We start from the raw sequence: 57,671 nt of genomic DNA on the forward strand, positions 1-57,671 counted from the left end.
AGTCTGTTTGTTTCATACAGTGTCTGTCCCGATAAACACTACTAAACTTAAGTAAAGCCATTAAAGTGCCTGTCCTAGTATGGAGTTAGTAGACAACTCCTTCATAAGGTGGCTGTCCTCGAAGAAAAAATCAACGGCTATTTTTACCTTTAAAGTCAACTAAACATTCGGCAGCTGCATCAAATTCATACTCTTGAACATAATCGATTATCTTATTGAAAGAGTCAGCTCTATCGGTAGACTCCAAGATACTTGCGATCTGTTGAGCAACTTCCGAGGCCTCAGTATTGTATTCAGCAATACAATGTTCTAATTGCACAAGCAACGTATCTAGTTTCTCATAATTAAGCTCCCGCCGAACAACCTGCTGTTCTGGAGAACTATTTATATCGACTAATTTATCTTTTATATCAATTAAAGTAGGTTCGAGTTGCTCAACTAAGCGCAATAAACTCGCGTTACTATCAGATACATTATTTTTTACAGCAGATTCAAGCTGTTCGGCCGCGCTACATACCTGATTGGCTCCTATTGTTCCAGCGATTCCTTTTAAGGTATGAGCCATCCTTTCCGCTTGGTCAGTATTCTGATTATCATTTAATGCTTTGTTAAAATCTTCTACGAAATGTTGATAATTATGATAAAAACGTTTTAGTAATTTGACATAAAGTTGGGAGTTATTTTGAGCTCTTTTTAAGCCTGATTCTATATCGATTGCAAAAATATTCGGAACATTCAATTCAGAGTTTAATTCTTGATGGCTGCTTTCAATGGTATCCGTTACTTTTCTTTCAGGATGTATCCATTTAGCCATGGTAATAAACATGCCATCAACATCAATAGGTTTCGATATATGGTCATTCATTCCAGCATCTAACACTTTTTGTTTATCGCCAACCATCGCATTTGCCGTCATTGCAATAATCGGTAGTACAGCCAAATGATGCTGTTGGCGAATTTTTTTGGTCGCCGTATACCCATCCATTACCGGCATTTGACAATCCATCAATACCCCATCGAATGATTGCTCAGCTACTCTATCTAAAGCTTCTTGACCATTATTAGCTAACACGACAGTCATTTTGTTTGTAGTCAATAATTCAACAGCTAGCTCTCTATTAATTTCGTTGTCTTCGACTAATAAAACATGTGCTCCACGTAAGTGTTTTCGAGCTTCACATGAATCATCCTTTCTGCTTTTATTACTATTTTCTATGAGATTTTTTGCACCAATAGTATTTAGTATGCTGTCTAGCAAATGAGAAGAGGTCGTTGGTTTAAAAATAACATCATTGATACCCAACTCATTAGTAACGTCAAATGCACTCTCTTTAGCATGGCTGGCCAGTAAAATTACTTTTGGTTTATGAGTAATAGCTGAATGAGATATAATCTGTTTCACTGTCTCTATCCCATCCATTTCTGGCATATCCCAGTCACACAAAACAATGTCGTATTTTTTATTGTTTTTTTCTGCATCGACAATGGATTTAATCGCGTCAGCTCCGTTGCCAACCGACGTATTACTAAAAGAAAAACTGGTCAGCATTTGAGTGAAGATGTCTCTAGATGCTAAATTATCGTCCACTAATAATATATTTAGGTGATCTAGTTTAGAGGTGATTTTTTGAATTTCAATCGATTGAGTTTTTTGAATCACAAAATCTAACACAAAATAAAATTGGCTTCCTTCTCCTTTTACGCTGCTACAGCCAATTTCTCCCCCCATCATTTCAACAAGCTTTTTACAAATGGTTAGACCAAGCCCTGTTCCTCCATATTTTCTTGTTGTTGATGAATCTGCTTGAGAAAAAGATTGAAACAGACGAGACATCTGTTCTGGCGTCATTCCTATTCCACTATCATTAACCTCAAACCGCAACGAAAGAATATTCTCTTTACGACTTAAGAGAATAACTTTAATAATAACTTCTCCTCCTTTATCGGTAAATTTGACGGCATTATTACCTAAATTAGTCAATATTTGTCCTAAACGCAGCGGATCACCTTTAAGCGACATTGGTATTTCACTTGGAATATCAAAATGGAACTCTAGAGACTTTTCTTCAGCACGTAATCCCACTAAGTTAGCAAGTTGATCAAAGACGTCTTCTAATTCAAAGTCTATTTGCTCAACTTGCATTTTTCCTGCTTCGATTTTCGAAAAATCGAGAATATCATTAATGATTCCGAGTAAAGATTCAGCACTGCGATGGAGTTTTTGTATGTAGTTCCGTTGCCTAGTATCGAGGTCTGTTTGCAAAGCTAAATAACTCATACCGAGTATAGCATTCATTGGGGTTCTTATTTCATGGCTCATATTTGCCAAAAAATCGGATTTAGATTTATTGGCTTGAATCGCTTCCTGTTGTGATTGTTGCAAAGCTTGTTGTTGACGTTTTCTTTCAGTGATGTCGCGTGCAATACTCATTAACCCCATCATGACTCCATCATTATTAAATAGCGGAGTTTGAACAATATCAAAAGGGATGCTTTCGCTATCGGTATTATCAAGGCGAAGCGTAAATTCATAGCGATGCGTTTCTCTAGTAGCCATCACATTTGAATCTTGTTCTCGTAGTTTTTCGGCATCATTTTTGTCGAAAAAATCAGCGTCTTGATGGCCAATAATTTGAGATTTACCTACTCCAATATAGTTTTCAAACTTCTTATTAATATCGATATATCGCCCTTGAGTATCTTTAATATAAATAAGATCAGGAATACTGCTATATAGAGTCGTTAATAAACGATGCTTTTCTTCTACTTTTTCTTTTGCTTGTTTAACCGACAGGTTCAGATCTCTCATTGCGACTTGAGAACGGCGCAAAATAACCATGAGCCATAACATAATAAAAATAAACACACTGGCGAAATAAAATAAATACTTAGAATTATCTCTAGAGCGTTGCAAATCTTGGTAGCGAAGATCCAAGTATTTTTGCAGAATCTCATCGGCTTTTAATACTGATGAGATAACATTTTTACTGATGCTCACCCCATTTAAATCAGCATTTACCAGTTGCTCAAAAGTCAATTTATAAGAAGAAATCCAAGCAACAAAACCATTAATATCTTGAATAGCATTACTGCTAACGAGTTTTATTTCAACCTGATCGGCAGCATCAATTATATGATCCAATTGTTGATTAATTTGTGAGATAAAAAGAGATTTACTCTCTTGAGATTTAAGCAGTAAATACTCTTTTTCCATTTGAAGTAAATTTGATAAATCTAATTTCAGGTTATCTAATGCATCAAAATTATCCAGTTCAGAAGACAACGGTTGACGGACTAGCCGCTCAACTAAAGAAACAGCATTATTTGCTTGAGTGCGTAGCGTGGAATTTAACACATTGATTTGCAGTCTTTGTTCGACCAATATGTTGAAGTTTTTCCTATAATCTAAGATATGCTGGGTAAAGAGATCCAACGCTTGTTGGTCTTCATCTGTACGTCCATCTATTTGTTCTATTTTGATTATAGTATGGAGTACTTGATCAATATAAAATGCCGTGTTCTCAGCGCTATTCTCATCCTTATCTCTCATGTAAGTCAGTTCGCTTAGACGAGCCTTATCTAGTTGATAAGTTAAATGAGTAATTGAAGTAAATTGATCTATCGTCGTAAAAAAACGCCCAGACCACAAAAGTAACGCAGCTAAAAAAAGCAAGACGACAAGACACACAACACCAATTAAAATCTGTCCTTTTTTGTACATATCTTTAGTGAGCATTAATTAAACCTTCACCATGTAAAATAAGTTGAACTATTAAGCGTAAAAGAACAATTAACGCATGAACTAAATAACACTATTGAGAATCTTCCCAGCCTCTCAGCCATTCCATTCTAAATTTTTGCGCGTCGGCTGTTCCTTCGCATACACCTTCATAATATTGACCAGAAAAACCAATTTGATAAGCAAAATTAGGGTTACAATATTCCTTTATTGCCTCAATATATCCTTGATCATATTCGGCTTGATTCACTTGACCTAATTTCTGTAAATCATTAAAAGAACGAGTATGAAACCCTTTAATACCATCAGAAAAACCAATTTGGTACCAATCACCATTTTTAGCCAAGTCGATATCACTTGAGGAACAAGCCATTAAAAATAGCGAGAGTGCAAACAAGCCCATTTTACCTCTTAACATTTTCATTCCTCAGAGATTCAATATACTTACTAAAAATGAGCTATATTTTCTTTTAAGTCAAATAGCTATGCGCCTATATCTAAGATGTATGACTATTTACCCAAATAATGCGCTTGGTCACATAAAAAAACACACCAAACCATTAAATCGAAATAAATGCCACTTAACACAGAATAGGTCCACTCAAGCACACATGGAATGCAACTAACATTAACCCAATTTAATATTAAAACTGAACTATACAAATAACGATTAAACGTGGGACAAATAATATGATGTGGTTTCTTTTCTGTGTAGCAGCCTTAATCGGTGGCTACTTTATTTATGGTACTTTTGTTGAGAAAGTATTCGGTATTAACGAAAATCGTAAGACTCCGGCGCATACCATGCAAGATGGTGTCGATTTTGTACCAATGTCAACGCCTAGAGTTTATCTTGTGCAATTACTAAATATTGCTGGTGTTGGTCCTATATTTGGTCCAATTATGGGCGCGCTATATGGTCCTTCGGCTCTACTTTGGATTGTGTTTGGTTGTATTTTTGCTGGTGGTGTGCACGATTATTTTTCTGGGATGCTATCTGTTCGTAACAAAGGAGCTTCAGTACCAGCGCTGTCAGGCCGTTATTTAGGTAACGGAGCGCGCCATTTTATGAACGTTTTTGCTATCGTCCTTTTACTACTAGTTGGGGTCGTGTTTGTTTCCGCTCCTGCAGGTATGATCACCAACCTTGTTAACGAGCAAACGTCTTTTGAAATATCCAATGTCACAATGGTTGTGCTTATTTTTGCTTACTACATTATCGCAACTATTGTACCTGTAGATAAAATTATCGGTCGCTTTTACCCTTTATTTGGCGCATTACTTGTCTTTATGTCTATTGGTTTAATGGCAGCAATTGTTATCTCAAGCGAACACACTGTCTTAGGTGGTTTTGTGATCAGTGATATATTCACTAATATGAACCCCAATAACCTTCCATTATGGCCTGCGCTATTTATTACTATTGCTTGTGGTGCGATTTCTGGTTTTCACGCGACTCAATCTCCATTGATGGCTCGATGCATGGAAAACGAAAAAAATGGTCGCTTTGTATTTTATGGTGCAATGATTGGTGAAGGTGTTATCGCTATTATTTGGTGTACTCTTGCGCTCTCTTTCTTTGGCTCAGTAGAAGGGTTGCAAGAGGCGGTTGCTGCTGGTGGACCAGGCAATGTAGTTTATAGTTCTTCATTTGGCCTGTTAGGTGTCTTTGGCGGTATTTTAGCTTTCCTTGGTGTGGTCATTCTCCCAATCACATCTGGCGATACTGCATTCCGTTCGAGTCGATTAATTCTTGCTGAATACTTTAATGTTGAGCAAAAAACTTTACCTAAACGTCTTTTGATGGCCGTTCCGCTATTCGTTCTTGGTGGAATTTTGACTCAAGTAGATTTTGGTATTATATGGCGCTACTTCGGATTTGCTAATCAATCTACTGCAACTATCATGCTTTGGACAGCTTCTGCATACCTACTTCGTCATAATAAATTACATTGGATTGCGACCATTCCAGCCATGTTTATGACGACGGTTTGCGTATCCTTTATTATGAGCAGCTCTAAATTAGGCTTTGGTTTACCAATATCCATATCGACCGTTGTTGGCGTTATTGCAGCAATATCGATTACTGCCTACGTAATTACTATTTCCAAGGGTAAAGGAGACATAGATTTACTCGATGAAGAACTAGATGGAGAGAAAGTCGAATCAACCGCGAAAACAGCCTAAAGTAATTATAAATTAAAAAGGGAGGAGCATATTCGCTCCTCCCTTTTTAGAACAATTGATGAAACTTATTTTAGTGTTAGTGGCTAATGGCTCACTTTATAAATAGGAAACCTAAGAAAGATTTTTTATTTGTAGTTCTTTTGGAACTTCAAAAAACATATTTTCTTCTCTACCTGAAATTTCTTCGACTTCAGTTGCGCCAAGCTCTCTTATTCTATCTAAAATTTGGTCAACGAGATCTTCAGGCGCCGAAGCACCAGCAGTCACGCCAATATTAACCATATTGTTAAACCAATCCGCACTAATATCCTCAGGACAATCCGTTAAATAGGCTTTTGTACCTAATTTTTCTGCGAGTTCTTTCAATCGAGTAGAATTAGAGGAGTTTTTAGACCCCACCACCACTAAAACATCGACTTGTTGCGCCATCTCACGTACTGCATCTTGTCTATTTTGAGTCGCATAACAAATATCATCTTTACGTGGTCCTTGAATATCCGGATATACCGCTCTAAGCCGCTCGATAACACTAGCGGTTTCATCAACAGAGAGTGTTGTTTGGCTCACGTAATGTAGATTACTTGGATCACGTACCACCAACTTACTCACGTCATCTGGTTTTTCAACCAAATACATTCCACCGTTGGCACTAGCATATTGCCCCATTGTCCCTTCAACTTCTGGATGCCCAGCATGACCAATCAGCACCACTTCCATATCTTTCTTGCTTGCACGAGCCACTTCCATATGCACTTTAGTGACCAAAGGACAAGTAGCATCAAATACCGTTAATGTTCGAGATTTCGCCTCTTCTCTCACCGCTTGAGATACTCCGTGAGCAGAAAAAATAACAATATTATCATCCGGTACTTCATGAAGTTCTTCGATAAAAACAGCCCCTCGGCGCTTTAAGCCTTCCACAACAAAACGATTGTGTACAACTTCATGACGCACATATATTGGTGGCTTATATAAATCTAAAGCTCTTTCTACAATGCTGATAGCGCGATCCACTCCAGCACAAAATCCTCGAGGATTCGCCAGTAATATTTTCATTTAATAACTCTTCATTTATCTTTGTAGGTTATTCTACAGATAATATTTCAACTTCAAAGGTAACATCTTGCCCAGCTAAAGGATGATTAAAATCGACGGTTACGGAATCACCCGTGATATCTGAAATAATTCCTGGTATTTCGACGCCATCAGGTCCAGAAAAAGCCATAATAGTACCGACTTCGACTGCAGCGTCACCGACAAATTTAGAACGGTCCATATGATGAATATTATCAGGATTAGGAGCACCAAAAGCATCTTCTGCTTTAAGGTCAACAGATTTTTTATCGCCAGCAGACAAACCAAGCAAGTGACTTTCAAAGTTTTCACTCAGGCTTCCATCACCAATTGATAATTGAGCCGGTTTTCCCATATTGTAGGTTGAATCTGCAACCGAACCATTCGCTAGTCTAATCGTAAAATGAAGTACCACTTTACTATTATTAATGATTTCAGTTTTGCTAATAGAAGAGACTGAATCAAACGAATTAGTACTGGCAGATGAGATTTTAGACATGGCTTAACAGATTCCTAAAGATAATAAGGGGATAATATTCTCTATTTAACCACCAACCGAAGGTTTTAAAAACCACAAGTTTGATCCGGATGTAAGAGATGTGATTTATATAGAGCGATTGACTATAAATAAAAAACACCAGAAGAGGAAATCCTCACTGGTGTTTATTTAATAGAGTGTTACTTAATCTTATTATTAATAAGTAAGTTACTGGTTTCTTTTTTGGTTATCGCCCAATAAGCTATTTCGAACTCGATCGAGAGCTAAAGAACCCATCTAAAATAATCATAGCGGCACCGATACAAATAGCAGAGTCAGCAAGATTAAAAGCTGGCCAATGATAACTCCCCCAGAAAAAATCTAGGTAATCAACCACAAAACCATGCACTAGCCGGTCAAATACATTACCAAGTGCACCACCAATAATCATTGCATAAGCAATATTATTCCACTTTTCAGTTGCAGGTAATTTACTCATCCAAAACAAAAGTAAGCCACTAACGAAAAAGGCGATAGCAGCAAAAAACCATCTCTGCCAACCAGCTTGATCACTCAAGAAGCTAAAAGCAGCGCCGTAGTTATGGACATACAACAGATTAAAGAAAGGTAACACTTCTATTCGATGTGCCCATCCATACCCCATGCTGTCCATAACAACCAGTTTAATACCAATATCAAAAGCAAACACTAAAGCCGCTAGCCATAGCCAGCGAACTCCAGATTGTTTAAGTGTCATTGCTTTCATAGTCATAATATATTTAGATTAAGCAAATTGACGTACTTCACCATCACCGTCAACATTTGACGCGCAGCGGCCACAGATTTTTTCATGACCTTCAATCGTGCCAACATCTGCAACGTGATGCCAACAGCGATCACATTTCTGTGCATCTGAAGCAACCACATCGACAAATAGACCTTCAATCTCTGTTTCTTGAGCAGAATCTGTTTTCTCAGTCAAAGATTTAACTGCTGCTTTTGAGGTTAGAAGAACGAAACGTAACTCATCTTGCAAACTATTCAATTTATCCGCTAACGTTGCGTCTACATAAAGCGTTACTTCGGCTTGTAATGAACCACCAATAACTTTCTCTTTACGCGCTGACTCAAGCAATTTGTTTACTGCACCACGAACTTGTTGAACGTCACTCCAAAACTCATCGTTTAATGGCTCACCCTCTGCAAGGCCAAATAACCCGTCGTACCACTCTTCAGTAAATACGTATTTACTACGCTTACCAGGCATTTCATTCCAGATTTCATCGGCAGTAAATGACATTATTGGAGCCATCCAACGTACTAAAGCTTCGACGATATAATAAAGTGCCGTTTGACAACTACGTTGAGCATTACCACCTTTTTTCGCAGTGTATTGACGATCTTTTATCACATCGAGATAGAACGAGCCCATTTCAATCGAACAAAATTGCATCAAACGTTGCGTAACGCCGTGTGTATTATACTCGTCATACGCTTTTTCAATTTCTTCTTGAGCTGCTTTCGCACGTCCAACAGCCCAACGATCAAGTGCGACCATTTCTTCAACTGGCACTAAGTCAGTTTCAGGATTGAAGCCATTTAGGTTAGCTAATAAAAAGCGCGCAGTATTACGAATACGACGATACGCATCAGCACTACGTTTTAAGATTTCATCAGAAACAGCCACCTCACCAGTATAATCTGTTGAAGCAACCCACAGGCGTAGAATATCGGCACCAAGACGATTAGTAACATCTTTTGGTGCAACAACATTACCAACCGATTTAGACATTTTTCGGCCATGACCATCAACAACAAAACCGTGAGTTAACACTTGCTTGTACGGTGCGATCCCTTTCATTGCAATAGAAGAAATCATTGAAGACTGGAACCAACCTCGATGTTGATCCGATCCTTCAAGATACATATCCGCTGTATGGCCGTTGAATTCCTCACGATGATCAACCACAGAATAGTGAGTCACACCGGAATCAAACCAAACATCTAGAGTATCTAGAACTTTTTCATATTTTGCAGCATCTTCTTCACCCATTAGCTCAGCAGGATCAACATCCCACCATGCTTGAATACCCTTTTCTTCAACCAACGTTGCTACTTTCTCAATTAGCTCAGGGGAATTAGGGTGAAGTTCTGCTGTTTCTTTATGAACAAATAACGCAATTGGAACGCCCCAGGTACGTTGACGAGAGATACACCATTCAGGGCGACCTTCTATCATGCTCTCAATACGGCTCTGTCCCCAGTCAGGGATCCACTGTACACCTTTAATTGCTTCTAAGGCTTTGGCGCGCAATCCAGCTTGATCCATTGAAACAAACCATTGTGGGGTTGCACGGAAAATAATCGGCGTTTTATGGCGCCAGCAATGAGGGTAACTATGCTCATAGGCATGATGATGTAATAGAGCACCACGCTCTTTCAATACGTCTAAAATCGCATCATTTGCTTTGAATACATGTTGTCCAGCAAAAAGTTCAGTATCAGGCAAGAAGACACCATTAGAGCCGACAGGGTTAGCAGTTTCTAAACCGTATTGCTGACCAACAACAAAGTCTTCTTGACCGTGACCAGGTGCGGTATGAACAATACCAGTACCTGCATCGGTTGTTACGTGGTCGCCTAAAATAACTGGAACGTCAAAATCATAGAATGGATGCTTAAAGCGAACCAGTTCCAATTCTTTTCCTGAACTGAACCCAAGGTTGTGATAGTGCTCAATACCCGCGCGATCCATCACACTTTTTGCAAGTTCAGAGGCAACAATTAGTCTATGCGGATTGTCACCTTCAACCTGAATAAGGACATACTCTAAATCTTCCCTTACCGTAACTGCACGGTTTGCAGGTAGTGTCCATGGGGTTGTGGTCCAGATAACAACTGAAATATCACCTTGACCTTGGTGATCTTTGGTCAATGAGAACTTTTCAACCACTTTATCTTCATCAACGGCTAAAAATTTCACGTCGATAGACGGAGACACTTTATCTTTATATTCCACTTCAGCTTCAGCAAGAGCAGACCCACAATCCGTACACCAGTGAACAGGCTTAAACCCTTTCAATAAGTGGCCTTGATCTGCAATTTTTCCTAATGCTCGAATGATATTTGCCTCAGTACCAAAATCCATGGTGCGATAAGGCTTATCCCATTCCCCAGTAATACCAAGACGCTTAAAGCTCTCTTTTTGACCTTCTACTTGGCCTGCCGCGTATTGACGACATTTCTCACGAAACTCAGCCGCAGTTACTTTTTGACCTGGCTTACCGACTTTCTTCTCAACCATTAATTCAATAGGTAATCCATGACAATCCCAACCCGGAATATAAGGTGCATCATATCCTGCTAAGGTTTTAGATTTAATAATAATGTCTTTAAGAATCTTATTCAGCGCATGACCAATATGAATATCACCATTGGCATAGGGAGGGCCATCATGCAAGATGAAGGATTTTTTGCCTTTTTTTGCTTTACGGATTTCACCGTAAAGATCTTCTTTATACCAACGCTTAAGCATTTCTGGCTCTCTATTAGCCAAGTTACCGCGCATTGGAAACCCTGTTTCTGGTAAATTCAGGGTATCTTTATAGTCTGTCATTGATTCTTAATTCCGTTATCTTGGGCGAGCGTTAGACATTATTTAGTTGAATATTCAACTAATTCTCTAGCTGATGTAACCACACCCGTGCAGCATCAGCATCTAATTCAATTTGTTGTTTCAACGCTTCAAATGATTCGAAACGTTTTTCTTCTCTCAGCTTTTTCAACAATGAAACTTCAAGCTGTTTTCCGTATAAATTTTCACTAAAATCAAATAAGTGAACTTCCAGTTGCTGGCGTACACCATTTACTGTCGGTCGTTGGCCTATATTAGCGACACCGCCTAACGGTTTGTCACTCACGCCATACACCTGAACAACATAGACACCAGATACAGGTGAAACCGTTCGTTTTAACGGTATATTGGCAGTAGGAAAACCAATCGTTCGTCCTAGTTTTTGCCCGTGAGATACGCGACCATTAATACTATATGCTCTACCTAACAATTTTTCTGCTACTGCTAAATTATTCTCACTTAATGCTTGGCGAATAGCAGTACTACTGACTCTTTGTTTTTGGACACAAAAGCTTTGTGTACTGACGACTTCAAAGCCGTACTTTAAACCCGCTTCTTTAAGCATGGCAAAATTACCGACTCGGCCTCGACCAAAACAAAAATCATCACCAACGACTAAAAATTTAACATTCAAGCGCCGAACCAACAAGTCACTTATAAAAGATTCTGCAGTCCAGTCGGCAAAACGCCGATTAAAATTAACACACAGTAATCGATCGATTTTTAACTTACTAAGTTGAACATATTTATCGCGTAGTCGGTTAAGTCGCGCCGGAGCATTCTCTTTTGCAAAAAGCTCCATAGGCTGTGGCTCAAATGTCATAACCATTGAGGCGACCTTGAGAAGTTTAGCTTGATGGGCGACTTGCGCTAACACTTCCATATGTCCTAAATGGACACCATCAAAATTACCAATAGTCAAAACGCACCCACTATGATGCGCTTTTATATTGTGAATGCCACGAATCAATTCCATTAGATCAACTACAAACTCAACGTCATAACATAAACTAAGCTTAAAATGAGCAACCCCAGTCCAGTTTATTAAAATAATTAGTACGAAAACGTCGGATTATATACCAAACAACCTTTGTCCGTAACTGCTTTTATTATCATGTAAATAACGTCAATATTCCATTGGTACACTTTCTTTTAGCAAACTAAAACAACCCTAAGCTTTTTATTAATTTGTCGGTGATATATGTCGAGGTCTAACCCCCAGAATGACAGCAGCTAATAAATAGCTAACCGCTCCGCTCAAAATCAATAAAGTTAGCATTTCCACCCGTTCGAACAGTTCCCATTCAAGCCAAACAGACATTGCTGGTAACTGCCAACTAACTACGTAAACCATTACCGCACCAGAAATAAACAACTTAAATACAAAGAGTACAGTCTGCTTAGAACAACGATATACCTGTGCAATATGCAGTCCTCTATAAAGCAATGCCATGTTAACAAAAGCTGATAAAGCCGTTGCCATCGCTAAACCAACATAACCATAAAAATAGGCAAAAATGACGTTAAAGCCCATATTGGCGCTCATTGCTATTATTCCATATTTGACTGGAGTTTTAGTATCTTGCCTTGAGTAATACCCCGGAGCAAGCACCTTAATTAGCATAAAATTTAGCAAACCAGAGGCATAAGCAAATAAAGACATTGATGCTTGTTGTACGTCATAAGCACTAAACTCTCCACGCATAAACAGCACCATAAGCATAGGCTTTGCCAATACCATTAACCCGAGCATGGCGGGTAAACCAAGTAGCAACACCATGCGAATCCCCCAATCCATGGTATTTCTAAATCCTTCGCTATGCGCATCCACATGATTACGAGAGAGTGCAGGAAGAATTACCGTTGCAATGGCAATACCAAATAAACCTAAAGGAAACTCTAGAAGACGATCGGAATAATATAGCCAACTAATCGATCCGGTTGCTAGGAAACTCGCTATAAAAGTATCTAACAACAAATTTATTTGGCTAACAGAAACACCAAATAATGCAGGTATCATCAATGTGCGAATTTTAACCACACCAGGATCTCGCCATCCCCACTTAGGCTTTACAAGAAAGCCTGTTTTAATGAGGAAAGGGATTTGAAACATAAATTGAACAGCTCCGCCTAAGAAGACTCCAATGGCGAGCCCAATTTCTGGCTGAGATAAGTTAGGAGCAATAAATAAGGCCGATCCAATAATCATTACATTCAAAAAAACAGGAGTAAATGATGAAACGGCAAATTTGCCTAAAGTATTAAGAATCGCACCAGATAACGCAACAAAAGTAATAAACCACAAATAGGGAAACGTTATTTTTAACATAAGGCTGGCCAATTCAAATTTGTGAGCTGACGGCCCATCATTTAGCCAATCAATAAACCAACCTGCACCAAAAATAGCGGTAACAACTCCCGAACAAGCAATACCAAATACGGTCACTATAGTAACAAGCACCCCTAACGTACCCGATACTTTGGCAATTAGTTGCCTAGTTTTATCTTTATCATCTAGCGCTTGATACTCAGTTAATACTGGAACGAATGCTTGAGAAAATGCACCTTCAGCAAACAATCGCCTAAGAAAGTTGGGGATTTTATTAGCAAAGAAAAACACATCAGCACTCGCCCCTGCTCCCATAAGGTTGGCAACAACAACATCACGAACTAAACCCAACACACGTGAAATAAGTGTCATTGCACTGACAATTAAGCCTGACTTTAAGAGTCGCTTGCTCACAAATACCTCTTTTATTTACATAAATAGCAAAACTAAATACCAATTTATAGCAAGCATGTATTTTGGTCACTTATTTAATGGCATTGGTACTGAAATACTGTTAGAATCCCGCCATCTTAACCGCGTTAACCTAACTATTCCAAATTTGTGTGGATTTAGTTGAGTTTTTGCACAAATCATTTGACATATTGGTATGAAAGAGGCATCCTCTTCCGCCTTAAATTGTCACCGAACTAAAGTTTTTGGGAGTTAGACCCTTGGCAAACAGTAAATCTGCTAAGAAGCGCGCTATCCAAGCTGAGAAACGTCGCCAGCATAACGCTAGCCGTCGTTCTATGATGCGCACTTACATGAAAAAAACTGTCGCTGCTATTGAAGCAGGCGATAAAGAAGCTGCAACAACTGCATACGCAGTAGTTTCACCTATCCTAGACCGTATGGCGAATAAAGGCGTTATTCATAAGAATAAAGCTGCACGTCACAAGTCTCGTTTCGCTTCTGCAATCAAAGCTCTTTAATATTACTTTTTGTTTTATTAAGAATTGATTTAAGCGAAAAAAAACCGGCATTTGCCGGTTTTTTTATATCTAAAATAAAACAATTTAAGAAAAACGAAGTCAAATCACCTTTTAATTCTATAAAGAATAAGCTCTAAACGACACAATACAAAGAATGAAGCAAACGAATCATCTCTTTTACTTCGTGACTATGTAGGGAATAATAAACGGTTTGAGCTTCTTTTCTCGTTGTGACTAACCCATCACGTCTTAGCCAAGCGAGATGTTGAGACAAAGCAGATTGACTAAGATTTAATTTAGAACACAATTCACCTACAGATAATTCCTGATCATGTAAAATGCAAAGAATTTGTAATCTTCGCTCATTCGCCATAGCTTTCAATAAAGCCACTGCCTGTGCAGAATTTTGTTCCATATCCTGAAGGTTCATTTTGCTGCTCTCCATCCAACTAAATAACACTGATTTAAGTTATTTATCTAATTTCTATTCATCTTTATAAGTAAATTTTAGTTTTATAAATAGTGCTTATTTACAAAATAGTAAGACAAATTACCTCTATATCGATTTTTCATCAAGTTTCTAAACAAGAAAAGCCTAATTTAGTCAAACAAATGACCAAAATCAGCGTCACACACATTTTTAACTGCTGGGTGTTGAATCATCCTCTCAGCAAAAATTACATAATATTCTTCTTTCAATTCACTCACATTAGCAATCAGTTGTGAAGACAGTTCTTGGCCTATTTCAGAAAGATAAAGGTTAGGAGCAAGGAAAATAACGTCTTTGTGATAGCGAGCAAACGCTTTCATCAACGCCACATCATCGAATTCGCCGAGAATATTAACTTGTATACCTTGCTGATCAAACCATTGAGAAATTTTTCTTCCCATTGATGTTCTACTTCCTGGAACCAATAATTTTCGTTCTTGCAAAATTTCTGGGAAACTAATATTTTCAATATGACCAGAACAAAAAAAACTCAATGAGCTTTCTCCTAATTTTTTACTATATAGTCCCGGACTTTGAGTTGAATCAACCGGGCAATCAGAAAGAATCATATCCAATTTATGTTGCGACAACTGTTCTAGTAACAATTCATGCGTCGATTCAAAACAGCGCAAATGAATACTATTATCCTCAGGGATTGTGGTCATCAATATTTTACTTACCAAACGTTTAGAAAGAGCATCAGCGACCCCTACATCAAATAAAACGTTCGATCGTTGGCTGTAATTTACAATATCCAACATTTCATAACTTAGCCCAAACATACGATCCGCGTATTTGTATATAAGTTGGCCCAATTCAGTAGGTTGAATACTCCGGCCACTGCGTTTAGTTAGTTTGCCCCCTACCCTTTCTTCTAATGCTTTTATTTGCCCTGTAACCGTTTGAGGTGTCAAGAATAACGCATCGGCAGCTTTCGATACCGATCCTTGTTTACACACCATCCAAAAGTAGTAAAGGTGGTTATAATTCAAATGTGACATTATGCAATTCCACTCATTTTCGTCTATTGTACCTATTGTTGTTAGTGTACCTATTACTGTTAGTGTACCTACATTGATAATGTACTCATATTGATATGATATATTTATGACGCTATAACTTCGTTATATTCGAACAAAAGAACCAAAACAACAAGTTTTTCCGAAATCAAATTAGTGACAATTTATTAAAATTGCAATAAAACTAATGGAAAAAGTCACCTAAAGCATCACTAATTGAATAAAAAACACAACAAAAACAAAAGTTAAACATTAAAAAAACAACAAGTTAAGTATTGATTTATTTTTAAAATAAGCCAAATAAATAAGTACAGATAAAACATTAGTTTTATAAAAATGTAATATTAGTGAAATATTTACTCTCTAGTATGCCCGTCAGATAAGTTAATTAACTTGTATTACGTCCTGGAGAAAAAAATGAACCAAGCGACAACAACAGACTCACCGCAGCAATGTTCAATGGCTAATGTTATGCGTTGGGCTAACTTGGTATTCATGCTTTATTTACTGCTTCTTGCTGTATCTATGGTTGGGGGGGGCTTTAAGCTTGCCGTCGGTGAACAAGCAAAGACCCTATTTGAGTTTGCTTCACACCCTGTAGCAGGTTTAATGATAGGCTTAGTTGCTACGGCTCTAATCCAATCATCAAGCACCGTTACATCAATTATTGTAGGTTTAGTTGCTGGTGGTTTACCTGTAAGTACTGCGATTCCAATGATCATGGGCGCAAATATAGGAACAACCATTACCAATACTTTGGTCAGTTTAGGTCATATGAGATGTAAACATGAATTTAAACGTGCTTTTGCAAGTGCAACTATTCATGATTTTTTCAATTTGTTGGCCGTTATCATCTTTTTACCACTCGAAATGGCTTTTGGTTTATTAGAAAAAATTTCCCACTGGCTGGTTTCGCCTATGCTAGCAACAGGTGATATGAGTATAAAAGGATTTAATTTTGTCAAACCATTAACCAAACCGGTTATCTCATCTCTTACAGATTTTCTCAGTAACTTTAGTAATGTAGTTACAGGTGTCATCCTTATTGCTCTGGGTATCAGTGTCATCTTCTTTGCTATTACTTTTATGGGTAAATTAATGAAGAAGTTAATGGTTGGCCGAGCAAAAAACATCTTACAAAGCGCGATTGGTAAAGGACCACTACACGGTATTTTTTCCGGCTCGATTGTCACGATTTTAGTTCAATCATCGTCAACGACAACAAGTCTAATGGTTCCGTTAGTTGGTACAGGTGTACTCAAAGTAAGAGATATCTATCCATTTACATTAGGTGCTAATATAGGTACGTGTATTACTGCTTTATTGGCTGCAACAGCAGTAACAGGAGAGTTTGCCGTTTATGCCTTACAGATTGCTTTGGTTCACTTAACCTTTAATATCCTTGCGACGGTATTTATCTTCGGCATCCCTTTTTTACGCGAATTACCGCTCAAAGGTGCAGATATTATTTCTGATATGGCGATGAAAAACAAAGCGGTAGTCGCAATTTATTTGGTCGTTGTGTTTATTGTTATGCCAGGAACGATATTAGCACTTACCACTTAACGGTTAGTTGTACTGTAAAATAAGGTATAAATAGAAAATTCCCCAGCAACAGAACGTTACTGGGGGATTTTTATTCAATTAGTTATTTATATTGAGAGTAGGAACTTTTATACCGAGAATGGATACTTGATGGCTTCATGACTCTCATAACCAACAACTTCAAAGTCATCCAATGTTACCCACGTTTCCAAATCTTCTAATGATTTAATTTTAGGGTTTATTTTAAATTGCGGTGCCGATAAAGGCTTACGTTTTAATTGCACGTCCTTCATCAAAGGCAATTGATCCTCGTATATATGACCATTAACAATTTTATGATAAGCCAATCCAGGCTTATTACCCGTGATTTGTGCCATGATGGCTAAAAACACATAAACCTGAACCATATTGAAATTTAAACCAAGTGGCACATCACATGAACGTTGGGTACTATTTAAATATAGAGTACCATCCAGTAAAGAGAAATGATGGCTATACATACACGGCCTTAAGCAGCCCATATGAAACTCACCAGGATTGTAAAAATTTAAGATTTCGCCTCGGTCATCAATTCCGTTAGAAAGGTCGTCAACAATTTTTCTAAGTTGATCAATATGCCCACCATCCGGTTTCGCCCAAGCTCGACCTTGAACACCATAAACTCGCCCCATATCATCTTCACCTTTACGGTGCGGATTATTCAACCAAGCTTCATTCAAATTTGAATTGGCATCCCAAGTTTTAGTCCCTAATTTTCGGAAATCTTCTGCACTGTCATACCCACGAATATAACCAAGTAATTCAGCTACCGCCGATTTCCAAAAGCTTTTTCGAGTAGTCACTAAAGGGAATTGATTATTCGACACATCGTAAGTCAAATCGGCGTTAATGATGGTAAGACAACGCTTACCAGTTCGACGATTCTCGACCCAAACGCCATCGTCAACAATGCGTTGACACAAATCTAAATACTGTTTCACAATCTCACCCTTTTTTATTTACTGCTTGGCGTTCGGTCTTATAGGCCCAAATCATCATCAAAACACCAATAATTATCATCGGAGATGACAGAATTTGTCCCATGGAAATAAAGTTACCAAATAGACCTAAATGCTCATCTGGCTCGCGGAAATACTCGACGATAAAGCGAAATGCACCATATCCGATCAAAAATAAACCCGACACTGCGCCTGCTGGTCTTGGTTTACGAATAAAGATATTTAGTATAATAAACAACACTACACCTTCTAAGAACGCTTCATAAAGTTGAGAAGGATGACGTGGTAAATATCCACCACTCGGGAATAATACCGCCCAAGAAACATCGGTCACTCGTCCCCAAAGCTCATCATTCATAAAGTTACCTAAGCGGCCAAGACCTAGACCAAATGGCACAAGAGGAGCGACAAAATCGGCGACACTGAAGAAAGTGCGTTTATTGCGATACCCATACCATGCCATGGCAGAGATAACACCAATTAAACCACCATGGAAAGACATACCGCCAGTCCACACTTTAAATAAATAAAGCGGATCATCTAAAAATAAATCGAAGTGATAGAATAAAACATAGCCAACACGGCCACCAACTACCACACCTAAAAAACCTGCAAAAAGCAAATCCGAAACTTGTTCTCTAGTCCAACCACTATTGGGTTTATCAGCTCTTCTGTTGGCTAACCAGATTGCAAACATAAAACCAAATAGATACATCAATCCGTACCAACGAACAGATACAGGGCCTATGGAAACGAGAATAGGATCAATTTGTGGGAAATCAATAAAGCCTTGAGGCATAAATATTTACTCTTTTAAATGACAAACGCGATAAATCTAATGCCGCTATTTTACCTATGATAAACAATAAAAATATAGGGAAGCTGTATTTAATTGTTGCTTCTATTATTTAGGTTCTATTTTTTCCCTGCGCGAGTAAAGCCAGCAAGGTTTTTATCTTCTAAATACTTGAACATCATTGAATAAGTGTCTTTGCTATATTGCTTAGTCAATGATTGTTCGGCAAACGATTTTAAATCAGACATAGTGGACTGTCTGAGTAAGTATTTTACTCGAGCAACATTCGAAGTATTCATACTCAATGTAGTGTAACCTAAACCAACCAGCAAAAGTGCGCCAACTGGATCTCCGGCTAATTCGCCACATAGACTCACAGGAATGTTATGTTGATTACAAGTGTCTAAAATTTGCTTTAAAGCAAGAAGTACGGCTGGATGAATCGACTCATATATACTAGCGACTCTGGAGTTGTTACGGTCAACTGCTAGTAAGTATTGAGTAAGGTCATTGCTCCCAACCGAAACAAAATCGACTTTACTCGCCAACATAGGCAATAGGTAAATCATCGAAGGCACTTCCACCATGATACCAATTTTTGGTTTTTTCACCTGAGGCTCAATTTTTTTAACTTCGATATACGCCTGCTCTAACAATGCCAATGTTTCATCAACTTCTTGGCAACTGGCGATCATCGGTAATAAAATACGCAGATTATCTAACCCGACGCTGGCACGTAACATGGCTCTGAATTGGATCAAAAATATATCAGGATGATCCAAGGTAAAACGAATACCTCGCCATCCCAAAAATGGATTATCTTCTTCGATAGGTAAATAAGGTAAAGGTTTATCGCCACCAATATCGAGTGTACGCATCACCACATTTTTACCCGCATACGCTTCTAATACCTTTCTATATTGTTGAGTTTGTTCATCTTCAGATGGAAATCGATGTTCCATTAAAAACTGAATTTCAGTTCTATATAGACCAACGCCATCAACACCTTGGTTAATAGCAATATTAGAATCTGCACTAAGGCCAGCATTAAGCAGTACTTCAATCCTGCTTCCATCTTGAGTACAGGCTTCTTGAGCAAGTTCCCCTTCAACCATTTGAGATAACTCATACTCTTCGGTCTGTAAGGCTATATACTCATCTAATATTTGCTCATTAGGCTCAACAAGAATGTCACCGCTATAGCCGTCCACCACTCCGATACGGTTATGTACCGATTCTGGCGACAAGACCGCACCCATAATAGCAGGCACGCCCAATGCTCTAGATAGAATAGCAGCATGAGAGTTCGCTGCGCCTTCGAGTGACACAACTGCTAGTAGCTTTTCTTTAGGTATACTGGCTAATATTGAGGCTGTGAGTTCACTTACAACCAAAATAACCGGTTTGTCTAGTTCAATTTGACCTGATTCAGAATTGTGTAAAAAGTAAAGTAAACGCTGGCCGAGCTCTTTAATATCTTGAGCTCTTTCTCGCATATATACGTCACTCATTTGAGCAAATCGATAGGAGTAGGTTTCGACTACTTGCCTTAGAGCCCAATCTGCACGATCACCTTTATTGATCTGTGCCTTTAAGTCAGCACGAAGCATAGGGTCATTGAGTAAGTGAGTAAATAAGTCAAAGATAGCTAGAGCATCTTTATTTAGTTCGCCATCAAACTTTTTACGCATACGTCGAAAGTCATTAATAGCGCTTTCAATAGCCAGCATTAACCATTCATGTTCTTGCTCAATATTGATCGTTGATGCTGGTAACACATCCGACAACTCAGGCTGAGTGTTATCCCACCAAAAAGGACCAACAGCAACACCAGGTGAAGCCGCAATACCGGTTGTTTTTTCGGAGCTTTGGTCTGAGAGCAGCCAAAGACCTTGAGCCTGAGCATGAGCGATAATGACCGCGACTTGCGCAGCAAGAGTCACTAAAAATGACTCTTCCATCTCACTGAACAAGCGAGGCGATTTTTGCTGAATAACCAACACACCCAATACTTGCTTACGATGTATTATTGGAGTACCAAGAAAGGAATTATAAACTTGCTCGCCCAGCTGAGGAAAAAATTTATAATTAGGGTGTTTTGAGGCTTCTGCTAAATTAAGCGGTTCTGCGCTGCATCGTACTAAACCAACAAGTGCTTCGTCGTAACCAATTTGAATTGAATTACCTCTGAGCTGCAAACCTTGCGTGGCCATCAACTCTAAACGTTGATGCTCATCATTAGCCAAATAGACTGTACAACAGTCTGTTCGCATTGCTTGGCACGTTTCTTTAACTAATAGGTTTAAAGCTTGATGAACATCATCAAGCTTCATAACCTTTTCAACTATGTCCCTTAGTTGAGTTAGCATTGTTATCCCCTACGGTTTTTTCGCTTACCCTTCACTTTTCGTTCTTTAAAGGGCATAGCTAAAGATGCAAATTCTTTCATTGCTCTCCGATAGACATCGCGTTTAAACGAGACAACTTGCCTAACAGGATACCAAAAACTAACCCACCGCCAACCATCAAACTCAGGGGTATTACCACGTTGCATATTGACTTGCGATTCATCGCTCACCATACGTAATAAAAACCATTTCTGTTTTTGTCCGATACAAACAGGTTTAGAATCCCAACGAACAAGACGTTTTGGTAGGCGGTACCTTAACCAATGACGACTTGTTGCGATGATTTTCACATCTTGTTTAGTAAGACCAACTTCTTCGTATAACTCTCTAAACATAGCTTGCTCAGGAGTTTCACCTTCATCAATTCCCCCTTGAGGAAACTGCCAAGAATGTTGCCCGTATCGTTTAGCCCAGAATACCTGACCATGGTTGTTACAAATCACGATTCCCACATTTAAGCGGTAACCATCGCCATCGATCACTGGCCAACCTCTAAAAAAATATTTGTTACAGTGATTTTTCCACATATCCCTAAAGGTCGCAAATTTACTCGCCACATTTAAGCAATATTTATTAAGCAACACTCACTTTTGTCCTGCATTTACTCTATTTGCTAGTTATCAACATAGTTTGACCACCTTACCGCTATTTATTCACTTTTTCTGTGAATAAGTTTGTGAAGAATTACTGTCAAACTCTATTATTTGGTTACTCAATAAACCGACAAAAATAACTCAACATATAAAAAAAACAAAATTATTAATTTATAACAAAGACTTAATTACATTCAATACCAATAAATTAATAGTTAATTATATAATGATCTTTAATGAAAATTGATCGGTCAAAGATCCACCATCATAAGGGTTATCCACATTTATACTTGTATGTTTCATTGTTTGTTGTTTTTTTCAATCAAAAAAGTCTTGCTAAACTACTGTTAATTGATCCAGTTAGAAAATAATCGCTATTTTTATTTTTTAACCTGTGGATAACTCAAAATAAAACGTGAATGGCTAAATTAGATCAACATAAAGATTCTTTTCCTAATCGCAAGTTTGTTACAATTGTGTTTTTTACTCTTGATGGCACCTTATGAATCCTGAACCTAAAACAGAAGCAGAACTTATTCAAAGAGCATTGGATATTGCAGGATCATCTTTTACTGAATTAGCGTCTATCGCAAATGTACCAATGCCACCTAATTTAAAACGAGACAAAGGTTGGGTAGGACAGTTACTCGAATGGCACTTAGGAGCCAAAGCAGGAAGTAAACCACAACAAGATTTCATTGACCTTGGCATAGAGTTAAAAACGATTCCCGTGAGTTATACTGGCGTACCGCTTGAAACAACATTTGTTTGTGTAGCACCATTAGTTGGAGTACATGGTTTAACTTGGCGCACCAGTCATGTTCGTCAAAAATTATCTAAAGTTCTCTGGATTCCAGTAGAGGGAGAGCGTGAAATTCCTTTATCAGATCGTAAAGTAGGCTCACCTATTTTATGGCGACCAAACGAAGAACAAGATAAACAACTACAAGCAGACTGGGAAGAATTAATGGAAATGATCGTATTGGGGCAAGTAGAACAAATTACCGCCAAACATGGCGAAGTGTTACAACTGAGGCCAAAAGCCGCCAATAGTCGTGTTCTAACCGAGGCTTTTGGCGCAACAGGAAACCCCATTAAAACGTTGCCTAGAGGATTTTATTTACGAAAAAACTTCACTCAAGAAATATTAGATAATATAAACAACCTTGTTTAATCTAAGCGACAAACTGATATCAAAACGATGACTTAATGTCACCCCAACTACTTAATATCAGAAATAGCTAGCCAGTCGACTTTTACACCTGCTTGTAAAAACATATCTTGGCTAACCGTAATTTTATCTCCCCAGCGAGATAAAAAATCTTCTGTTTGTTCAGGACAATGGACTGCGGATATACCTGTTTGTATGATTTTCGCAGCGCAGTTTGGACACGGAAAATGGGTTACCCAAATCTCGCAGCCATCTAATGCTCTTTTGGCAAACAAAATCGCATTTTCCTCGGCATGCAGTGTCTTCAAGTATTTCATATCACGATCATCAGTATTGGCACTATCTGAAACACCATGTGGATAGCCATTAAATCCTACTGAAACAATACGATTTTTCTCTGTTATCACTGCACCAACTTGAGTTGATGGGTCTTTGCTCCATGATGCAACCAGTTCTGCCATCTGATAGAAACGTTTTGCCCACTTAGATATCATAATCACTCCCTTCAATTACCAAAATGACCAGTATATTTTAAGTTTCAACCGGTCATTTGCATCATTTTACTCAAAAAGAGCAAGTTAGATCAGAAAGATAAAGCCAGCTAACTAGGTATGCAAGAGAAACTTTATCTCTATTCCCTATTAATCGTTAAATAGCCTCGGTAATAAGATTGTGTTTATTCAGTAATCGATACATAGTCGCTCGTGATACCCCTAGTTCTTTAGCTGCGGGGGAAACTTGTCCATCATAAGATTCTAAAACACAAATCAGAGCATCACGTTCTGCATTTTCCCTAATGGCTTTGAGACTGCGCTTATCATTGGATATTTGTGGTAAATCTAAATGGTTAACATCAATAATATCACTGTCAGACATCAACACTGCACGTTTAATTTGATTCATCAATTCTCTGACATTTCCCGGCCAATGATATTGCGTTAGCGCTTTAAGCGCTTCATCAGAGAAATCTTTCGCTTGGGCATTATAATCTTTAGAGAATTCTTGCAGGAATTCTCTAGCCAAAATAGTAATATCTCCAGCTCTTTCTTTAAGGCTCGGAACATTAATTCGTAACACGTTAATATAGTGGTAAAGCTCTTCGTTAAAATCTTTATCAATCAGTGCTTTTTCAATATCAGAACTGTAAGCGGTAAGAACCCTAACGTTTAGTTCTTTATTTCCATTTTCGGACTCAATTTTCCCATCACGCATGAATCGTAATAAATTTTGTTGTTGTGAGAAAGGCAACGTTAAAATGTCATTAAAAAAAATCGTTCCGCCATTGGCTTGCTCTAGATAACTCTTTGTCCCTTCTTCTGCACCAATCCCAAAAATATCTTCTTGCATTCTAGATTCAGAAAGAGCGCCACAATTAACAACAACAAAAGGTTGTTTAGCACGTGCAGACATTGTATGTACGGCCTTAGCAACACTTTCTTTACCTGCACCATTTTCGCCATAAATGACAATGCTAACATCTGTAGAACCGATTCGCCTGATTTGTTCCCTTAAACGTTTAATTGAAACAGAATCACCAGAAATCCCCATATTTTTAGTATTGCCAAAATCAGGCCATACTTTCTTTTCTAATTTAAGCATTCCTGATTGATGGCCAATGGTGCTTAATAATTGTGCATCAGGGATAGGAGAAGTGAAAAAATCAATACAGAAATTAACGATAAACTGGCAAATAGTATCGGAATTCAGCTGAGATTCTCTGATAAACGCGATCCAACGTACATGCTTATATCGGCTAACTAAATTAGCGATCCCGTTTAAGCTAAATTCGTCCTGACTAAGATCCACAATTCCTATGCAAGGACCAATGTCATGCAGAAGAGCATCAGCTTTGCGTAAATCACCACATCTTTGGCACTGCCAACCGGCTTGTTCTAGTACCGATAACCAAGGTTCATTCTTACCACTTACCACTATGAGTGGGCCAGGGACAGAATCCATTCGGAATTGAGTTCCCATCCAAAAATCCTTTATCACTTTGAGATAATATTACCAACAGACAATAGTTAAGGCTCTAACCACTAATTTACTGTCCCACAATTAAGCCATTCTATGCAATTTTTCGTCTCATTATTAAGACGTGGCTCATGTATTTATTATGTGAAGCTATGCATATCTGTTTTATCATTAATTTTACAAATAAAAAACCCGCTAAAATAAGCGGGTTCTATTACACTAAAAAAGATTATTTAGTTTTTAAGCAGGTTCTTGAAAAATAACCGTATCTGCTTTATCCGTATATTGCCCCATTTTATGGAAGTTCAAATAACGATAGGTATCAGAAGCGGTTGCATCTAGTTGTTTAGTGTATTCTAAGTATTCTTCTTTGCTAGGAATCTTACCTAAAATAGCCCCTACAGATGCCAATTCAGCAGAAGCTAGATAAACATTCGCCCCTGTACCTAGACGGTTAGGGAAGTTACGAGTCGATGTAGACATTACTGTGGCATTATCCGCCACACGAGCTTGGTTACCCATACATAATGAACAACCTGGAGTTTCAATTCTTACTCCTGCTCGACCAAATATCCCATAATAACCTTCTTCAGTTAGCTGATCTTTATCCATTTTAGTTGGAGGGGCGATCCACAAACGAGTATCAAGTTGGCCTTTATAGTTATCTAAAAGCTTACCTGCGGCACGGAAATGTCCGATGTTTGTCATACATGAACCAATGAATACTTCATCGATTGCTGTACCCTGCACTTCTGATAGCAAACGCGCGTCATCAGGATCATTAGGTGCACACAAAATAGGTTCATTAATTTCAGCTAAATCAATTTCAATAACATGAGCATATTCAGCATCACTATCCGCTTCCATTAATTCAGGATTCGCTAGCCATTCTTGCATAGACTTAATACGACGCTCGATAGTACGGCGATCACCATAACCTTCTGAGATCATCCATTTAAGCATAACAATATTAGAGTTCAGATATTCTGATATTGACTCTTCAGAAAGCTTAACTGTACAACCTGCCGCAGAGCGTTCTGCTGAAGCATCAGAGAGCTCAAAAGCTTGCTCAACTGTAAGATGTTCTACACCTTCAATCTCTAATACTCGGCCAGAAAACTCATTAATTTTTCCTGCTTTTTCTACGGTCAAAAGCCCCTGTTTTATACCGTACAGTGGAATAGCATGAACTAAATCACGTAGAGTAATACCCGGTTGCATTTCACCTTTAAAGCGAACTAAGATTGATTCAGGCATATCCAATGGCATAACCCCTGTAGCTGCGGCAAAAGCAACCAAGCCAGAACCGGCAGGGAAAGAAATACCAAGAGGGAAACGAGTATGTGAATCGCCCCCAGTACCCACAGTATCGGGTAATAGCATACGGTTTAACCAAGAGTGGATAACACCGTCACCTGGACGTAATGAAACGCCAGCTCGATTTCTAATAAAATCAGGCAATGTATGGTGAGTATTTACATCTATTGGTTTTGGATAAGCAGATGTGTGACAGAAAGATTGCATAACTAAATCGGCAGAGAAACCTAAACACGCCAAATCTTTGAGTTCATCTCGTGTCATAGGCCCAGTAGTGTCTTGAGAGCCAACCGTTGTCATCTTAGGTTCACAGTAAGTTCCAGGGCGAATACCTTCAACACCACAAGCTTTACCAACCATTTTTTGTGCTAAAGAATACCCTTTACCAGTATCGGCAACGGCAACTGGACGACGGAATACATCCGAAGGTTCTAAGCCTAGTGATTCGCGCGCACGGTCAGTAAGACCACGTCCGATAATAAGAGGGATTCGTCCACCCGCTCTTACTTCATCAATTAGCACATCTGTTTTAAGCTCAAATTCAGCGAGAACAGCACCTGTTTCATGGTCAGTCACTTTGCCTTCATAAGGGAACACGTCAATCACGTCTCCCATATTTAATTTAGAAACATCTACTTCAATTGGTAGTGCTCCCGCATCTTCCATTGTATTGAAAAAGATTGGGGCAATTTTTCCGCCAAGACAGTATCCGCCAGCTTTTTTATTCGGCACATTAGGAATGTCATCTCCCATAAACCATAGCACTGAGTTTGTTGCTGATTTACGTGAAGAACCGGTTCCTACAACGTCACCAACATAAACCAATTGATGACCTTTTTCTTTTAATGCTGCTATTTGTTTAATTGGACCAACTGAACCTGGAACATCAGGTTCTATTCCTTCTCTAGCATTTTTTAACATCGCTAACGCATGAAGAGGAATATCTGGACGAGACCAAGCATCTGGTGCCGGAGAAAGGTCATCAGTATTTGTTTCACCAGTTACTTTAAACACCGTTAAGGTAACTTTCTCTTGTAATTGTGGTTTAGATAAAAACCACTCAGCTTCAGCCCAAGACGTAATAACTTGCTTGGCATATTCATTACCTGCTTTCGCTTTTTCTTCTACATCATAAAACGAATCAAACATTAGCAATGTGTGTGAAAGTGCCTTAGCTGCAATAGGTGCTAGAGTGTCGTCTTCTAATAAATCAATTAGAGATTCGATATTGTAGCCACCTTGCATGGTGCCTAGTAATTCGGTCGCTTTCTCTTTATTAATCAAAGGAGATGATGCCTCTCCTTTTGCTAAAGCAGTTAAAAATCCTGCTTTAACATAGGCAGCTTCATCTACTCCCGGTGGAATTCTATTTTCAAAAAGTTCAAGAAGTACTTCTTCTTCACCTTCTGGGGGATTTTTAACAAGCTCTACAAGAGCAGCAACTTGCTCAGCGTTTAGGGGTTGAGGTACAACACCCTCTACTGCACGCTCTTCGACGTGTTTACGATAGGCTTCAAGCACGACTTATTCCTCATATTACGGTCTGTATTTAACAACACAAACATCCTTGGAAATATGGCTCACCACTTTTTTTCGCTGTTTATTTCTTTCTAATGATCAATAGTGGCAAAGACCAAACTGTGCGTGGAATATAGCAAATTTAACTAAAAATTAAAATCTAATCATATTGACCAACATAGCAAGTTACGACTAAAGTTCTAGTTTAGAATGCTTATATCACTCATAAAATGTGCATATCGGTACAAAGTAACCATTCGCCCATCTACAATTAAAACGTCTGTCCTAAAATCAAATAATAAGATTGGTGATTTTCTTCTGTCATGCCAAAAGCAAATACTATCGGTCCAATAGGAGATGCTACCCCAGCAAATACCGAACCTGCCATATATAATGGAGCATCAGAAGCGGATACATCGGTATCAGACCAGACGCCACCATACTCTAGCGATGCGCCGTAATAGACGGGAGCAGTAAAGAGTCCAAAATCGTTGTCAAACCACTTATATCGATAGACAAGACTAGTAAATAATAAATTATCGCCGACTAAGCTATCTCTCGATATACCAGACAAACGTAAAAAACCACCCAACTCTTTAGGTTGAATAGGAGGATTATTACTGCTTTTATCGGCTACTACGCCATATTCAGCCGCTGCAACCCAGGTGTGTTTGTCAAAACTAACCGCACCACGAAATTTAGCAGAAATTTCATGCACAACATCATGGCTATAATCAATCTGTTCCGTTGCATCGGTATAAGGCAGTCGACTACCACTAACTGAATCATCGGAAATGAAGTAATCTAAATCAACTAAAAACCCGGAAGTAGGAAGGCTATAATCATCTAACGTATCTAGCCGATAATGAACAAAAGCGCCTCGTCGAGTGTAGTCAGCATTCCCTAAAATAGGCAGTGTAGTTAAATTTGCTGATCCATCGATATATCTTAATCCTAGGTAAGAGACATGCCAAAATTCAGGCTGATAGCCAATTGCAGCTTCAATAGTAAAATCAGTATAGGTTGTCGATAAAGAGTTATCGGTCATGTCTAAAGGTGAACCACTCAAATAACCATCTATCGGTGTACTTTTTTGATCTTTATTGTAAACCACACTCGCCATATTCATTAAACTGGGGCTGAATAAAAAAGGAGATTCCCAAATCAATGCGACTCGCCTATCGGTACCAAAATCAAGGTTAAACTGTAGTTCTGCACCGGCACTGTTTAAGCCAGTAAAGTTAGTAGAAAAACCTAAAGAATATTCACTGTCAGATGCAAAGTCCTCTTCTACAAATAAACGAAAGTTCATATAATTGGGTCCCCACTCTTTCTCTTTAACATCAATGATTAAATTCGTTTCATCATTATTTGTTTCAAAGTGGTAAGCCACGGTTTCAAAACGATCAATAGCGTAAAGGTTACGCACACTTTTTTCCAAAGATTCAGTGGATATCTTGCTCCCCGTTTCAATGTCTAATTTATTAAGCACTAATCTATCATCGTAATGAGAGTAATTATTTAAAGTAATACGATCTACCACTAGATCATCACCATAAATCAGCTCACGTCTGAGTTTTTCTTTGTGATCGATATACTGCTGATATTGGCTAGTTGATACAGAATAACGTGATAAAGCCTGTTTTTCTTTTTGAGCGACCTCATACCCTTGAGTATAAGCTGCAGGCATCTTATCAAATTCCATGGTTTCCATATCGCCAACGGTTGGCCTTAATAAGGTATCTTGATCCGTTAAATATTGAGTTTGCTCATCGGTAGTACGACGGACAAGATAATTTGATAATTGACCGCCTACCGTAACAAAGTTATTCATCTGTTCCTTATTAAAGTATTCCGTACTAATATCAACAGCGATCACAATGTCAGCACCTAACTCTTTTGCTAAGTCTACTGGCATATTATTGGTTACCCCACCATCAACTAATAAGCGACCATCAATTTCATAAGGAGGCAAAGCTCCAGGAACCGACATACTTGCCATCATTGCATCCGTCAATAGGCCCTTTTCAAGAACAACCGGTTTTAAATCAATAATATCAGTAGCAACTGCTCGATATTGAATAGGCAATTGATCAAAAGATTCAAAGGTAGGTAAGTTTCCAGAGGTGACACGTAAGATTTGCATCATTCCTTGCCCTTGAACCACGCCTTTGGGGGAACGCAATTCACCAAATCTGACGCCTAGATCTGTATTTATTTGGTAATGATCTTCGTGTAATTTTTGAATGACTCTAAGTTCGCTTCGGTCCACTCGGTCTCTATAACCATCGTTCCATTTCGTCGAATAAATGAGTGATTCAATTTCGTCAGCACTCATTCCTGTTGCATATAAACCTCCAATGTATGCTCCCATGCTTGTACCTGTAATGATATCAACTGGCACATACATCTCTTCAAGGGCTTTAAGAACACCAATATGAGCCGCTCCTTTTGCTCCTCCTCCGGCGAGAACTAATGCAATAGTAGGCCGTGATTTTTTATAGGAAACGTCGACTAGTTTCGTGTTGCCGAGAAGTTCAGGATCAACAGGAATTTCAGACTCAACGATGGCCGCGGAGCCGACATGAGCTTCGGCCTCAGCAAACGCGATATTTATTTGAGAGGACAATAAAATTATGATCGCATACCAACAACAAATAAGTAGATCCTTACTTTTCACATTAATCCCTTTGCATAAAGTTGAATAAACAGCGTTAACAGCACTAATCATATCAATTAAATAATTTTTTAAACCATGGTGTCATACTTGCGCAAGAGTCCTTTAACGTATGGTTTTTATCCCAAACTGGTAGTTTGTACTTATTGTCGCAGTCGAGCTTATATTCGCCATTTTTTTGTTGCTCAAAACCGATGGTAACCATGTCTTTTGGCCAAGGTAAAGTCAATCTCTGTGGAATTCTAGAAGATAGATAGTCACTATATACACGTAGAGCCCCACTAGAGCCTGTCAATTTTGTTGGCTTGTTATCATCTCGTCCAACCCATAATGTCACCACTTCTCGCCCATCGACTCCAACAAACCAACTGTCTCTGCTATCGTTACTTGTGCCTGTTTTACCGGCTAACGCAGCCCAGCTATATTTGGTATGTAAATAGCGTCCTGTGCCTTCGCTTATGGCTTTTTTCATTGCATAAGTTGTAAGCCAAGCCGCTTGCTGATCTACCGTTCTCTGTTTTTTAGGCATCGATTGATAATAGATATTATCATCGTTATCTTTTACCACTCGCAAAGCAGTCAGTGATGCTCGTTGACCAGAATTAGTTAACGTTTGATACATTTGTGCAACCTGAAATGGTGTTAGTGAGAATGAACCTAAAAACATTGACGGAACAGGACGAATCTCAGATCGTTCCACACCCAGATCTTCAAGTGTATCGGTCACTTTATCAATGCCTAATTCTAGCCCAAGCCTCACGGTCGGAATATTAATTGACTTAGCCATTGCCTGATAAAGTGGCACATTTCCCCTAAATTTATTATCAAAGTTTTTAGGTTGCCAAACACTACCTTTATTGCCTTTTAAAGTAATCGGCTTATCAGCAAGTGTCGTCACTAAATTATAATGTTCAGGATCGGACAATGCGGTTAAATACACAGCCGGCTTGGCTAATGACCCAATTTGTCTACTCGCATTTAATACTCTATTGAAGCCGTCATATCCAATTCGTTTGCCTCCAACCATGGCTCTAATTTCACCTGTTTTTCGATCAACAGCAATGGCTGCGGCTTCTAATCCTTTGCCACTGTTTTTTTCGAGTTCTGGAATTTTTTTCTGTACAGCCTGCTCTAACATCGTTTGCGAGACAGGGTCTAAGGTAGTAAACAGAGTGAGTCCGGTCAATGTGCTGAACTTATCACCGACCTTTTGCTTTAATTCATTAGCTAATTGTTGAAAATAAGCAGGCTGTCGACGAGCAATTTGCGGGTTATCCTGAATATCCAGATCTCGATTTACCGCCTGATCGTATTGACTCGCCGTTAAGTACTCTTGTCGCATCATAAGACGCAACACTAAATCTCTTCGTTCTTTTGCTCTTTGTGGATTTTTAATTGGGTTGTAATAAGATGGCCCTTTCACCATTCCTACCAGCAACGCGAGTTGATCATATCTTAGCTCTTGTACTGGTGCGCCAAAATACAGCCGAGACGCCAAACCAAATCCATGTACTGCTTGTCCACCACTCTGACCTAAATACACTTCATTTAAGTAAGCTTCCAAGATCTTATCTTTGTCGTATCTATAATCAAGAATCAAAGCAATGTAAGCTTCGCGAATTTTTCGCCAAATCGTTTTTTCGCGGCTCAGAAACAGGTTCTTTGCTAACTGTTGAGTTAAAGTGCTTCCGCCTTGTACGGTGCGACCCGCTTTGATATTGGCTACCAATGCTCTGAGTATCGAAGTCGGAGACACCCCGTCATGCTGGTAAAAGTTCCTATCTTCGGTTGCAAGTAAGGCATCAACTAAAAACTCGGGGAATTGATTACGTTTTAAATAAAGACGCGTTTCACTTACCTGTTTTTCCAACATACCAAGCATTTTCGGCTCTATTCTTAAAAAACCAAGATCACCTTTTTTTTCTAGAGATTCAATACGTTTTAAACCTAGATTATCGAAATGCAACATAACGTGTCGATCGGGTTCAGGGCCATCTTCAAAATCAAAAGGACGTCTGATTAATTCTATTTTTGTCGACGAAGCGGAATACTCTCCCACATTTTTCGGATTCTGTACTTTTCTATAGGCCAAGACATCTAACTCTTGCAGCATTTCTTGTAAACTAAGTTCCATGCCTGGTGACAGATTTAGCACTCGTGCATAAACCACAGTAGGCAAATCAAAAACTTGGCCTTCAAATTTTTCTTTCACTATTGAATCGAAATAAATACCAACAAAAACCAGCACCGCAACTAACGTAACAGATAATTTCCAACCGAAACTCCAGATTGTCTTAAACCACCCTTTTTTGCTATTACTCTGTTTGGCTTTACTTTTTGTGGTGTTTTTTTTCGTCGCCGTACTTTTTTTAGCCGCTGTTTTTCTTTTTACTGGTGTTTTTTTTATTGCATTATTTCTTGTTTTTAGCATCTCATTTTTATTCATATTATTGGTTTTTTTAACACGATTACCGTTAAGCTTTTTTAGATTAGCTGCGCTATTTTTTATATTCATCATGACTTCAACTGTCGCTTAGTTTTTGTGGTAGCAACGTGATTGACCGGATCGTCAGGCCAAGGATGTTTAGGATATCTTCCTTTCATTTCTTTTCGCACTTCTTGATAGCTTCCAGCCCAAAAACTAGCTAAATCAGAAGTAATCTGTAACGGGCGATAGGCTGGAGATAAAAGCTCCAATACAATTCGCTTTCTACCATCAGCAATTAATGGTGAATCTCGTTCACCAAATACCTCTTGCATTCGAACCGAAATCATCGGTTCAGAACCCTGTTTATAAATAATGGTCTTTTTACTCCCCGTCGGTAATTGATAATGAACTGGGAGCAAAGTATTTATTTCTTGATTCAATGGCCAGCCTAAGTAAGCAAGTAATGCTTGTGATAGATCAATACGAGTTAAATTATTAACCGTTAATTTTCCTGTCATAAATGGTTCTAACCATGACTCTAGGTTATCTAATAAGCCTTGCTCAGAAAAATCAGGCCAAGATTTTTCGTCAAACCACTCTACCCCGCAGCGTATTCTTTGTAACAAACCAAGGCTAGATGTCGTCCAGTTTAAGCAGGATAAACCTTTACGTCTGACAAAATTAAGCAATGCTTGTGTCATTTTTTTTGCATCAGGTTTTGGTAATGGTTGAACCGATATAATTAGCTTACCTAATAATAATTGTTTTTCAGCGATTAATTGACCTTTAATATCATCCCAATCAACCGATTCTTTGTATTCAAATAAACTTGGATTAACTTGATATAGCTGGCTTATATTGAGCCGAGCTGCTGCAAATATTTGACTGGTTTGTTGGTTACTCCGGATTAAGTTTACCGCCACGATATAATCTTGAGTTGACAAAGTTTCTAGGCTATCAATAGCACCACCATGACCGTTGGCAAACAAAAATTGCCCATCACGTCCTCGACGTTGTTGAGCAATTCGATCTGGATAAGCTAACGCGAGACACAAACCTGCGTGGTCATCGTCAATGTTATTGAGTGTAAACTTGAACACTATTTTTTGCGCAAGATACCGAGCTCTCGCTTCAATTGAGTGTTGAGTTCGATGACGTTTTTCCTTCAGTAAATACAGTGATTGGGCTATATCTACATTAGCATAAGAGGATTCTTCTATCATAGCGATCAACGCTAATGCTGTAGTTATCAAATTATCTTTATTTATAGAATCATCACTGCGACTATCGTTAGGTTCTTTTACATCAAACTGATATAAATACAGTTTAGATAACATGGCACCAAGTCTGGGCTCTATTGCTAATTTCTGCGTAGATAAACCAACAGACGTTAATTTTTTCTCATCAGTAATCAAACCTAATTTTTCTAATAAATCGAAACCTTGAGAAAGGTTAGTTGCTAAAGGAACATCCAACCAACGGAGTTGATTGACTTCGGTTGCTCCCCATTGAATCAGTTCTAAGCATAACGACGAAAGATCAGAGCGCAATATCTCAGGTTCGGGAGAACTCGCTTGTAGCTTAAATTGTTCTTCGCTATACAGTCGAATACACAGACCTTGCTGTAAACGGCCAGCTCTACCCGCTCTTTGAATAGCGGAAGATTGAGTTATCCGGCTTTCTTCCAGTTTAGTGATTCCAGTTTTGAGATCAAACTTAGCCACTCTTTCTAACCCAGAATCAATAACAATACGAATACCTTCGATGGTTAACGATGTTTCTGCGATGTTGGTTGCCAACACAACTTTTCGTTTCCCATCTGTATTCGGGGCTATCGCTTGTTGCTGTTGCTGAAAAGTCAATCTTCCATACAGAGGAAAAATTAGCGTATCATCGGTCATTTGCTCTAACGATGATGCGACACTTTTGATCGCGCTGACACTTGGTAAAAAAACCAATATAGAACCACCTTCGTTAGATAAGGTTCGCTCAATGACTTTCACAACCCCTGAAATTAGCCCCTCATTGATACGCAAAGGGGAATATTGATAATCAATAGGATAACTTCGACCTTCGGACTCAATGTATTTAGCTTCAGGTAACACGTTATGTAATGCATTGTTATCAAGTGTTGCTGACATCAACACAATTTTTAAATTATCTCTCAGTGCATCTTGTACTTCTAACGCAAAAGCCAAAGCAGTATCAGCATGAATGCTTCTCTCGTGAAACTCATCAAAAATAAGTAAACCAATGCCTGTTAACTCAGGATCAGATTGAAGCATTCGAGTCATAACGCCTTCAGTCACAATCTCCAACTTAGTTTGAGAACTTGTCTTGGTCTCACCCCTTACCCGAAAACCGACACATTCACCTACTTTTTCACCCAGTTGCTTCGCTAAATAATGAGCAATATTTTTTGCTGCCAAACGCCTTGGTTCGAGCATAACAATCTTGCCTTCAATAATATTATTACGAATTAATTCAAGCGGAAAAAATGTTGACTTACCTGCGCCAGGGGGCGCTTTAAGGATAATTTGATTACTCAAATTTATCTGAGTCAACAAATCGGAGATAACGGATTCAATTGGTAGTTGTGACAAGGTAGAACCTTATGATTTACTTAATGTATAGATTGTAATGAAAACCGAGATAATATGCACTTTGAACCGAAATTAGAATGCGCAACATTAATAAAACGTTATAAACGCTTTCTGGCCGATATCGAACTTCCAAGTGGTGAAGTTCGCACCATACACTGCGCAAATACAGGTGCAATGACAGGATGTGCAGATGTTGGTAATACTATTTGGTACTCCACATCTAGCAACCAAAAAAGGAAGTATCCGAATAGTTGGGAGATTAGTCAAACCAAACAAGGCGATATGATTTGTATTAACACGGTAAGGGCAAATACACTTGCGGTAGAAGCGATAAACAACAATATTATCTTAGAATTAAAAGGTTACGAAACGCTCAAAACTGAAGTGAAATATGGTAGCGAAAATAGCCGAATAGATATCTTACTTGAATCAAAAAATAGGCAACCTTGCTACATAGAAGTGAAAAGTGTCACCTTGTTAGGCGATAAAGGTATCGGCTATTTTCCTGATACTGTGACCACTCGAGGCCAAAAACACCTGCGTGAACTCACAGAAATGGTCAATAATGGTAATCGAGCTGTACTTTTATTCGCTGTTTTACATTCAGGTATTGAAAAAGTATCCGCAGCACACCATATAGATGCAAATTATTCATTATTACTAGAGCAAGCAAGAAAAGCGGGTGTGGAAATACTCTGTTATAAGGCAGATATCTCAACGAACAATATGCAACTTGCATCATCAATTGATTTTATCAAATGAGGTACAAAACTTGATGTAATGTTCACACAGCAAGCAAAATGAAATTTCAGTGTTTGCTTCCAGCTTTTTTTTCTGATATAGATACGCGCCTAAAATTAACTGCAAGTCAGTTGATGTTGGTGTCAGTAGGAGAAGTGGTATGCCAGAGAAGAAAAAAGCGCTAGGTATTTTAGCCATAGCGGGCGTTGAGCCTTACCAAGAGAAAGCTGGTGAAGAATATATGTCGCCAGAACAAATGGCTCACTTTGCTAAAATCTTAGGAGCATGGCGAGACCAACTTAGAGATGAAGTTGAAAGAACAGTGCATCATATGCAAGATGAAGCTGCAAACTTCCCAGATCCAGTTGATAGAGCTTCACAAGAAGAAGAGTTCAGCCTTGAATTACGTAACCGAGATCGTGAACGTCGTTTAATCAAAAAGATTGAAAAAACGTTGAAGAAGATCGAAGAAGACGATTTTGGGTTTTGCGAATCTTGCGGTGTTGAAGTAGGCATACGTCGTCTAGAGGCTCGTCCTACAGCCGATTTATGTATCGATTGTAAAACACTTGCTGAAATGAAAGAACGACAAATGCAAGGCTAACCTTGCAGCAAAAATTTGAGGGAGCTTCTGCTCCCTTTTTGCGGTTGGTATTTTTATTGTATTAACTTTAAACTAGCACTGTTTCTTAGTTATTATTCAGCTATCTAATTCTTTAAACGAAAAACTCATTACCCTCTAACAGAAAAATTAATTCAAATATGAACTATATTGGTCGCTTTGCTCCTTCTCCTTCAGGACCATTACATTTCGGTTCATTAGTTGCCGCACTCGGGAGTTATTTTCAGGCGAAATCTAATCAAGGTACTTGGTTGGTTAGAATGGAAGATCTCGACCCACCAAGAGAAGTAGCCGGTGCTGCTAGCTTAATATTGCGTTCTCTAGAAGCTTATCATCTCTATTGGGATGGAGAGGTCATATATCAGAGTCAACGTCATGAAATCTATCAAGCTTATATCGATAAATGGTTAAATAACGATCAAGCCTACTTTTGTGAGTGTTCAAGGAAACAGATAAAAGCACAGGGTGGCTTTTATATGGGAACGTGTCGAGACAAACAGCTGACTTCCTCTATGAACAACGCGATACGATTGCGGGTAAATCAACCTGTTTATCATTTTGATGATATAAGGCAAAAACGAATAACCATTCCTCAAGCGTTAGCAAACGAAGATTTTATCATCAAACGTCGAGATGGTCTTTTTGCTTACAATTTAGCCGTTGTAATAGATGATATTCAACAACATGTAACCGAAGTTGTAAGAGGGGCAGATTTAATAGAACCAACAGGACGGCAAATCAGCCTCTACCAGCTACTTAATGTTCCCCCTGTAAGCTACTTACATTTACCTTTGGCAACAGATCCATTAGGTAATAAATTATCAAAACAGAATCATGCAAAAGCCATTGATCTGCAATATCCCAAAGCTACGCTTATTAAAGCAATGCAATTTTTAGGTTTTTCCTTGCCGCAAGAGGTTCAAGCCGCTAATTTGGATGAAATACTCGCTTGGGGATGTACAAACTGGTCAATAAATGAACTGCCTAATACTAACGAGATAATAACACCATTCTCAAATGACGTTGTGTAGGCTATTATTAGCACCGTTTTTAGTACCACCATAATATTGGAGAAATTAAGCTGAACATTATCACACGAAATGACCACGGTATTTCCCGTAAAGACATTAGTGACAATGCATTGAAGGTGTTGTATCGCCTGAGTAATGCAGGGTTTGATGCATTCTTAGTTGGTGGTGGGGTAAGAGATTTACTTTTAAATCATAAACCTAAAGACTTTGACATCGCGACTAATGCCACACCAGAGCAAATTAGAGATCTATTTAAAAACTGCCGACTCATCGGCCGTCGATTTCGCTTAGCTCACATTATGTTTGGCCGCGAAATCATTGAAGTAGCAACGTTTCGTGGTCACCATCAAGAACCTACAAAAAATGTCTCTGCTCAATCAGATGAAGGCATGTTACTCAGAGATAACGTGTATGGAACTATTGAAGAGGATGCGGAACGCCGAGATTTTACAATCAATGCAATGTATTACAACATTGCTGATTTTAGTATCTATGATTTTGCCGATGGAAAGGAAGACCTTGATGACGGATTGATTCGACTAATTGGCGATCCGGAAACGCGTTACCGTGAAGATCCAGTCCGTATGCTCAGAGCGGTTAGGTTTGCGGCGAAGTTAGATATGGATCTTTGTGCTACAACTGCCGATCCGATGCTTGAGCTCGCCCATTTACTAGACGATATTCCTTCTGCACGTCTTTTTGAAGAGTCATTAAAACTTCTGCAATCAGGCAATGGGCTTGAAACCTATTTATTGATGCGAGATTACGACCTATTTAGACCATTATTTCCACTGATTTCTGAATACTTTACCGATACCGGAGAATCTGACACCGAACATATGATCGAGCTGGTTTTAGAATCGACCGACAAACGGATTAATGATGGTAAGCGAGTTAATCCTGCCTTTATTTTTGCCGCTATATTGTGGTATCCACTAGCAGATATTGCGCGTCAGATGATGGAAGAAAAAGGCTTGCCTTATTACGATGCCATTATGGAAGCCAGTAATATCGTATTAGATAAACAAGTCAAAACCATCGCAATTCCACGAAGACATACCGCCACAATAAGAGAAATTTGGCAACTGCAATTACGTTTACCAAGAAGACATGGCAAAAGAGCGAGTCGCTTAATGGAATTAAATAAATTCAGAGCCGGTTTTGATTTCTTGGAAATGCGAGGAGAGGTTGAAGAAGGCGAAACCAAAGAATTAGCGAAATGGTGGCAAAAGTACCAAAACTCCGGCAAAAATGCTCGCCAAACAATGAGTAATGAATTAGGTCAAGACCAAACAAACTTTAGACGACGTAAAAATTATCGAAATAAAAATAAGAGCAAATCTAAATAATGAAGACCGTTTACATTGCGATTGGCAGTAACTTGAATGATCCCGTTACGCAAACAAAAAATGCAATAAAAGCATTGAAAAGTTTGCCAAAGAGCCAATTTTTAACTGCGTCGTCATTATATAGTAGCATTCCCATGGGACCACAACAGCAACCTGATTACATTAATGCTGTGGTGGCAATACGCACCGAATTGCCACCCATTACGTTGTTAGATGCCACTCAAGCAATTGAGTTAGAACATGGTCGAGTTCGTAAAAAAGAACGTTGGGGACCAAGAACTCTCGACTTAGATATTCTGCTTTATGGTAGTGAAATCATTAATTCTGAGCGCCTTGTTATTCCTCATTATGGAATAAAAAAAAGAGAGTTTGTTCTCTATCCGCTGGCAGAAATTGCTCCTAATTTAATATTTCCAGATGGCGAAGTGCTCTCAAATCTACTCACAATAGTAGATAAAAATGGCCTTAGAATTTGGCAACCATAGCCAAACAGAAGCCCGTTAAGGATCATACATGAAAAAAATCACTATAAACGACTTAATGACTTGGAAACAACAAGGCAAAAAATTTGCTTCATCTACCGCTTATGATGCGAGCTTTGCTCAACTTTTCGAGCAACAAGAAATGCCAGTCCTATTAGTTGGAGACTCCCTTGGGATGGTTTTACAAGGACACAACTCCACACTACCAGTTACCATGGAGGATATGGCTTATCATACGCGTAGCGTGCGTGCAGGAAGCCCTAACAGTCTGTTAATGGCTGACATGCCTTTTATGAGTTATGCCACACCAGATCAAGCAGGGAAAAATGCCGCTTTATTGCTGCAAGCTGGCGCCAATATGGTGAAATTAGAAGGTGGTGACTGGCTGGTGGACACCGTTAAATTTTTAACTGATCGTGCGATTCCTGTCTGCGCACATCTAGGATTAACGCCCCAATCAGTCAATATATTTGGCGGCTACAAAGTACAAGGCCGTGAAGAACAAAAAGCAGATCAAATACTGAACGATGCTTTAGCAATGGAAGCCGCAGGTGCTCAGGTTATTTTATTAGAATGTGTTCCGGCAGTTCTCGCCAAAAAGATCACCGAAACCGTTAATGTTCCTGTAATTGGTATCGGAGCAGGAAGTGATACTGACGGCCAAATTTTAGTGATGCATGACATGTTTGGTATATCAGCAAACTATATGCCTAAATTTTCGAAAAATTTCTTGGCAGAAACCGGCGATATGCGCGAAGCCGTGTCGTTATACATTGCTGAAGTTCAAGCAACGACCTTTCCTGGTCCTAACCATACTATTGCTTGAGGAAAATAAATCATGCAAACATTTACTGATGTTTCTTCGTTAAGAGAACACATTACAGCTTTAAAGCGTGAAGGAAGAACGATCGCTTTTGTTCCAACAATGGGTAACCTTCATGATGGTCATTTAACGTTGGTACGTACGGCGAAAAAACAAGCTGATATTGTTGTTGTGAGTATTTTTGTCAATCCAATGCAATTTGATCGAGTGGATGATCTGAATAATTATCCACGAACTCTTGATGAGGATTTGAGTAAGTTAAATTCTGAAGGAGTAGACTTTGTCTTTACTCCTACCCCAGACATAATGTATCCACAAGGCTTAGATAAACAAACTTTTGTTGAAGTGCCTAGCTTGTCTCATATGCTTGAAGGTGCCTCTCGCCCTGGTCACTTTCGTGGAGTCGCTACGATTGTCGCCAAGTTATTTAATATCGTTTCTCCAAACGTAGCCTGTTTTGGCGAGAAAGACTTCCAACAGCTGGCAGTCATAAAACAAATGACTACTGATCTTTGTATGGATATTGAAATAGTTGGAGTACCAACGGTACGGGAAATGGATGGTTTAGCCATGAGTTCTCGCAACAGTTTGTTGACTATGGATGAACGTCAGCGTGCGCCAGTATTAGCAAGAACTATGCGCTGGATCAGTAGCCAAATTCGGAGTGGTAAAGGCGATTACAATACCATAATTGAAGATGCTCAAGATCAACTTAGAGCGGCGGATCTGCAACCAGATGAAATATTTATCCGTGACGCTATTACCCTACAAACCGTTAATGAAGACTCAACCCAAGCGGTTATTTTAATCTCTGCGTTCCTAGGCAAAGCACGATTAATTGATAATCAGTTAGTTGATTTGGTGGTCGAAGATAAACTTATAGCAGACGATAAAACAGAACACACAGACGAAAAATAATTACTTAAAGAGCAAAGTGCTATTTTTACTTTGCTCTCTAAGTTAACAACATAATATTACAAACTTAACATTAAGAACGTAAACCTGTCCCTTTAGATATTAGATAATGGGCAACTGCATATAGCCCTAGCATAAATATACCAAGCACAGAAAACGAGGTAACAATCCCCACATCAGATACTCCTAAAAATCCATATCTAAATGCATTCACCATATAAACTATAGGGTTAATTTTTGACACACCTTGCCAAAAATCAGGCAATAAACTAATCGAATAAAACACACCACCTAGATAAGTTAATGGCGTTAAAATAAAAGTTGGTATAATAGAAATATCATCAAATGTTTTGGCGAAAACTGCATTGATCAAACCACCTAGAGAAAACACAACCGATGTCATAAACACGGTGGCAATAATTATCCCCCAATGCTCTATCTGTATATCAACGAAAAACAGTGATACAAAAGTAACAATAGCTCCAACAAGTAACCCTCTTGTTACGCCGCCCATAACAAAACCAGCAATAATAATGTAATTTGGTACTGGAGCAACTAACAATTCTTCTATATTTTTTTGGAATTTGGAACTATAAAACGAGGAAGCAACATTAGAGTAAGAGTTGGTAATAACCGACATCATGATCAATCCAGGAACAATGTATTCCATGTAAGTGAATCCACTCATTTCACCAATTCTCGAACCAATAAGGTTGCCAAAAATAATAAAATACAGCGTCATAGTAATAGCCGGTGGCACCAATGTTTGTACCCAAATTCGTGTAAAACGATTGATTTCTTTCGACAATAAACTTCTAAATGCTACCCAATATATTTGATACATAACTAATTATTTCTCGCTCTGCGCACGGACAATACCAACAAACAACTCTTCTAATCGATTGGCTTTATTTCTCATCGATAGCACTTGAATACCTTGCTCAGTTAACTGACTAAACACCGAATTTAAACCTTGTTTTTTATCAATAGCTATTTCTAATGAACCATTCTCTACTTTCATTGAATGTACATCATTAAGTTGTGGTTCTGGGCTATCTGGTTTCAAATCGAGAATAAAAGTCTCAACGTCCAACTTATTCAACAACCCTTTCATTGTGGTATTTTCGATCACTTCTCCACTATTAATTATACCAATATTACGACAAAGCATTTCTGCTTCTTCTAGATAATGAGTGGTTAAAATTATGGTGATGCCTTCACTATTAATTTTTTTCAAGAAATCCCACATTGAACGACGCAATTCGATGTCGACTCCAGCGGTTGGTTCGTCCAAGATCAACAATTTAGGTTCGTGCATAAGCGCTCGCGCAATCATCAACCTGCGCTTCATACCACCAGAAAGCGCGCGAGCACGTTCTGAGCGTTTTTCCCAAAGGTCTAACTGAGATAAACATACTTTGGCTCTTTCTTTCGCCTGGGCTTTGGTGACCCCATAATAACCAGCTTGCTGGATAACAATCTGCTCTACAGTTTCAAATTGATTAAAGTTGAACTCTTGCGGCACTAAGCCAATATATCGCTTAGCTAACTCAACATCTGTATCAATATCTTTTCCGAAAACTTTTACATTACCTGAAGTTTTATTAACCAATGAAGTAATAATACCGATCGTCGTTGACTTACCCGCACCATTCGGACCTAAAAGCGCATAGAAGTCCCCTTTCTCAACTTTCAAACTAACGCCTTTTAGTGCTTCAAAACCGCCAGCATATGTTTTTTTTAAATTGTCTATTTCGAGTGCAAACATAGTTATTATCTTATTTAGTGACTTGCCAAGTTTCGTTGATAAACGACAGAAACTGATTTTAGTGCATCAATGTACCGCGGACGAACATTATACATGGAGGTTATTACAGCGAAAAACAATCCTCAAAGCTTAGATTAGAGTCTGTGTAACAAGACCGCGTGTTATTTTGTCATTTAAAGAGTCCGTATTCCAATTAACTGATCCAACCAGCATTGAAATTATAAATAATTATCAACTAATTATAACGGTTAATGTCATAGCTTGTGTATAGTGTATGAGATAAAGAGGGAACAAAAATGCCACATATTAAAGAACTATTTGAAAATAATGCTACGTGGTCAAATCGCATGACCGCTGAGAGTCCTGAATATTTCACTAAACTAGTCAGTAGGCAGAGCCCAGAATACTTATGGATAGGTTGTTCAGACAGCCGAGTGCCAGCCGAGTTATTAACTGGCCTAGATTCAGGTGAACTGTTTGTACATAGAAATGTGGCCAACCAAGTTATTCATACCGATTTAAACTGCTTATCGGTTGTTCAATACGCCGTAGATGTACTAAAAGTTAAACATATTATTGTTTGTGGCCATTATGGGTGCGGGGGTGTAAACGCCTCGATAGACAACCCACCATTAGGGTTAATAAATAACTGGATACTGCACGTTCGGGATTTATATCTAAAACACAAAAGCTGGCTAGCCGAGTATCCACGAGATCAATGGGGCAATAAACTATGTGAAGTTAATGTAGCTGAGCAAGTTTACAATTTGGGTAATTCATCGATTATTCAAAGTGCTTGGGAACGTGGCCAACATATTGATATACATGGAGTTGTGTACGGAATTGGTGACGGAAGATTAAAAGATCTGGGTATGCGTAGTCATAGCAGAGAAACCTTAGGCATTGCTTACCAAGGAGCAATCGCTAAAATCATGAGTAATAGTGTGATTGAATAAACAACAACTAGGTTGCGTTACTATTGCTTTACACACCCTATTAATATAATCCAAACACAGAAAGTTATCTCTTATCGCTTTCTGTGTTTAAGCTAGGTTATATTTCTATTTATCTATTATTTAACAAATATTGTTACTCTTGTGGTACAACTTTACCAATATAAGGTAGATTACGATATTTTTGTGCGTAATCAATACCGACACCGACTACAAATTCATCAGGAATAGAAAAACCTATCCACTGAACATCAACCGCCACTTCTCTACGCGAAGGTTTATCGAGTAGCGTACAAATTTCGATTGAATTAGGCTCTCTAAGTGACAATATTTCACATACTTTACTCAAGGTATTACCTGTATCAATAATATCTTCAACTAAAATAATATCCTTACCTTTAATATCATCATCGAGATCTTTTAAAATACGCACGTCACGAGAGCTTTCCATTGTATTGCCATAGCTTGACGCAGTCATAAAGTCGACAGAATGATCAAGTTTTATCGCACGAGCTAAATCCGCCATAAAGACAAAAGAGCCTCTTAATAACCCAACCATGACCAGATTATCCGAATCCTTATAATGCTCTGTAATCTGTTGTCCCAGTTCATTTACGCGTTTCTGAACGTCTTGTTCAGAGATCATCACTTCAACTGTATGTTTCATAGTTTTCTCAATTATCTTGGTTAAGTTACCTACTTCGTTTATAAGAGATAACTAAAAATATGGGCGCATTCTAACATTACTCTATTAGTGGATACCAATTAGTTATTAACAACTTCAACTTTAACTCTTCTAAAATAAAAACAACGATCAAATAGCAACAATACCCATGTTTAATTCATTACCAATGATATTGAAACGATGAAAAACCTGATGTTTATTCCAATTTTAACGATTGTTCTCAGATTAGTGACATAATTGTTAACTATGCAAATTGATCTAAATCATATGCACCTGTACACTCATAATGTAGTATAAAATAATAAAAATAATTATTAAATGACAACGAATTGGCTAAGGTAACCCAGCATGGATATGATAAAAAAACACCCAAGAACTCGTTTATCTCCTCAGAAACGCAAACTGCAATTGATGGATATAGCACTAGAAGTTTTCGCTCGTCGTGGTATTGGCCGTGGTGGTCATGCAGATATCGCTGATGTTGCACAAGTTTCAGTTGCAACTGTCTTTAATTATTTCCCCACCAGAGAAGATTTAGTTGACGAAATATTGCATCACGTTGTTCGTCAGTTTTCAGGCTTTCTTAACGAAAACCTTGATACATCTCTACATGCTAAAGAAAACCTGCAAAACGTTGCAGAATCCATGTGCGAACTTGTTCTACAAGATACACATTGGTTAAAAATTTGGTTTGAATGGAGTGCTTCTGCTCGTGATGAAGTGTGGCCACTTTACGTTTCATTGAACAAAAATAGCCGACTTTTAGTAGAGAATATGTTTACCCAATCTATTGAACGCGGCGAAATAAGCGAGCAACAAAATCCAGAAAACTTAGCAAAAATGTTCCAAGCAATTTGTTACGCTATTTATTTAGAAGCCAATAGAAACGGTGATAAAGAACATTTAACCGCTTTCACCACTAATTTTTTAGACATGCTATGTATCTACAACGATAAATAGAAGTCCTCAGATATCGTATAATCTAAGTGTATATCGGTGAGATTCGTCATCTATTTAATTTAATTGTAAATAAACTAAAAGGCCGCTTCACAATGAAGCGGCCTTTTCAATGATATAGAATAATCGTTTTACTCTATTTCTTTTTCTTTGCTTTTTTGTTTGGTAGATCAGTAATTGAACCTTCAAACACTTCTGCTGCAAGACCAACCGATTCATGTAGCGTCGGGTGAGCATGTATTGTCAACGCAATATCTTCTGCATCACAACCCATTTCGATAGCCAAACCTATTTCACCTAGCAATTCACCACCATTCGTACCAACGATAGCACCACCAATAATACGATGAGATTCTTTATCGAAAATAAGCTTAGTCATACCATCAGAACAATCCGATGCAATAGCACGTCCAGAAGCACTCCATGGGAAAGTAGAAACTTCATAGTTAATACCTTCTTCTTTCGCTTCTTTTTCTGTTTTACCAACCCAAGCCACTTCTGGCTCAGTGTATGCAATAGAAGGAATAACTTTTGGATCAAAGTAATGTTTCTTACCAGAAATAACTTCAGCAGCAACGTGACCTTCATGCACACCTTTGTGAGCCAACATTGGTTGTCCAACGATATCACCTATAGCATGAATGTGCGGTACATTGGTACGCATTTGCTTATCGACATTGATAAAGCCGCGATCATCAACTTCTAGACCTGCTTTCTCTGCATCAAGTAATTTACCATTAGGTACACGGCCAATAGCTACCAACACTGCGTCGTAACGTTCAGGTTCAGCTGGTGCTTTTTTACCTTCCATTGTTACGTAAATACCGTCTTCTTTTGCTTCTACTGCCGTTACTTTAGTCTCTAGCATCAAATTAAATTTATCTTTAATTCGCTTAGTGAACACTTTTACAATGTCTTTATCTGCAGCTGGGATCACCTGGTCAAACATCTCAACCACATCGATCTTAGAACCTAACGAGTGATAAGCTGTACCCATTTCAAGTCCGATAATACCACCACCCATAATAAGCAGTTTTCCTGGTACTTCTTTCAGCTCAAGTGCATCAGTAGAATCCCAAATACGTGGATCTTCATGAGGGATAAATGGCAGTTTAATAGGGCGAGAACCGGCAGCAACAATTGCATTATCGAAGTTAACGGTTGTTTTACCGTCTTCGCCTTCAACTTCAATAGAATTAGGGCTTGTAAATTTACCGTAACCATTAACCACGGTTACTTTACGCATTTTCGCCATGCCGGCAATACCGTTGGTTAACTGACCAACTACTTTCTCTTTCCATAAACGAATTTTATCAATATCCGTTTGTGGTTCGCCAAACACGATACCGTGTTCTGCTAGCGCTTTAGCTTCTTCAATTACTTTAGAAACGTGCAATAGGGCTTTAGATGGAATACAACCAACATTTAAACACACACCACCTAGTGCGCTATAGCGCTCAATAAGTACTGTTTCCAAACCTAAGTCTGCACAACGAAATGCAGCTGAATATCCACCAGGACCTGCACCAAGTACAACAACTTGGGCTTTAATTTCTTTGCTCATTGTGACCTCTTGTAGTCATTTTCCCTAACAGGCTAAATATTGATAATTAATGATTCATTTCTTTTTCAGGTTGCCACAGTTTACAAACTTGTTAACGAAGTGAAAAGAAATTCCATTTAGCCTGTGAGCTAGACAACAATTCCACTTCAAACCGCTTATTGAAATGAAACAATTGCATAAATTAATTACATTAACCAAGAAAAGGCGGCAAACTTGCCACCTTTATCATTTGGTATTACAGAACTAAACGACGAATATCTGTCATACAACCATTCAAGTAAGTAATAAATCGAGCACCTTCTGCTCCGTCTATTACTCTATGGTCGTAAGATAATGATAACGGCAATTGTAGTCTCGGTACAAAATCTTTACCATTCCAAACAGGTTTCATTTCAGATTTTGATACGCCTAAGATAGCAACTTCAGGGGCATTAACGATAGGAGTAAATGCTGTACCACCAATACCGCCTAAGCTAGAAATAGTGAAACAACCACCTTGCATATCAGACGCTGTCAGTTTACCCATACGCGCTTTCTTAGAAATAGCCATAAGCTCTTCTGAAAGTTCATAAATGCCTTTTTTGTTCACATCTTTAAATACAGGAACAACTAGGCCATTTGGTGTATCAACCGCAATACCAATATTGACATATTTCTTGAGAATTAAGCTCTCGCCATCTTCACTCAATGAAGAGTTAAATGAAGGGAACGCTTCTAACGCTTTGGCTGCAGCTTTCATTAGGAAAACAAGCGGAGTAATCTTGATACCAGAATCTTTCTTCGCTTCGATTGCATTCTGCTCTTTACGGAATTGTTCTACTTCCGTAATGTCTGCGTTGTCCCACTGTGTTACGTGCGGGATCATTACCCAGTTACGATGCAGGTTTGCGCCTGAAATCTTCTTGATACGTGATAATGGCTTAACTTCAGTATCACCAAACTTGCTGAAATCAACTTTCGGCCAAGGAAGCAAACCAAGTGCACTACCGTCGCCACCTTTAGCTGATGATGCGCCAGATTCTAAACGCTTCAGTGCTTCTTTAACGTAGCTCTGAACATCTTCTTTAAGGATGCGACTCTTACGACCAGTACCCTTAACTTTCGCTAAGTTAACACCAAATTCTCTTGCTATACGACGTACAACTGGAGATGCATGAGAGTACTCATTGTTTGCCTCAAACTCGTCACTCTTAGCTGGAGCAGAAGCAGCAGCTTTAGGCGCTTCTGTTTTCGCAGCTGGAGCGGCGGCAGGGGCAGCAGAAGGAGCAGGCGCGGCAGCCGCACTTGCTGATACTGTCTCAAAAATCATAATCAGAGAACCAGTAGTTACTTTGTCGCCTTCTGCTATTTTGATTTCTTTCAATGTACCGGCAAATGGTGCAGGGACTTCCATTGAAGCTTTGTCGCCCTCAACGGTGATAAGTGATTGCTCTTCTTCAATTGCATCGCCAACAGAAACCATAACCTCAGTAACTTCAACTTCGTCGCCACCGATATCAGGTACATTCACTTCTTTTAACTCAGCAACGGCGGGGGCATTATTCGCAGGAGCAGCTGGTGCAGTCGCTTCAACTGGTGCAGCGCCACCTTCTGAAACTTCAAATACCATGATTAGCGAACCAGTCGTTACTTTGTCGCCTTCCGATATTTTGATTTCTTTTAGTACACCTGCAAAAGGAGCAGGGACTTCCATTGATGCTTTGTCGCCTTCAACCGTGATTAGTGATTGCTCTTCTTCAACAGCATCACCAATAGAAACCATGATCTCAGTAACTTCAACTTCATCACCACCGATATCAGGTACATTCACTTCTTTTAATGACACAGCTGCAGGAGCAGCGGCTGGAGCAGCTTGTTCAGCCGGAGCAGGGGCTGCTGCACCTTCTGCATCTTCGAAGATCATGATCAACGAGCCAGTAGACACGTTATCGCCTTCAGCGATTTTAATTTCTTTTACCACACCAGCCTGTGAAGCTGGTACTTCCATTGAAGCTTTATCGCCTTCAACAGTAATGAGAGATTGTTCTTCTTCAACCTTGTCGCCTACGCTAACAAGAATCTCAGTAACTTCAACCTCATCCGCACCAATGTCAGGTACATTAATTTCGATTGCCATTATTCTTTCCTACCTTATTAAGCGTATAGCGGGTTAGTTTTGTCTGTATCAATGTTGAATCTCTTAATCGCTTCGGTTACTACCGATTTTTCAACATCACCACGTTTCGCTAGTTCATTTAGAGCTGCAACAACCACATAACCTGCGTTCACTTCAAAGTGACGACGTAGATTTTCTCTGCTATCTGAGCGACCGAAACCATCAGTACCCAGAACTTTATAAGATTCTGCAGGAATATACGCACGTACTTGCTCAGCATAGTTTTTCATGTAATCCGTCGCTGCAATCGCTGGTTCTGTACCCAGCACATCAGAGATGTAAGCTGTTTTTGCTTCAGCTTCTGGGTGAAGCATGTTGTAACGCTCAACAGCTTGTCCATCACGCGTCACTTCATTAAACGAAGTCACAGAATAAACATCAGACGAAACACCGTACTCTTCACTTAGAATCGCAGCAGCTTTGCGTACTTCGTTCATAATAGTACCTGAACTTAGTAGCTGCACTTTACCTTTAGTACCAGTATAAGTTTCAAGCTTATAGATACCTTTACGAATACCTTCTTCTGCGCCTTCTGGCATCGCAGGCATTGCGTAGTTTTCGTTCATTAATGTTAGGTAGTAGAAAACGTTCTCTTGGTCACCGTACATACGACGAATACCATCTTGAACAATAACAGCTACTTCGTAAGCAAACGTTGGATCATAAGAAATACAGTTTGGAACCGTAGCGGCCAAAATATGGCTATGACCATCTTCGTGTTGTAGGCCTTCACCATTTAGTGTAGTACGGCCTGCCGTTGCTCCTAATAAGAAACCACGAGCTTGCTGATCACCAGCCATCCACGCCATGTCGCCAACACGTTGGAAACCGAACATAGAATAATAGATGTAGAACGGAATCATCGGTAAATCATTGGTGCTGTACGATGTTGCTGCAGAAACCCATGACGACATCGCGCCTAATTCGTTGATACCTTCCTGAAGAACTTGACCTGATGTTGCTTCTTTATAGTAAGAAACAATGTCTCTATCTTGTGGCGTATAGTTCTGACCATTTGGATTATAGATACCGATTTGACGGAATAACCCTTCCATACCGAACGTACGTGCTTCATCGGCAATAATAGGAACGATATTTTTGCCAATACCTTTGTTTTTCAATAAAACATTTAAAGTACGTACAAATGCCATAGTTGACGAAATGTCACGTTTTTGTTCTTCAAGCAATGGTTTAAACTCTTCCAATTTTGGAATGTCTAAATCTTGAGTAAACTTAGGTAAACGAACAGGTGTATAACCATGCAACGCTTTACGACGTGCATGTAAATATTCATACTCTGCACTACCTTCTTCTAACGATAGGTAAGGTAGAGATTTCATTTCTTCATCAGAAACAAGATCTTTAAGACCTAGGCGATCGCGAAGATGTTGAACATGTGTCATGTCCATTTTCTTAACTTGGTGAGCAATGTTCATACCTTCTGCTGCTGCACCCATGCCGTAACCTTTAACCGTTTTAGCTAAAATAACAGTTGGACGATCTTTCGTCTCAGCCGCATTTTTATAAGCAGCATAAAGCTTAGATGTATCATGACCACCACGTTTAAGAGCAAAAATCTCGTCATCGGTCATATCAGAAACAAGCGCTGCTGTTTCAGGATAACGACCAAAGAAGTGTTCACGAACAAACGCGCCATCTTTAGATTTGAATGTTTGATAATCGCCATCAACAACTTCATTCATTAGTTGTAGCAATTTACCAGAAGTATCTTTAGCAAGCAGAGCATCCCAACCGCTTCCCCAAACCACTTTAACTACGTTCCAGCCAGCACCTTTGAACAGGCCTTCTAGCTCTTGAATTATCTTACCGTTACCCATTACTGGGCCGTCTAGACGCTGTAGGTTACAGTTGATTAAGAAACAAAGGTTATCCAGTTTTTCACGAGCGGCAAATGAAATTGCTCCGCGTGATTCTGGCTCATCCATTTCACCATCACCAAGGAAAGCGTAAACGCGCTGCTCTGATGTATCTTTTAGTCCGCGACCGTCAAGATACTTAAGGAATCGAGCTTGATAAATAGACGCAATTGGTCCAAGTCCCATTGAAACCGTTGGGAACTGCCAAAATTCAGGCATAAGCTTAGGGTGTGGGTATGAAGGAATACCTTTGCCATCGACTTCTTGACGGAAATTGTCAAGTTGTTCAGCAGTAAGTCGGCCTTCAACGAATGCGCGAGAGTAAATACCTGGAGAGATATGACCTTGATAATAAACCAAATCACCACCATCTTTCTCATTTGGAGCGCGGAAAAAGTGGTTGAAGCATGTTTCATAAAACGCAGCTGACGATTGAAAAGAAGCCATGTGACCACCCAACTCTAAATCTTTCTTAGAGGCGCGCAATACAATCATGATCGCATTCCAACGAATAATAGAGCGAATGCGACGCTCTAAAGTTGTATCACCTGGATAAGCAGGTTCTTGGTCAGGCGAAATAGTGTTGATGTAGTTAGTAGTTACACCAGTTGGCATATCTACACCATCAAGGCGTGCTTTATCTAAAACTGTTTCTAGTAAGAACTGTGCACGCTCTACACCTTCTTCACGTACCACTGACTCTAGTGCGGCAAGCCACTCTTGAGTTTCCAGTGCATCAACGTCATTATTAATGACTTCAGACATGGCGGTCTATCCTTTTTTTAGTTAGCTCTGGTGAACATGAGATAAATCAATCATTAAGATTCATCACTCTGTTGGAGTCTACGTAAAGAGCGTTTTCTTCTATTCTCCTGACGATTAATATCCAACAATGTTTCCTCGATATAAGCTAAGTGCGTATGAGAAAGTTCACGAGCCCGTTCAGGCTGTCTAGAAACAATCGCATCAACAATATTAGCTCTGTGTCTACTTACTTTTCCAACCACATCACTGCGGCGGTTCAATAGTTTTAAATTCTGTAATACATTTTGCTCAAGAAGAGGAGCCAAGCTACGAACAATATGTAGCAGCACGACATTATGAGCGGCATCAGTAATCGCAATGAGGGATTTCATCACTTCAACCGCTTCTTGTTCTACATTTTTTTCTTCTTCAGCTTTTTTGATCCGCACTTGAATTTGGCGAATGACTGCATAATCTTCTTCAGTTCCACGCAAGGCTGCAAAATACGCAGAAATGCCTTCTAGCGCGTGACGTGACTCTAACAAGTCAAGTTGAGTGTCATTGTGAGTGGACAACAATTCCAGCAGAGGATCTGAAAACCCTTTCCATAAGTTTTCACTTACGAAAGTTCCTCCACCTTGACGACGCGTTAACAAACGCTTGGCTTCCAATCTCTGAATAGCTTCACGGATAGAAGGTCGCGAAACATCAAATCGTATCGCTAATTCTCTCTCTGGGGGCAGTTGTTGCCCTGGAGAAAATGTTCCTTCCAGTATCAACCGTTCAAGTTCTTTCTCTATTACATCAGAAAGCTTCGGTTGACGTATCCTTTGATAAGCCATTTTATTTGTTCACTCAGTAATTCAAACTTGCGAGCCATGTAAATTGGTAATACCAATTTTAAAGTGGACAAAAGTTAACATAAAAATAACGTTAATGTCTAGACGAAAATTGATTCAAATCATAAAAAACAAGCGTTTTAACTCATTGGTAACATTTCATTGTCATCAATGCACATTACTCTACTGATACCGTTACATTCTTTAACGGTATTAATCCGACATGGATATAACCAATTCATCAATAACATGGTGAAAGTATCGCCAATCGAACACCAAACCAGGATCGCTCTTTCTTAGCGGAGCGATGTACTGATGGCCTGTAATTCGGTGGCGTGTAATCAACGGATAGTAACGCATTAAAAGGGAGGTGACTCTTGCTAATGAGACATATTGTTGCTTTGAATAACACTCAAAATCAGTCCCTTCCAGTTCTATACCAATAGAATAATCGTTACACCGTTCTCTACCTGCGAAGCTGGACTTCCCGGCGTGCCATGCTCTCATGTTAAACGGAACAAACTGAACGATCTCACCATCTCTACGGATCAAACAGTGTGCTGATACCCTCATACTTGCAATCACAGCAAAAAAAGGGTGATCACTCGCTAGTAATTTACCAGTAAAAAACTGCTCAATGGCTTGACTGCCAAACTGCCCGGGAGGAAGACTGATATTGTGCACAACCAGTAAACTTACCTCTGTTGAGCTAGGCCTTGTATCATAATGAGGAGAAGGAACCTGTTTAACACCTTCTAACCAATAATCATCTGTTAACTTCATAGACCTTTTCCTCGCGTTATAGTTCCTTCACTTTAACTCAGCTAATAAATAAACAACAACAGCCAAATCGATAAAACATGCAATCAGATATTTTCATTCTAGAGACACAATTTACTGGTTTTTCTGCTGAAAAAATTCATAAGCAGGAGTATCATTCCGACTATATAAATTCTTTGCGTTAGAGTTCGACAATGAAAAACACACACGATAGTGATGTTCGCCTTACTTATTTAAAACAACAACTCCCTTTAGAAATCTCACGTGCAGTGTCAGAAACACTGCGTGAAGACCTTGGCGGAACATTAGACACAACCAAAGACATTACCGCTGCACTTATTCCCGCAGATAAACAAAGTGTTGCGACAATTATCACAAGAGAACATGGTGTATTTTGTGGCCAAGCATGGGCAAATGAAGTATTTAACCAACTTGGTAATCAAGTCGTTATCGACTGGCATGTTAATGATGGCGACACAGTAGAACCAAACCAAACGCTTTGCACTCTCTCTGGTCCTGCAAGAATATTGTTAACCGGTGAACGCAATGCGATGAATTTTATTCAAACGCTTTCAGGTTGTGCAACCATTACGGCAAAATACGCACAACAGCTAGTAGGAACACAGTGTAAATTACTTGATACACGTAAAACCATTCCTGGCTTACGCAGTGCCTTAAAGTATGCTGTCGTTTGTGGCGGTGGTTTTAATCATCGAATTGGTGTCTTTGATGCTTACCTAATAAAAGAGAATCATATTATTGCTTGCGGTGGGATCACTAAAGCTATAGTTATTGCCAAAGAACTAAATCCCGGCAAACCAGTTGAAATCGAAACAGAATCCCTCATCGAACTTGAAGAAGCGATTAATGCTGGCGCTGATATTATTATGCTAGATAATTTTACTACCGAGATGATGAAAGAGGCGGTCAAAATTAATGCTGGTCGAGCAGCACTAGAAAACTCAGGCAATGTCACACTAGAGACCATTAAAGAGTTTGCCGAAACAGGTGTTGATTACATCTCTGTTGGAGCGCTAACCAAACACTTAAAAGCGATGGATTTATCAATGCGCTTTCAATAATGTGTTCTAGTGAAAATAGCTCCATAAATAGATTTTAAACAAGACTAACCATCCAGAGGATGCATTTATCTTTCTCTGGACTCCTTGCTCTGTTGATAGGATAGGTTTATTTACTTGTCTAGTATCTACCTTTATTTTTATTTATTCATCAAAATAAAAGCCAGTATTAAAAAAGTATGAGTAACTTTGTATCTAAACGAGTAATCTTCAGCAAATAATGTATAGCAAAAAAAATTAAGCTAACTACCTCCAAGCTTAAATTCGAGCACATATTTATTTTCAGCTGCTTTTCTTACTATTTCTGCCTCTTATTTAGTGGGCAGAAAAGACATGAAACATTTAATAAAAAGAAATAGCGGATTTACCCTTATAGAGTTAATGATTGTTGTCGCTGTCATCGGTGTATTGTCTTCAATTGCTATCCCTCAATATCAAAATTACATAAAAAAATCACAACTCGGTGCAGCACTAGCCACTATTTCCGCGCTAAAAATAAACATCGAAGATTACCTTGCAACTAATGGACAGTTTCCTGCACTAACTAACGCAAATATATCCGCACAGTTAGGCTCAACAACTTCACCAATCGGCGATTTAGAGTCTAAATCTGATGCTAATGCGCAATATTCTGGTCAAATAATTTTAACGATGAACGACTCAACTCAATTTAAGGACAAAAATATAGCCTTACAAAGAGAGCAAGACGGCTCTTGGAGCTGTGTTACTGATATCACTGATAGCGCATTGCTACCAAAACATTGCACGACTGACACTATCCTTTAGTTCGAGGTCTGACTTCTGCTTTGATAAATAAATAAAGGTTGTGTTATGCAAATATTAAATACCATTAGCAACCAACAACTTTCGGAAATGGTTACACTTTCTGATGAAGAACGGATAACAACAACCACACACAGTCAAAACAGCGATCCCATCAGTCGTTATTTAAATCAAGTGTTAACCCATGCTATCAACAAAAACGCTTCAGATATCCATTTCGAACCTTACGAAAAAACCTATCGTATTCGATTACGTTGCGATGGCGTTTTAAGCGAGATCCAGTCACCCGATCTTCAATTAGCCAATAGGCTATCTTCAAAAGTGAAAGTACTTGCCAACTTAGATATAGCGGAGAAAAGGTTACCTCAAGATGGTCGATTTAAGTTCACATTGATATCTAATCAAACGGTTGATATTCGAGTGTCTACATTACCCACATTGTGGGGTGAAAAAGTGGTATTAAGGTTACTAGAAACTCAAACGATTCCGTTAGAAATAGATAAGTTAGGTTTTATTTCTGCTCAGCAAGATCTTTTTTTATCTGCCATACATAAACCTCAAGGGCTTATTCTCATTACCGGCCCCACTGGTAGTGGAAAAACTGTCTCTTTATACACCGCTCTGAATATTGTGAATACTCCAGATAAAAACATTTCAACAGTCGAAGACCCTGTAGAAATAAACCTGCTAGGTATTAATCAAGTACAAATCAACGAAAAAATTGAACTGAATTTTGTTGCCACACTAAAAGCCTTATTACGCCAAGATCCAGATATCATCATGGTTGGAGAAATTCGAGATATTGAAAGTACTCAAATTGTAATCAAAGCTGCACAAACAGGTCATCTTGTTCTTGCCACCTTACATACCAATTCCGCATGTGAAACACTGACTCGACTCATCAACATGGGAGCAGACAAACATTGTTTAGCGTCATGCTTATCCATTATTGTGGCCCAACGCTTAATAAGGAAACTGTGCCCTATCTGCAAAGAAATCGATAACGATTCAACCTTAGCCCTAAGCAACGAATTACAACCCAGCAATGTCATTTATCAAGCCAACAATAGCGGTTGCCCTGAGTGTATAAATGGTTACTCGGGAAGAACGGCTCTGTACGAAATCCTGAATGTAAATAGAACCATAATAGAAGCCATTGAAAGCGAAGCCAGTGCCTTCAATATAGAAAAATCTGCTTCTGAACAGCAATTTATTTCGATAAAAGAAGCTGGAAAGATAAAACTACTTCAAGGGATAACAAGTATTGATGAATTACATCGAGTATTAATTTATTAACTCTTCGCTATTACCCCCTTCGCTCACATAGTAACAAAACTTAGACGCTTTATATTTATTTAACTCAAGCTCACAACACTAGCCAAAGGTCAAAAATGAAAAAACTCCATACAGATAATCATTATTATTGGCGAGGTGTAAACCTTGATGGTGAACTAATACATGGAAAAATTTACGCCTCGAGTCAGCAAGAAGTTATCACTCAGCTAACTGAACAAAAGATAAAAATTCGTTACATAAAACCAACGTCTGCATTGGTAATTTGGAAAAGAAAATCCGTGCCCGTTAAAGCAAAAGAGGTTACGTTGTTTACTCGGC

At 38.9% G+C, this 57,671-nt stretch carries 45 protein-coding genes (1 of these 45 running past the window's edge); 17 read left to right on the forward strand and 28 right to left on the reverse strand.

Annotated elements, in window-relative coordinates:
• Positions 1–130: 130 nt before the first annotated feature.
• Together R3X26_RS08360 and R3X26_RS08365 are read right to left on the reverse strand one after the other, a co-directional pair.
• Positions 131–3,736, reverse strand: a complete 3,606-nt coding sequence (locus tag R3X26_RS08360; RefSeq protein ID WP_317716829.1) for a response regulator — start codon at positions 3,734–3,736, stop codon at positions 131–133.
• Between the two features lie 76 nt (positions 3,737–3,812).
• Complete coding sequence (locus tag R3X26_RS08365) at positions 3,813–4,157, reverse strand: DUF2799 domain-containing protein (protein ID WP_317716831.1); 345 nt, start codon at positions 4,155–4,157, stop codon at positions 3,813–3,815.
• Positions 4,158–4,429: 272 nt separating this feature from the next.
• Between R3X26_RS08365 and R3X26_RS08370 the strand changes: the two genes are divergently transcribed.
• Positions 4,430–5,926, forward strand: coding sequence for a carbon starvation protein A (locus tag R3X26_RS08370; protein ID WP_317716833.1), 1,497 nt, complete (start codon positions 4,430–4,432; stop codon positions 5,924–5,926).
• Positions 5,927–6,037: 111 nt separating this feature from the next.
• Here the strand turns inward: R3X26_RS08370 and ispH are convergent, their stop codons facing one another.
• The 6 genes from ispH to murJ all read right to left on the reverse strand — a co-directional run bounded on the left by ispH (position 6,038) and on the right by murJ (position 13,855).
• Positions 6,038–6,982 (reverse strand): 4-hydroxy-3-methylbut-2-enyl diphosphate reductase, encoded by a 945-nt coding sequence (gene ispH / locus R3X26_RS08375; protein ID WP_317716834.1) that lies wholly within the window; start codon positions 6,980–6,982, stop codon positions 6,038–6,040.
• Between the two features lie 28 nt (positions 6,983–7,010).
• Complete coding sequence (gene fkpB, locus R3X26_RS08380; RefSeq protein WP_317716836.1) at positions 7,011–7,499, reverse strand: FKBP-type peptidyl-prolyl cis-trans isomerase; 489 nt, start codon at positions 7,497–7,499, stop codon at positions 7,011–7,013.
• 241 nt (positions 7,500–7,740) lie between these two features.
• Positions 7,741–8,250, reverse strand: coding sequence for a signal peptidase II (lspA, locus tag R3X26_RS08385; RefSeq protein ID WP_317716837.1), 510 nt, complete (start codon positions 8,248–8,250; stop codon positions 7,741–7,743).
• Between the two features lie 12 nt (positions 8,251–8,262).
• Positions 8,263–11,094: an isoleucine--tRNA ligase gene (gene ileS, locus R3X26_RS08390; RefSeq protein WP_317716838.1), complete on the reverse strand. Its 2,832-nt coding sequence runs from the start codon at positions 11,092–11,094 to the stop codon at positions 8,263–8,265.
• A 58-nt stretch (positions 11,095–11,152) separates the two neighbouring features.
• On the reverse strand, positions 11,153–12,088 hold the full coding sequence (ribF, locus tag R3X26_RS08395; protein WP_317716840.1) for a bifunctional riboflavin kinase/FAD synthetase: 936 nt from the start codon (positions 12,086–12,088) through the stop codon (positions 11,153–11,155).
• Between the two features lie 207 nt (positions 12,089–12,295).
• Positions 12,296–13,855, reverse strand: coding sequence for a murein biosynthesis integral membrane protein MurJ (gene murJ / locus R3X26_RS08400; protein WP_317716842.1), 1,560 nt, complete (start codon positions 13,853–13,855; stop codon positions 12,296–12,298).
• Between the two features lie 257 nt (positions 13,856–14,112).
• On the opposite strand from murJ, the gene rpsT reads away from it, so the two are divergent.
• Positions 14,113–14,373: a 30S ribosomal protein S20 gene (rpsT, locus tag R3X26_RS08405; protein WP_317716844.1), complete on the forward strand. Its 261-nt coding sequence runs from the start codon at positions 14,113–14,115 to the stop codon at positions 14,371–14,373.
• A gap of 133 nt (positions 14,374–14,506) precedes the next feature.
• Here the strand turns inward: rpsT and R3X26_RS08410 are convergent, their stop codons facing one another.
• Complete coding sequence (locus tag R3X26_RS08410; protein ID WP_317716846.1) at positions 14,507–14,803, reverse strand: metalloregulator ArsR/SmtB family transcription factor; 297 nt, start codon at positions 14,801–14,803, stop codon at positions 14,507–14,509.
• A gap of 170 nt (positions 14,804–14,973) precedes the next feature.
• A complete protein-coding gene (nhaR, locus tag R3X26_RS08415) occupies positions 14,974–15,864 on the reverse strand; it encodes a transcriptional activator NhaR (protein ID WP_317716848.1) in 891 nt (296 codons plus the stop codon).
• 435 nt (positions 15,865–16,299) lie between these two features.
• Here nhaR and R3X26_RS08420 point away from each other — a divergent pair, with 435 nt between their 5' ends.
• Positions 16,300–17,448 (forward strand): Na/Pi symporter, encoded by a 1,149-nt coding sequence (locus R3X26_RS08420; protein WP_317716849.1) that lies wholly within the window; start codon positions 16,300–16,302, stop codon positions 17,446–17,448.
• A gap of 107 nt (positions 17,449–17,555) precedes the next feature.
• Here R3X26_RS08420 and R3X26_RS08425 read toward each other — a convergent pair whose 3' ends face one another.
• The 4 genes from R3X26_RS08425 to rppH form a co-directional block, all read right to left on the reverse strand.
• Positions 17,556–18,407, reverse strand: coding sequence for a thymidylate synthase (locus R3X26_RS08425; RefSeq protein ID WP_317716851.1), 852 nt, complete (start codon positions 18,405–18,407; stop codon positions 17,556–17,558).
• A 4-nt stretch (positions 18,408–18,411) separates the two neighbouring features.
• A complete protein-coding gene (gene lgt, locus R3X26_RS08430; RefSeq protein WP_317716853.1) occupies positions 18,412–19,224 on the reverse strand; it encodes a prolipoprotein diacylglyceryl transferase in 813 nt (270 codons plus the stop codon).
• 116 nt (positions 19,225–19,340) lie between these two features.
• The gene (gene ptsP, locus R3X26_RS08435; protein ID WP_317716855.1) at positions 19,341–21,590 is read right to left on the reverse strand and encodes a phosphoenolpyruvate--protein phosphotransferase; all 2,250 of its coding nucleotides are present in this window, start codon (positions 21,588–21,590) and stop codon (positions 19,341–19,343) included.
• A gap of 2 nt (positions 21,591–21,592) precedes the next feature.
• Positions 21,593–22,111 carry an RNA pyrophosphohydrolase gene (rppH, locus tag R3X26_RS08440; RefSeq protein ID WP_317716857.1) on the reverse strand — a complete coding sequence of 173 codons (519 nt, stop codon included), beginning with the start codon at positions 22,109–22,111 and terminating at the stop codon, positions 21,593–21,595.
• 613 nt (positions 22,112–22,724) lie between these two features.
• Between rppH and mutH the strand changes: the two genes are divergently transcribed.
• Positions 22,725–23,396 carry a DNA mismatch repair endonuclease MutH gene (gene mutH, locus R3X26_RS08445; RefSeq protein WP_317716859.1) on the forward strand — a complete coding sequence of 224 codons (672 nt, stop codon included), beginning with the start codon at positions 22,725–22,727 and terminating at the stop codon, positions 23,394–23,396.
• 47 nt (positions 23,397–23,443) lie between these two features.
• Here the strand turns inward: mutH and R3X26_RS08450 are convergent, their stop codons facing one another.
• The 6 genes from R3X26_RS08450 to hrpB form a co-directional block, all read right to left on the reverse strand.
• Positions 23,444–23,887, reverse strand: a complete 444-nt coding sequence (locus R3X26_RS08450) for a cytidine/deoxycytidylate deaminase family protein (RefSeq protein ID WP_317716861.1) — start codon at positions 23,885–23,887, stop codon at positions 23,444–23,446.
• Between the two features lie 154 nt (positions 23,888–24,041).
• Positions 24,042–25,370 (reverse strand): sigma-54 dependent transcriptional regulator, encoded by a 1,329-nt coding sequence (locus R3X26_RS08455; protein WP_317716863.1) that lies wholly within the window; start codon positions 25,368–25,370, stop codon positions 24,042–24,044.
• Positions 25,371–25,607: 237 nt separating this feature from the next.
• A complete protein-coding gene (gene acnB / locus R3X26_RS08460) occupies positions 25,608–28,205 on the reverse strand; it encodes a bifunctional aconitate hydratase 2/2-methylisocitrate dehydratase (protein WP_317716865.1) in 2,598 nt (865 codons plus the stop codon).
• Positions 28,206–28,473: 268 nt separating this feature from the next.
• Positions 28,474–30,882, reverse strand: coding sequence for a patatin-like phospholipase family protein (locus tag R3X26_RS08465; RefSeq protein ID WP_317716867.1), 2,409 nt, complete (start codon positions 30,880–30,882; stop codon positions 28,474–28,476).
• A gap of 52 nt (positions 30,883–30,934) precedes the next feature.
• Positions 30,935–33,310, reverse strand: a complete 2,376-nt coding sequence (gene mrcB / locus R3X26_RS08470; protein ID WP_317716988.1) for a penicillin-binding protein 1B — start codon at positions 33,308–33,310, stop codon at positions 30,935–30,937.
• 83 nt (positions 33,311–33,393) lie between these two features.
• Positions 33,394–35,883 (reverse strand): ATP-dependent helicase HrpB, encoded by a 2,490-nt coding sequence (gene hrpB, locus R3X26_RS08475; protein WP_317716989.1) that lies wholly within the window; start codon positions 35,881–35,883, stop codon positions 33,394–33,396.
• 81 nt (positions 35,884–35,964) lie between these two features.
• Between hrpB and sfsA the strand changes: the two genes are divergently transcribed.
• From sfsA to panC, 7 genes are all read left to right on the forward strand, one after another.
• A complete protein-coding gene (gene sfsA, locus R3X26_RS08480) occupies positions 35,965–36,672 on the forward strand; it encodes a DNA/RNA nuclease SfsA (RefSeq protein ID WP_317716869.1) in 708 nt (235 codons plus the stop codon).
• A 139-nt stretch (positions 36,673–36,811) separates the two neighbouring features.
• The gene (dksA, locus tag R3X26_RS08485; RefSeq protein WP_317716871.1) at positions 36,812–37,255 is read left to right on the forward strand and encodes an RNA polymerase-binding protein DksA; all 444 of its coding nucleotides are present in this window, start codon (positions 36,812–36,814) and stop codon (positions 37,253–37,255) included.
• Positions 37,256–37,413: 158 nt separating this feature from the next.
• Positions 37,414–38,304, forward strand: coding sequence for a tRNA glutamyl-Q(34) synthetase GluQRS (gene gluQRS, locus R3X26_RS08490; RefSeq protein WP_317716873.1), 891 nt, complete (start codon positions 37,414–37,416; stop codon positions 38,302–38,304).
• A 35-nt stretch (positions 38,305–38,339) separates the two neighbouring features.
• Positions 38,340–39,653, forward strand: a complete 1,314-nt coding sequence (pcnB, locus tag R3X26_RS08495) for a polynucleotide adenylyltransferase PcnB (protein WP_317716990.1) — start codon at positions 38,340–38,342, stop codon at positions 39,651–39,653.
• Complete coding sequence (folK, locus tag R3X26_RS08500; RefSeq protein ID WP_317716875.1) at positions 39,653–40,138, forward strand: 2-amino-4-hydroxy-6-hydroxymethyldihydropteridine diphosphokinase; 486 nt, start codon at positions 39,653–39,655, stop codon at positions 40,136–40,138. Before pcnB ends, folK begins: the two co-directional genes overlap by 1 nt.
• Before the next feature lie 28 nt (positions 40,139–40,166).
• The gene (gene panB / locus R3X26_RS08505) at positions 40,167–40,961 is read left to right on the forward strand and encodes a 3-methyl-2-oxobutanoate hydroxymethyltransferase (protein ID WP_317716877.1); all 795 of its coding nucleotides are present in this window, start codon (positions 40,167–40,169) and stop codon (positions 40,959–40,961) included.
• Between the two features lie 12 nt (positions 40,962–40,973).
• On the forward strand, positions 40,974–41,876 hold the full coding sequence (gene panC / locus R3X26_RS08510; protein ID WP_317716879.1) for a pantoate--beta-alanine ligase: 903 nt from the start codon (positions 40,974–40,976) through the stop codon (positions 41,874–41,876).
• Between the two features lie 70 nt (positions 41,877–41,946).
• Here panC and R3X26_RS08515 read toward each other — a convergent pair whose 3' ends face one another.
• On the reverse strand, positions 41,947–42,717 hold the full coding sequence (locus tag R3X26_RS08515; RefSeq protein ID WP_317716881.1) for an ABC transporter permease: 771 nt from the start codon (positions 42,715–42,717) through the stop codon (positions 41,947–41,949).
• 6 nt (positions 42,718–42,723) lie between these two features.
• The gene (locus R3X26_RS08520; RefSeq protein WP_317716883.1) at positions 42,724–43,641 is read right to left on the reverse strand and encodes an ABC transporter ATP-binding protein; all 918 of its coding nucleotides are present in this window, start codon (positions 43,639–43,641) and stop codon (positions 42,724–42,726) included.
• Between the two features lie 296 nt (positions 43,642–43,937).
• Here R3X26_RS08520 and can point away from each other — a divergent pair, with 296 nt between their 5' ends.
• Positions 43,938–44,597, forward strand: coding sequence for a carbonate dehydratase (gene can / locus R3X26_RS08525; RefSeq protein WP_317716885.1), 660 nt, complete (start codon positions 43,938–43,940; stop codon positions 44,595–44,597).
• A 133-nt stretch (positions 44,598–44,730) separates the two neighbouring features.
• On the opposite strand, the gene hpt is transcribed toward can, so the two are convergent.
• Positions 44,731–45,261 carry a hypoxanthine phosphoribosyltransferase gene (hpt, locus tag R3X26_RS08530; protein ID WP_317716887.1) on the reverse strand — a complete coding sequence of 177 codons (531 nt, stop codon included), beginning with the start codon at positions 45,259–45,261 and terminating at the stop codon, positions 44,731–44,733.
• Between the two features lie 366 nt (positions 45,262–45,627).
• On the opposite strand from hpt, the gene R3X26_RS08535 reads away from it, so the two are divergent.
• The gene (locus R3X26_RS08535; protein ID WP_317716889.1) at positions 45,628–46,239 is read left to right on the forward strand and encodes a TetR/AcrR family transcriptional regulator; all 612 of its coding nucleotides are present in this window, start codon (positions 45,628–45,630) and stop codon (positions 46,237–46,239) included.
• A gap of 133 nt (positions 46,240–46,372) precedes the next feature.
• On the opposite strand, the gene lpdA is transcribed toward R3X26_RS08535, so the two are convergent.
• From lpdA to ampD, 5 genes are all read right to left on the reverse strand, one after another.
• Positions 46,373–47,800, reverse strand: a complete 1,428-nt coding sequence (lpdA, locus tag R3X26_RS08540) for a dihydrolipoyl dehydrogenase (protein WP_317716890.1) — start codon at positions 47,798–47,800, stop codon at positions 46,373–46,375.
• Between the two features lie 235 nt (positions 47,801–48,035).
• On the reverse strand, positions 48,036–49,916 hold the full coding sequence (gene aceF / locus R3X26_RS08545; protein ID WP_317716891.1) for a pyruvate dehydrogenase complex dihydrolipoyllysine-residue acetyltransferase: 1,881 nt from the start codon (positions 49,914–49,916) through the stop codon (positions 48,036–48,038).
• A 17-nt stretch (positions 49,917–49,933) separates the two neighbouring features.
• A complete protein-coding gene (gene aceE, locus R3X26_RS08550) occupies positions 49,934–52,597 on the reverse strand; it encodes a pyruvate dehydrogenase (acetyl-transferring), homodimeric type (RefSeq protein ID WP_317716892.1) in 2,664 nt (887 codons plus the stop codon).
• A gap of 53 nt (positions 52,598–52,650) precedes the next feature.
• On the reverse strand, positions 52,651–53,418 hold the full coding sequence (pdhR, locus tag R3X26_RS08555) for a pyruvate dehydrogenase complex transcriptional repressor PdhR (RefSeq protein ID WP_317716893.1): 768 nt from the start codon (positions 53,416–53,418) through the stop codon (positions 52,651–52,653).
• A gap of 210 nt (positions 53,419–53,628) precedes the next feature.
• The gene (ampD, locus tag R3X26_RS08560; protein WP_317716894.1) at positions 53,629–54,198 is read right to left on the reverse strand and encodes a 1,6-anhydro-N-acetylmuramyl-L-alanine amidase AmpD; all 570 of its coding nucleotides are present in this window, start codon (positions 54,196–54,198) and stop codon (positions 53,629–53,631) included.
• A 191-nt stretch (positions 54,199–54,389) separates the two neighbouring features.
• Between ampD and nadC the strand changes: the two genes are divergently transcribed.
• The 4 genes from nadC to R3X26_RS08580 all read left to right on the forward strand — a co-directional run.
• Positions 54,390–55,277, forward strand: a complete 888-nt coding sequence (gene nadC / locus R3X26_RS08565; RefSeq protein WP_317716895.1) for a carboxylating nicotinate-nucleotide diphosphorylase — start codon at positions 54,390–54,392, stop codon at positions 55,275–55,277.
• Between the two features lie 330 nt (positions 55,278–55,607).
• A complete protein-coding gene (locus R3X26_RS08570; protein ID WP_317716896.1) occupies positions 55,608–56,060 on the forward strand; it encodes a pilin in 453 nt (150 codons plus the stop codon).
• A 45-nt stretch (positions 56,061–56,105) separates the two neighbouring features.
• Entirely contained in the window at positions 56,106–57,353 is a 1,248-nt protein-coding gene (locus R3X26_RS08575) for a GspE/PulE family protein (protein ID WP_317716897.1), read from the forward strand.
• 95 nt (positions 57,354–57,448) lie between these two features.
• Positions 57,449–57,671, forward strand: the 5' portion of a protein-coding gene (locus tag R3X26_RS08580; protein WP_317716898.1) for a type II secretion system F family protein. 998 nt of this gene lie beyond the right edge of the window; 223 of the gene's 1,221 nt are visible here — the first part of the coding sequence; the start codon lies at positions 57,449–57,451; the stop codon falls past the right edge of the window.

Source organism: Vibrio sp. TH_r3, assembly GCF_033101115.1.
In the GTDB taxonomy this organism is placed as follows: Bacteria; Pseudomonadota; Gammaproteobacteria; order Enterobacterales; family Vibrionaceae; genus Vibrio.

Coding starts and splice junctions, on each gene's coding strand:
- R3X26_RS08450 (WP_317716861.1), bottom strand. CDS start 23,887: ATGATATCTAAGTGGGCAAAACGTTTCTATCAGATGGCAGAACTGGTT.
- gluQRS (WP_317716873.1), top strand. CDS start 37,414: ATGAACTATATTGGTCGCTTTGCTCCTTCTCCTTCAGGACCATTACAT.
- ribF (WP_317716840.1), bottom strand. CDS start 12,088: ATGGAATTGATTCGTGGCATTCACAATATAAAAGCGCATCATAGTGGG.
- R3X26_RS08360 (WP_317716829.1), bottom strand. CDS start 3,736: ATGCTCACTAAAGATATGTACAAAAAAGGACAGATTTTAATTGGTGTT.
- lgt (WP_317716853.1), bottom strand. CDS start 19,224: ATGCCTCAAGGCTTTATTGATTTCCCACAAATTGATCCTATTCTCGTT.
- mutH (WP_317716859.1), top strand. CDS start 22,725: ATGAATCCTGAACCTAAAACAGAAGCAGAACTTATTCAAAGAGCATTG.
- R3X26_RS08370 (WP_317716833.1), top strand. CDS start 4,430: ATGATGTGGTTTCTTTTCTGTGTAGCAGCCTTAATCGGTGGCTACTTT.
- sfsA (WP_317716869.1), top strand. CDS start 35,965: ATGCACTTTGAACCGAAATTAGAATGCGCAACATTAATAAAACGTTAT.
- R3X26_RS08520 (WP_317716883.1), bottom strand. CDS start 43,641: ATGTTTGCACTCGAAATAGACAATTTAAAAAAAACATATGCTGGCGGT.
- ileS (WP_317716838.1), bottom strand. CDS start 11,094: ATGACAGACTATAAAGATACCCTGAATTTACCAGAAACAGGGTTTCCA.
- fkpB (WP_317716836.1), bottom strand. CDS start 7,499: ATGTCTAAAATCTCATCTGCCAGTACTAATTCGTTTGATTCAGTCTCT.
- ptsP (WP_317716855.1), bottom strand. CDS start 21,590: ATGCTAACTCAACTAAGGGACATAGTTGAAAAGGTTATGAAGCTTGAT.
- can (WP_317716885.1), top strand. CDS start 43,938: ATGCCACATATTAAAGAACTATTTGAAAATAATGCTACGTGGTCAAAT.
- hpt (WP_317716887.1), bottom strand. CDS start 45,261: ATGAAACATACAGTTGAAGTGATGATCTCTGAACAAGACGTTCAGAAA.
- ispH (WP_317716834.1), bottom strand. CDS start 6,982: ATGAAAATATTACTGGCGAATCCTCGAGGATTTTGTGCTGGAGTGGAT.
- lspA (WP_317716837.1), bottom strand. CDS start 8,250: ATGACTATGAAAGCAATGACACTTAAACAATCTGGAGTTCGCTGGCTA.
- R3X26_RS08410 (WP_317716846.1), bottom strand. CDS start 14,803: ATGAACCTTCAGGATATGGAACAAAATTCTGCACAGGCAGTGGCTTTA.
- R3X26_RS08365 (WP_317716831.1), bottom strand. CDS start 4,157: ATGTTAAGAGGTAAAATGGGCTTGTTTGCACTCTCGCTATTTTTAATG.
- panC (WP_317716879.1), top strand. CDS start 40,974: ATGCAAACATTTACTGATGTTTCTTCGTTAAGAGAACACATTACAGCT.
- aceE (WP_317716892.1), bottom strand. CDS start 52,597: ATGTCTGAAGTCATTAATAATGACGTTGATGCACTGGAAACTCAAGAG.
- R3X26_RS08420 (WP_317716849.1), top strand. CDS start 16,300: ATGAACCAAGCGACAACAACAGACTCACCGCAGCAATGTTCAATGGCT.
- ampD (WP_317716894.1), bottom strand. CDS start 54,198: ATGAAGTTAACAGATGATTATTGGTTAGAAGGTGTTAAACAGGTTCCT.
- dksA (WP_317716871.1), top strand. CDS start 36,812: ATGCCAGAGAAGAAAAAAGCGCTAGGTATTTTAGCCATAGCGGGCGTT.
- R3X26_RS08455 (WP_317716863.1), bottom strand. CDS start 25,370: ATGGGAACTCAATTCCGAATGGATTCTGTCCCTGGCCCACTCATAGTG.
- aceF (WP_317716891.1), bottom strand. CDS start 49,916: ATGGCAATCGAAATTAATGTACCTGACATTGGTGCGGATGAGGTTGAA.
- panB (WP_317716877.1), top strand. CDS start 40,167: ATGAAAAAAATCACTATAAACGACTTAATGACTTGGAAACAACAAGGC.
- R3X26_RS08575 (WP_317716897.1), top strand. CDS start 56,106: ATGCAAATATTAAATACCATTAGCAACCAACAACTTTCGGAAATGGTT.
- R3X26_RS08535 (WP_317716889.1), top strand. CDS start 45,628: ATGGATATGATAAAAAAACACCCAAGAACTCGTTTATCTCCTCAGAAA.
- R3X26_RS08570 (WP_317716896.1), top strand. CDS start 55,608: ATGAAACATTTAATAAAAAGAAATAGCGGATTTACCCTTATAGAGTTA.
- folK (WP_317716875.1), top strand. CDS start 39,653: ATGAAGACCGTTTACATTGCGATTGGCAGTAACTTGAATGATCCCGTT.
- R3X26_RS08515 (WP_317716881.1), bottom strand. CDS start 42,717: ATGTATCAAATATATTGGGTAGCATTTAGAAGTTTATTGTCGAAAGAA.
- lpdA (WP_317716890.1), bottom strand. CDS start 47,800: ATGAGCAAAGAAATTAAAGCCCAAGTTGTTGTACTTGGTGCAGGTCCT.
- pdhR (WP_317716893.1), bottom strand. CDS start 53,418: ATGGCTTATCAAAGGATACGTCAACCGAAGCTTTCTGATGTAATAGAG.
- nhaR (WP_317716848.1), bottom strand. CDS start 15,864: ATGTCACATTTGAATTATAACCACCTTTACTACTTTTGGATGGTGTGT.
- nadC (WP_317716895.1), top strand. CDS start 54,390: ATGAAAAACACACACGATAGTGATGTTCGCCTTACTTATTTAAAACAA.
- mrcB (WP_317716988.1), bottom strand. CDS start 33,310: ATGCTAAAAACAAGAAATAATGCAATAAAAAAAACACCAGTAAAAAGA.